Raw genomic sequence first — 57,671 nt, 5'->3', positions numbered from 1 at the left:
CGTCGGGCGGTGGCTATCCGGAGGTCGCGCACGGCTCCAGCCACATGCAGGCGGTCGGTTGGGACGGCAGTGGCTGCCCGGTGGCGCGCACGCTGCTGACGTACAGCCAGTCCTCGAACCCGAACTCCCCGTACCACGCGGACCAGACCGCGCTGTTCTCGCGGGAGCGGTGGGTGAAGGCGCGGTACTGCGAGCGGGACATCCTCACCTCGCCGGGGCTGAGGGTGGTGTGGCCGCGCGAGCGGCGCTGACGCCCGGAGATCCGCGCGGCCCCCGGGACGGTGTGTCCGTCCCGGGGGCCGCGGCACGCGCGGACCGGTCAGGGGCTGACCGCGAGGAACAGGTACGCGGCGAGCAGCACGATGTGGACGCCGCCCTGGAGTAGGGTGGCCCGGCCGGGCACGATGGTGAGGGCGCTCACCACCACGGTGAGGGCGAGCAGCACCATGTGGATCGGGCCGAGGCCGAGCAGCAGCGGCCCGGAGAGCCAGATCGAGGCCAGTGCGATGGCCGGGATGGTCAGGCCGATGCTGGCGATCGCGGAGCCGTAGGCGAGGTTGAGGCTGGTCTGTACGCGGTCGCGGCGGGCGGCGCGGACGGCGGCCAGGGTCTCGGGGGCCAGTACCAGCAGGGCGATGATCACACCGACGACGGCGTTGGGCAGTCCGGCGTTGGCGACCCCGCGCTCGATGGTCGGGGAGACGGCCTTGGCGTCCCCGACGACGGCGACGAGGGCGACGAGGAGCAGACCGAGGCTGATGAGGGCGGCGCGGGAGGTGGGCGGGGCCGCGTGCTCGTCCTCCTCGCCCGCGGCGGCGGCCGCCGCGGCCTGGGCCGCCTCCGCCCGGCGGCGCTTGGTGTCCACGGGCAGGAAGTAGTCGCGGTGACGGACCGTCTGGACGGCGACGAACAGGCCGTAGAGGGCGAGTGAGGCACAGGCCGCGAAGGTCAGCTGGGCGGTGGAGAACTCAGGTCCCGGCTTCGAGGTGGTGAAGGTGGGCAGCACGAGGCTGAGGGTGGCGAGGGTGGCGACGGTGGCGAGGGCCGCGCCGGAGCCCTCGGCGTTGAAGACGGCGACGCGGTTGCGCAGTGCTCCGACGAGGAGGGACAGGCCGACGATGCCGTTGCAGGTGATCATGACGGCCGCGAAGACGGTGTCCCGGGCCAGGGAGGCGGTCTTGGGGCCGCCGTCGGCCATCAGCGTGACGATCAGCGCCACTTCGATGACGGTGACGGCGACGGCGAGGACCAGGGAACCGAACGGTTCGCCCACCCGGTGGGCCACGACCTCGGCGTGGTGGACCGCCGCGAGCACGGCGCCGCCGAGGCAGAGGGAGACGAGCACCACGGCGAGTCCGGGCAGATCGCGTCCCCAACTGAAGACGAGGGCGATCAGGGCCACCACGGGGACCACGACGGTCCAGTCGGTCAGGGGCGATCTGTGCGTTGCCGTACTCATATCAGCCAAGTTGCCAGAACTGTCCGCCCGGTGCGGCCCAACCCCTGCCCTCAGGGCCTTGACGTGGCATTTCTCACGAGATCCCCGGGCGTGGCGAGCAACCGTACGGCCGCCCCCGGCGCCCGGCCGACGCCCGGGGACGGTTCGCGGCGGCCAGGGGCCCGGCGGACGGCTCCGACGGTTCACATCGCGCGCGCCTGGCCCTCCCAGTACGGGTCGCGCAGCCGGCGCTTGTACAGCTTGCCGTTGGGGTCGCGCGGCATGGTCTCGATGAAGTCCACGCTCTTGGGGCGCTTGTAGCCGGCCAGTTGCCGCTCGCAGTGGTGGAGGATCTCGGCGGCCAGCGCGTCACCCGCCTCGAAGCCCTCGGCGGGTTCGATGACGGCCTTGACCTCCTCGCCCCAGTCCGCGTGCGGGATGCCGAAGGCGGCGGCGTCGGCGACGGCGGGGTGCGTGAGCAGGGCGGACTCGATCTCGGCCGGGTAGATGTTGACGCCGCCCGAGATGATCATGTCGATCTTGCGGTCGCGGAGGAAGAGGTAGCCCTCCTCGTCCATCAGGCCGAGGTCTCCGACCGTGAAGAAGTCGCCGATGCGGTTCTTGCGCGTCTTGCCCTCGTCCTTGTGGTAGCTGAAACCGCCGGCGTTCATCTTGATGTAGACGGTCCCCAGTTCGCCGGGGGCCAGCCGCCGCGCGTCGTCGTCGAAGATGGCGAGTTCGCTGATCGGCCAGGCCTTGCCGACCGTTCCCGGCCTCTTGAGCCAGTCCTCGGCCGTCGCGAAGGCGCCCCCGCCCTCGCTGGCCGCGTAGTACTCCTCCACGCACCCGCCCCACCAGTCGATCATCGCCCGTTTGACGTGGTCGGGGCAGGGGGCGGCGCCGTGGATGGCATGCCGCATGGAGGACACGTCGTACGCGTCCTTGACCTCCTGGGGCAGTGCGAGGAGCCGGTGGAACTGGGTGGGGACCATGTGCGTGTGGGTGCAGGCGTGGTGGTCGATGAGCCGCAGCATCTCCCGCGGGGTCCACTTGTCCATGAGGACGAGCGGGTGCCCGATGTGCAGGGAGGCTCCGGCGAACTGCAGGACCGCCGTGTGGTAGAGCGGCGAGCAGACGAGGTGGACGTTGTCGTCGAAGGGACGGATGCCGAAGATGCCGAGGAAGCCGCCGAGGTACGTCTCCTCCGGGAGCTTTCCGGGCAGCGGCCGGCGGATGCCGCGCGGGCGACCGGTGGTGCCGGAGGTGTAGTTCATCACCCAGCCGAGGGTGCGGTCCGACGGGGGTGTTCCGGGCTGCCCGTCGAGGAGGTGCGCGTAGGGGCGGAAGCCCTTGACGGTCCCGACGGCGTAGCGCCCGCTCGCGGGCAGGCCCGCCTCGTCGGCCGCGGCGGTGGCGGCGTCGGCGAAGCGCTCGTGGGCGATCAGGACCTTGGCGCCGGAGTCGGAGACGATCCAGGCGATCTCGGGGCCGACGAGGTGGTGGTTGACCGGGACGAGGTAGAAACCGGCCTGGGAGGCCGCGAGGTAGGCGGTGAAGAACTCGACGCCGTTGGGGAGGACGACGGCGAAGACGTCGCCCTTCTCCAGGCCGGCCGCGCGCAGGCCGTGGACGAGCCGGTTGACGTCGGCGTGCAGGCGGGCCGCCGTCCACGTCTCGCCCTCGGGGGTGATCAGGACCGTGCGGTCGGGGTCGGCGGCCGCCTGGGCCCAGAAGCCGTTGGGGGGTTGTCCGTCGCTCATGCTGCTGCTCGCTCCTCTCGGGCGCCGCGCGCCTCAGGCCCGGCCGGCGATGCGGTTGATGCGGTCGATGGCGCGTTCGAAGCCGCGGGTCAGGTCGTCGAAGACGGCCTGGACACTGCGTTCCGAGTTCATCCGGCCGACGATCTGGCCGACGGGCGTGCCCAGCAGCGGCTGGACCTCGTACTTCTGGATGCGGGACACGGCCTCGGCGACGAGGAGTCCCTGGAGGGGCATGGGCAGTGCTCCGGGGCCGTCCGGGTCGTCCCAGGCGTCGGTCCACTCGGTGCGCAGTTGGCGGGCGGGCTTGCCCGTGAGGGCGCGGGAGCGGACGGTGTCGCCGGATTCGGCCGCCAGCAACTTCTCGGTGAGGGCGCGGGAGTGCAGGTCGGCCTCGGTCGTGGTGAGCCAGAGCGAACCCAGCCAGGCGCCCTGGGCGCCGAGGGCGAGGCCGGCGGCGATCTGTTCGCCGCTGCCGATGCCTCCGGCGGCGAGGACGGGGAGCGGCGCGACGGCGTCGACGATGTCGGGGACCAGGACCATGGTGGCGATGTCGCCCGTGTGCCCGCCGGCCTCGTAGCCCTGGGCGACGACGATGTCGATGCCCGCCTCGGCGTGCCGGCGTGCGTGTTTGGCGCTGCCGGCGAGGGCGGCGACGAGGACGCCGTGGTCGTGGGCGCGCTCGATGACGTCGGCCGGCGGGGATCCGAGCGCGTTCGCGAGGAGTTTGATCGGGTAGTCGAAGGCGACGTCGAGCTGGTTGCGGGCGACCTGTTCCATCCAGCCGGTGATGCGCCAGCCGGAGGCCTCGCCTTCGGCGAGTTCGGGTACGTGGTGCTTGGCGAGGGTGTCGCGGACGAAGGCCCGGTGTCCGGCGGGGATCATCGCCTCGATGTCGGCCTCGCTGATGCCGTCGACGGCCTTCCTGGCCGGCATGACCACGTCGAGGCCGTAGGGCCTTCCGTCGGTGTGGTCCTGCATCCAGTCGAGGTCGCGCTTGAGGTCGTCGGGAGCGGTGTAGCGGACCGCGCCGAGTACCCCGAAGCCGCCCGCCCGGGTGATGGCCGCGGCCACCGCCGGGAAGGGCGTGAAGCCGAAGATGGCGTGCTCGGCTCCCAGTTTCCTGCTCAGCTCCGTCTCCATGGGCGTGAGGATGCCGCAGCCTGGCGGACGAGGGAAGAGGTTTTCTGATGCTGTGTCAGATTCTTTGCAGGGCGGTCCGTGCGGGGGGTGCGCGGCGGGCGGGCAGATACTTCGTGAGGGTGCGACGGCGGACAGGAGGACCGGTCATGAACGAGCTCACGGGGGCGGTCGGCGGTGGTGGCGCGAGCGTCGCGGAGGACGACGCGGGCGAGGGCACGAGCGGGGTCGCGCGCGAGAGCAGTGGCGCGAGGGGATGCGGGAGCGGCGGCGCGAGCGCGAGCGGTGGGCCGAGTCGGCGGCGCCTGGGTGCCCGCCTCCTCGCCCTCGGCGGGGTGCTCGTCCTCCAGGCGGCGCTGCCCGGGGCCGCGGGGGCCCACGGGAACCCGGTCGAACGGCGCGCCCTCCAGGGACTGCGGCTGCGCTACGGGTCCGCCCGTCAGGCCGGACTGCTGGAGAGGCACCTCGAAGGAGTGGCGGACGAGGCGCGCAGGTTCCTGGGCCCCTCCCCCGAGCATCCGTACTACGCGGGGGCGGTGGTCCTCGCCGGTCGCGGCCGGACCGTGGCGCTGCACCGGGCCATGGGCGACGCGGTCCGGTACGCGGACTACGACGGGCGCCTCGACCGGGTCAGGGAGTACCCGGCGGCCGAGCGGATCCCGATGGCGGAGGACACGGTCTTCGACCTGGCCTCGCTGACGAAGCTGTTCACCTCGCTGCTGGCCGTGCAGCAGATGGAGCGCGGCCGACTGGAGCTGGAGGCCCCGGTGGACCGGTACCTGCCGGAGTTCACCGGCGGGGGCAAGGAACTCGTCACGGTCCGTCAGTTGTTGACCCACACCTCGGGGCTGCGGTCCTGGGCGCCCTTCTACCAGGAGTCCACGCGGGAGGGCCGGCTGCGACTCCTGTGGTCGGTGCGGCCACAGGACACGCCCGGGACGGTGTACCGCTACTCCGACCTGAACCTCATCGCGCTGCAACTGCTCCTGGAACGGATCACCGGTCGCACTCTGGGTGTCCTGCTCCACGACGAGATCACCGCTCCGCTCGGGATGCACCGCACTCGTTACAACCCACCGCTCTCGTGGCGCCGCGTCACCGCCGCCACCGAGATCCAGCGGCCGCCCTGGTCGGGGCTGGACCGGGGGTTGGTGTGGGGCGAGGTCCACGACGAGAACGCGTACGCCCTCGGCGGGGTCGCCGGTCACGCGGGCGTCTTCGGGACCGCCTGGGACCTGGCCGTCCTGGCTCGCACCCTGCTCGACGGCGGGGTCTACGCGGGTCGGCGCATCCTGCGCCCCGCCTCCGTGGAACTGCTGTTCACCGACTACAACACCGCGTTCCCCGGCCACGACCACGGCTTGGGCTTCGAGCTTTACCAGCACTGGTACATGGGGGCCATGGCCACCCCGCACTCCGCCGGCCACACCGGGTTCACCGGCACGTCCCTGGTCCTGGACCCGTCCACCGACTCCTTCCTGATCCTGCTCGGGAACTCCGTCCACCCGGTGCGGACCTGGCGGGCCGGGAGCGCGCCCCGGGTCGCGGTCGGCAACCGGTTCGCCCGCGCCGTGCCCGTCCGTACCCGGCACGGCGGCGCGGCCTGGTTCTCGGGGAACACCCCGGGCGCGTCGGGCACCCTCACCCTGCCCCCGCTCACCCCGACCACGGCCTCCGCCCGGCTGCGCTGCGCGGTGTGGTGGGACACCGTGCCAGGCGAGGGCGCCTTCCATCTGGAGGCCTCGGCGGACGGGCAGAGCTGGGAACCGGTGGCGTTCAGCACCGTGCGGTCCACCGGTGGTGCCGCCGAGCAGTGGCCCCGGGGCGCCGCCGGCGGGTGGTCGGGCCGTGTCTGGCACCGCCTGGAGGCCCCGTTGACGGCCTGGGCCGGCCGCGAGGTCCGGCTGCGCGTGCGCCACGAGGCGACCGGCCGCTACGTCGGCCGGGGGGTGTACGTGGACGTCGTCCGGGTCGCCGAACCCGCCCGCCTGCTCTTCGCCGAGGACCGCCCCGACGACGCCGGCCGCATCGAGGCCGAGGGGTGGACGCGTTCGACCGACTGACCGTGCCGGGCCGGCGCGGGCCGCCGCCCTGCCGGGATGGTCCGCCGCCGCGCCCCGGGCGGGCCGTCCGGCGGGCGGGGCGCGAGCGGATCAGGTGAGTACCGCGTCGATCATCCGGCGTGCCACGGCGGTCAGTTCGGCGGTCTCGGGGGCCGGTCGGGAGCGGGCCATCGCCCCGACCAGCCGGTCGTACAGCAGCCCGTCGGTCCAGGCGACGAGCAGTTCCGCGGACTCCTCGGGCCGGCGCGCCCCGAGCGCCGCGAGGATGCCCGCCGCGCGGGCCCGCGCGCCGAGTCCGGCGCGGTGGAACTCGCTCTCCAGCTCCGGGTTGCGAGCCGCTTCCAGGCTGAGTTCGAAGCGGGCGAGTTGGCGGGCGCGGCCGGTGGTGAGCCAGCGGTGCAGCAGTGCGGCGAGCGCCGCCGCGACGGTGTCCCGGTCCGGGCGGCCCGGGAGGGCGGGGGCGGCCCCGCCGTCGAAGTCGGCGAGGTCCAGCTCGGCGAGGCGCGCGTAGCAGGCGCCGATCAGCGCGGTCCGCGTGCGGAAGTAGTACGAGGTGCTGCCCGCCGGAAGCCCGGCCGCGCCGTCGACGGCCCGGTGGGTCAGGCCGCGCAGGCCGCCGTCGGCCACGAGGGCGATCGCGGTGTCGGCGATGAGGGTCCTGCGGTCGGCCGCGCGTTCGGGGGTGGACATGGCCCCACTCTACAGCTGTAGAGTGGGGCCATTCCTCTACAACTGTAGAGGGTTCGGTACGGAGAGGTGTGCCATGACGGACAGCGGGCGTCACGTGGTCGTGGCGGGTGCGGGCATCGGCGGGCTGACCGCGGCGGTGGCCCTGCACCGCAAGGGATGGCGGGTGACGGTCTGCGAGCGCGCCCCGGGGCCGTCCGCCGTCGGCGCCGGGATCGTCCTGGCACCCAACGCCCTGCGCGCCCTCGACGTCATCGGCTTCGACGCGGGGCGGGCCGCGGGCCGGACGGTCGCCGCGGCGATGGGCGTGCGCCGGCCCGATGGAAGCTGGCTGAGTCGCGCCGACACCGCCGCGATGGCGGCCCGGTACGGGCGACCCCCGCTCGCCGTGCACCGCCGATCCCTCACGACGGCCCTGGCCGCCGCCCTCCCCGCCGGCACGATCCGGTACGGGACCGCCGTCACCTCCGTGGAGCAGTCCGACGGGAACGCGACGCGGGGCGGGCACGAACGCCCCGTGGTGCGGACCGCCGACGGGGCGGAGCTGCCCGCCGACCTCGTCGTCGCGGCCGACGGCATCCACAGCCCGCTGCGCCGCCGGTACTTCCCGCACCATCCCGGGTTGCGGTACAGCGGGGAAACCGCGTGGCGCACCGTGTTGGCGGCGGCGCCCGACGGCGTGCGTCCCGTCGCGGACGCCGTGGCGGCCGAGACCTGGGGGCGCGGCGAGCGCTTCGGCACGGTCCCGCTCGCCGACGGCCGGGTCTACGTCTACGCCACCGCCGTGGTCCCCGAGGACCGGCGGCCGACGGACGTCCGCGCGGAACTCCTGCGCCGCTTCCGCACCTGGCACGACCCGATCCCGGCGCTGCTGGAACGGATCGACCCGGCGGCCGTGCTCCGGCACGACCTGTACGACCTGGCCGCCCCGCTCCCCCGCCACCACCTGGGCCGCCTGGTCTGGATCGGCGACGCCGCGCACGCCATGACGCCCAACCTCGGCCAGGGCGGCTGCCAGGCGATCGAGGACGCGGTGGTGCTCGCCCACCTGTTGGACGGGCCGGACGTCACGGCCGCCCTCGCCGCCTACGACGCGGCCCGCGGCGCCCGTACCGACGTCCTTCGGGTGCGGGCCCGTCGCGCCGGACGGATCGCCGCGCTCACCCACCCGCTCGCGGTGGCGGCACGCGACCTCGCCGTGCGCGCCACTCCGGCCCGCGTGGCCCGGCGGGCGCTGGACGACCTGTTCGACGGGTTCACCCTGCCGGAGCTTCCGGCCCCTGCGCGTGCCCCGTTCGCGGCATGAAAGCGTGCCCCGGGCCGTTGGCAGTCGTTGTTGAGGTTCGATCACCGTTCGACACCGAAGGCAGGACAGCCCCCATGAGCGACATCGACTGGGACCACCCCAACGACCCCAAGCCCGGCTGGCAGCTGGACCACGTCAAGCAGTACGTGGCCTCCCGCGGCGCCGAGGGCCGGTTCTGGAACGGCACCCAGACCCTCCTGCTCACCACCGTCGGCCGGGTCTCCGGCGATCCGGTGCGCACGCCGCTCATCTACGGCGAGGATGCGGGGCGTTACCTCGTCGTCGCGTCCAAGGGCGGCGACACCGCGCACCCGCTCTGGTACCGGAACCTGACCGCCCACCCCGAGGTGCGGATCCAGGTCGGCCCGAAGATCGTCCAGGGCATCGCGCGCACCGCGACGCCCGAGGAACGCGCCGGGTTCTGGCCGCTGATGGTCGGGCACTGGCCCGCCTACGACGAGTACCAGGCCAAGACGGACCGGGAGATCCCGATCGTGGTCATCGAGCCCGTCGCCCCGTAGCGGGGGTCAGCGTCCCAGCACGGCCATCGCCGCGTTGTGGCCGGGGACCCCGCTGACCCCGCCGCCGCGCACCGCGCCCGCCCCGCACAGCAGCACGTTGGCGTACTCGGTCTCCACGCCCCACCGCCCCGCCTCGCGGCCGTCCTCGTACGGCCAGGACAGGTCGCGGTGGAAGATGTGACCGCCGGGCAGGCGCAGTTCGCGTTCCAGGTCGAGCGGGGTCTTGGCCTCGATGCAGGGCCGCCCGTCCGCGTCGAGGGCCAGGCATTCGGTGAGCGGCTCGGCCAGGTGCGCGTCGAGTTGCGCGAGGGTGCCGGCCAGCAGCACCTCGCGCGTGCCCCGGTTGTCCTTCTCGAACAGCCGGGCCGGGGTGTGCAGGCCGAAGAGGGTGAGGGTCTGGTAGCCCCGCTCCACGAGGTCCCGCCCCAGGATCGTGGGGTCGGTCAGCGAGTGGCAGTAGATCTCCGAGGGCGGTACGGAGGGCAGTTCGCCGGTGGCGGCCTCGGCGTAGGCCCGGCCGAGCTGCTCGTACCCCTCGGCGATGTGGAAGGTTCCCCCGAAGGCCTCGCGCGGGTCCACCGACGCGTCGCGCAGCCGGGGCAGCCGGCTCAGCAGCATGTTGACCTTGAGCTGGGCGCCTTCCGCCGGCGCCTCGACCGGGGGCCGGCCCAGCAGTTCCGCCAGCGCCCGGGGCGAGGCGTTGACGAGCACGGTCGCCGCGGCGACGGCTCCCTCCGACGTCGCGGTCCGGTACCTCACCTCGGCCGGCCCGGCGCCGTCGGTGTCGATCCGCAGGGCCTCGTGGCCGGTGGCGATCTCGGCGCCGGCCGTCAGCGCGGCCTCGGCCAGGGCGTCGGTGAGCGCGCCCATGCCGCCGACGGGCACGTCCCAGTCGCCGGTCCCGCCGCCGATGACGTGGTAGAGGAAGCAGCGGTTCTGCGCGAGCGAGGGGTCGTGGGCGTCCGCGAAGGTACCGATCAGTCCGTCGGTCAGCACCACGCCCCGCACGAGGTCGTCGGTGAAGTTCCGCTCGACCGCGACACCCAAGGGTTCCTCGAACAGCATCCGCCACGCGGCGTCGTCACCGACCCGGGCGCGCAGTTCCTCCCGGGTGGGGAGCGGCTCGGTCAGGGTCGGGAACACCGTGCGGGCGACCTCCGCCGTGGTCCCGTAAAAGGCGCGCCAGTTGTCGTACTCCCGGTCGGAGCCGGTCAACCGCGCGAAGGACTCCCGGGTACGGGCCTCGCCGCCGCCGACGAGCAGTCCGCCCGGCCGGCCGGCGCGCTCGACCGGTGTGTACGAGGAGATCGTGCGGCGTCGGACCTCGAAGCGCAGCCCCAGCTCCCGCACGATCTTCACCGGAAGCAGGGAGACGAGGTAGGAGTAGCGCGAGAGTCTGGCGTCCACGCCCGCGAAGGGGCGCGTGGAGACGGCGGCACCGCCGATGTGTCCGAGGCGTTCCAGGACCAGTACGGACTTGCCCGCGCGGGCCAGGTAGGCGGCGGCCACCAGGCCGTTGTGCCCGCCACCCACGATCACCGCGTCGTACACGGCCCGCCGTGGGCCCTGCCCGATGCGCTGCCCGTCGCCCTGTCCGTCGCCCTGTCGGAAGCCCGCGGAGGTGGTCATGGTTCTTGGTAGCACACCTGGCCGAGCCGCTCCAGACAGTGTGCCTCGTCGGCGTGGGCGAGCGCGGTGTCGGGGTGTTCGTCGCCCAGGGACCGTTCGCGGATGCCGGAGAGTTCCCGGTAGATGGGCAGCGCCTCGTCCCATCGACCCAGCCGGCCCAGCCCGACGGCGAGTTCCCGCCGGCTCACCAGCGTGTCGGGATGCTCGGGGCCGAGGCTCTCCGCGCGCGCCCCGCCCACCTCGCGGGCCTCGGCCACCGCCTCGTCCCAGCGTTCCAGCCGGCCCAGGTTGACGCCGAGGACGTGCCGGGCGCGCAGGGTCTCGGGGTCGACCGCCCCGTAGGCACGGGTGCGGTCGCGGACCAGGGTCCGCAGCAGTTCGACGGCGTCCGCGGGGCGTCCGGTGCGGCCCAGCGCGATGGCGACCTCGTAGCGGGCGGCGAGGGCGTCGGGGTGGTCGCGGCCGAGGACGCGTTCGCGTACCGCGGCGACCTGCCGGAACGCGGCCAACGCGTCCTCCCAGCGGTCGAGGCGGCCCAGGGCGTAGGCGACCTCGTAGCGGGTGAGGAGCGTGTCGGCGTGCTCGGCTCCCAGGACCTCCGCGCGGTCGGCGGCGACCTCGGCGGCGATCCGGTGGGCGTCCGCGTACCGGCCGAGGGCGCCCATGGCGCAGGCCAGGTTGTGGCGGCAGCGCAGGGTGTCGGGGTGGCGCGGGCCCATGGTGCGGGCCCGGGCGGCGAGCACCGCGCCGTAGACCTCGTACGCCTCGCGGTGGCGTCCGAGCCGGCCCAGTTCGTACGCCTCCTCCTGGCGGGCGGCGAGGGTGTCGGGGTGGTCGGGGCCGAGCGCGCGGGCCCGGCCGCGGGCGACGGTCGCGTACGCGGCGAGCGCCTCCTCGGGCCGGCCGGCGCGGCTGAGGGTGAACGCGCGGGTGTGTCCGGCGGCCAGTACGTCGGGGTGGTCGGGGTCGCCCGGCTCGGGTGACGGGGCGCGCGGGAGCCCGTAGGCGGCGGTGAGCCGCGGGTCCGCGGCGGCGTCGGGCCGCACGATCGGCCGGGTCCCGTCGGCGCGGATCGCCGTCCAGGAGCCGGTGAGCACGGCCCACTCCCCGCTCGCGCGGCGGGCGTCGAGGCCGGCCTTGCGCCCGGCGGTCATCCCCGCCGCCCACGCGGGAAGCGGGGCCGGGGCGCCCACCGTCCCACCGGGGCCCAGCCGGGCCTCGACGAGCCGGCGGTGCAGGTGGCGTGCGTCGCCGGGCCGGTCCTCGGGACGCTTGGCGAGCAGGTCGAGGACCAGCCGCTCGAAGTGTTCGGGCAGCTCGGGGCGGTGCTCGCGCAGCGGGACGGGGAGGGTGTCGCGGTGTCCGACCAGCACGGACCAGGAGTCGCCGAGGTCGAAGGGCGGGGCGCCGGTGGCGATCTCGTACAGGACGCAGCCGAGGGAGTAGAGGTCGCTGCTGTGGTCGACCTCGCCGCCCGCGATCTGCTCGGGCGACATGTAGTGCGGGGTTCCCATGGCCATGCCGCCGCCGGTCAGCTTGGCCGTGAAGCCGATGTCGTGGGCGAGGCGGGCGATGCCGAAGTCGCAGATCTTCACCGTGCCGTCGGTGAGGCGCATGATGTTGGCGGGCTTCAGGTCACGGTGGACCACGCCCTGGTCGTGGGTGTAGCCGAGGGCCGCGGCCATCTGTTCCGCGACGTCGAGGACCACGTCGACGGGGAGCGGACGCGCCTCGTTGTCCTCCAGCAGTTGGCTGAGGTTGCGCCCCTCCAAGAGTTCCATGACGAGGTAGAGGGGGCCGCCGGCGGCGCTGTCGTCGCCGAAGTCGTGGACGACCGTCACACCGCGGTGCTGGAGGGAGGCCGCCACCCGCGCCTCGCGGCGGAAGCGCTCGCGCAGCACCTGCGTGAAGTGGCCGTCCTGCTCGGGCCCCGGGGGCTTGAGGCACTTGACCGCGACCTGCCGCCCCAGCGACTCGTCCCGGGCCCGCCAGACCTCGCCCATGCCGCCGCGACCGATCAGGTCGAGCGACCGGTACCGGCCCTGGATCAGTCTGGACTCCGCCATGTCTTGAAGCCGCCCCCGTGTGTCGTGCTACGCCCTCCCCGGCCAGTCCAGTATGGCCGCTGACCTACGCAGTGTGTACGCCGAGGGGCGGGTATCGGGGCCCATGCGACGCATCGCTTTCAAGATGTGACCTGGTGGGAGTTGCCAACGCAGACCTGCGGGAATGCCGCGCAGGACGCGTCCGGTGAGACGCAGGTGACGGGTGACGACTCGTGGGGCGGGGGCGGGTCTGCCGTACAGCCGGTGCGCGTATCCGGGGAGCGATCCGTAGGCGAGCCCGGCCAGGGGGCGCCACAGCAGGTTTCGGCCAGGCACGAGGAGGGGATGGACGGGCGGGCCCCGCAGGAAGTCGTCCACGGCCCGCGCGTCGGGGCCGGCCGCGAGTTCCGGCCGGATCCGTTCGAAGTAGGCCGCGAGGGCGGTGGTGTCGGCGGGGACCTCGGCGGGGTCCAACCCGACGAGGCGGGCGTTGACGCGGTTCTCGTCCACGTACCGGTCGGCCTGGTCGGCGGTGAGGGGAAGGCCCGAGCGGCGCAGGACGTGCAGGAAGCTGTCGATCTGCGCGCAGTGCACCCACAGCAGCAGCCCCGGGTCGTCCACCGGGACCCGCGCGCCGGTGGCGAGGTCCGTGGCGGACAGTTTCCGGTGGATCCCGCGCACCCGGGCGCCGGCGTGCTCCGCGGCCTCGGTGGTCCCGTAGGTGAGGGTGCCGACGAAGTCGGCGGTGCGCAGCAGCCGGCCCCACGCGTCCCGCCGGAAGTCGCTGTTCTCCATGACCCCGCGGACCGCGAGCGGGTGCAGGGCCTGGAGGTACAGTGCGCGGACCCCGGCGATCCACATCATCGGGTCCCCGTGGCACTGCCAGGTGACGGATCCGGGGCCGTACAGCCCGGGATCGGGTGCGCCGCTCGTCGCCATCTCGACACCTCCGCCGCTCGTCGTGCGCGAGAGTCTCCTCGTGGAACGTCCGTCCGCATCATAGGACGCGGGCCCGGGCGGGGGCTCAGCCCGCGAGCGGGTACATGACCCCCCGCCGCCCCTCCGGCGACGTCAGCCAGTCCAGCTTCTCCGCCGTGGCCGCCTCCGGCAGCGGGGTGTGCAGGACGATCCCCAGGTCGGGGCGGGCCGGAACGCGCAGTTGGGTCGACTCGAAGAAGAGCGCGCCCACGACGGGGTGCTCGATCTCCTTGCGGAGCAGTCCGCCGGGCCGGATGTCCCGCCGCTCCCACAGCTCGGTGAACTCCGGGCTGGCCTCCTTGGCCTCCTCCACGACCGAGCGGAACCCCTCGTCGTCGGGGCACTCCGAGCACGCCGCCCGGAACTGGGCGACGACGTGGCAGGCGACTTCCTCCCAGTGCTTGGAACGGGCCCGGTAGAGGGGGTCGGTGAAGAAGGCGATCAGGCAGTTCTGCACGATCTCCGGGCGCATGCCGAGCACCAGGGCGGCCGCGTCGTTGTACATCACGGTGTTCCAGTAGACGTCCATGATGTGCGCGGGGAACGGCATCCACGCGTCGATCAACCGCTTCAGCCCGTGGCACATGTCCCGGTCGGCCGCCGCCACTTCGAGAACGGGCGGATTGAGCCCGGCCAGCACGTACAGGTGCCGGCGTTCGGCGCTGGTCAGCCTGAGGACCCGGGCCACCGCGTCGAGGACCTGAGGGGAGACGGTGATGTCACGGCCCTGCTCCAGCCACTGGTACCAGGAGACCCCGACCCCGGCGAGGACGGCGACCTCCTCCCTGCGCAGCCCGGGGGTGCGGCGGCGGGCCCCGCCGTCCGGCAGTCCGGCCACCGCCGGGGTGATCCGGGCCCGCCGGCTCATCAGGAACTCGCGCAGCTCGGAACGGCGGTGCTTGTCGAACGGTGTGGCCACGGACTCCCCCTGTCGGCACCCTGGTGGTGCCACCAACAGGATAAGTTCCCACTCTCCACGGGCATTCCCGGGCGGCGAGGGTGTGGTCATGGCAATCGACACACACACCACGCTCACCGGGCCGCAGTCGGCCGCCGAGGGGAGCGACCGGCTCACCGGCCGGGCCAGACTCGTCCTCTTCGTCCTGTGCGCCGCCCAGTTCATGGTGGCGCTCGACTTCTCCGTGCTGAACGTCGCCCTGCCGGTCCTCGGCAAGGACCTGGGCCTGAGCCCGTCCGCCTTGCAGTGGGCGGTCACCGCGTTCGCGCTCCCCTCCGGGGGCTTCCTGCTGCTCTTCGGCCGGATCGCCGATCTCCACGGACGCAAGAGGCTCTTCCTCACCGGGCTCGCGCTCTTCGGCGCCGCCTCGCTGCTCACCACTCTCGCCTGGGACCCGGCGTCCTTCCTGACCGGCCGCGTGCTCCAAGGCCTCGGCGCGGCGGTCATCGTGCCGACGGGCATGTCCCTGCTGACGACGACCTTCCCCGAGGGCCCGCTGCGCGACAAGGCGCTCGGCATCTCCGGCACCCTGCTCTCGCTCGGCTTCACGGTCGGCATGGTGCTCGGCGGCGTCATGACGGACACGTTGGGCTGGCGGTCCACGATGGGGCTGCTCGCCGCGGCGTCGGTCGTCGTGCTCGCCGTCGCCCCGCGCCTGCTGCCCGAGTCCCGCACTCCCGAGCGGCCGCGCCTGGACGTGCCGGGGGCGGTCACGGTCACCGGCGGGCTGCTCGCCCTGATCTACGCCCTGTCCACGGCCGCCCAGCGTGGTTTCCACGGCGCGGACGTCTGGGTGACGCTGATCGCCGGTCCGCTCCTGCTCGTCGCCTTCGTCGTGGTGGAGTCCAGGTCCGCCGCCCCGCTCGTCTCCCTGCCGATGCTCAAGCGGCGCACGGTGGCCTGGGGCAACCTCGGCGGGCTGGTGACCTTCTCGATGATGTCCACGGTCGTCTTCGTTCTGACCCTGTACCTCCAGGAGACCCTGCACCTGTCGGCGTTCCTGACGGGTCTGGTGTTCGGGGTCCAGGGCCTCGCGTCGGTGCTCGCCGGCTCGTACGCGCCCCGGGTCATCGGACGGTTCGGCGCCCGACGCACGCTGGTCGCCTCGCTGTTCGGGCAGGGCGTGTTCACCGCGGCGCTGCTCGCCGTGGGCACGGGTTCGGGCGCGCTGTTGGCGACCGTCGCCGTATCGCTGGCCAGCATGTGCCACCTCGGCGCGATCATCTCGTACGGGGTCACCGTGACGAGCGGGGTGCGCGACGCGGAACAGGGCCTGGCCACCGGCCTGGTCACCACCACCCAGCAGGTCGGGATCACCATCGGGATCCCGCTGCTCGGCGTCCTCGCCACCACCGGTCCCTCGCTCTTCGACGGAACCCGTCTGGTGCTCGCGGTCGACGCGGCGATCGTCATCGCGGCGGCGGTTCTGGTGGCGCTGGGTCTGGGCCTGGGCACGAAGGCCGCCCGTGCTTCGGCTCTGCCGGGTCCGGCCGGTCCCGCCGCGTGAACCACGCCGGGCGGAGTCGGAGGGCGGCCCGGCGGCCGCCCCTTCCGGCTCTCCTCGATCGCGGGGGGCAGGGGCCGTGACCGGGATCTCCGCGGGACCGCCGCCGACCCGGACGCGGTTCTCCACCCGTTCCCGGCCGCGCGGCGGTCCGTGCCGTCGGCACGGGCCGGCTTGGCTCAATCGCCTGGGTAAGGCTAACCTTACTTCGACTGTTCCGCCGGGGGTCCGCGACGATCCGGCGTCCTGGACTCCGTCCGGACGCCCCCAGACCGCGCACGGCGGAACCGAGGAAGGAACACCTTGCCCACGGCCACGCTGCCCGCCGCCGCGCCGTCGCCCCGCGCCACCGCCACCCGGCGCCGCGACGCCCCCGACTTCTCCGTACGACCGGCGCACCGGGACGAAGGCCCCGAACTCGCCGCCCTCTCGTGGCCGTTCGTCCGCGCGGGGGCGCTGCGTGAGCGCCCCCTCTCCCTCTACCTCTCGCGGGCGTCCGACTTCCTCGTCGCCCAAGCCCCCGACGGGACCCTCGAAGGCTGCCTCGCGCTGCGTGAACACTCCGCCGCCGGCGTGTTGTACAACTTCTGCGTCGCGGGCCACCGGCAGGGCACGGGCATGGGTGCCCGCCTGCTGCACGCGGCGTTCGCCGCGGCGCGCGCCCGCTCGATGGCGACGCTGTTCACGGCGACGACGGGCAGTGGCCGTCTCTTCCTGCGCCACGGATTCGTCCCGACCAGCCCGAGCCTGGCGCCGACCGCCTGGGCGCGATCCCTGGACCCCGGACGCAACGCGCACGTCCTGTCGCGCGCCCTGTAGGCACCGGCGAGATCCGCAGCCGGTACGGGACTTGGCGGCTGCCGTGCCGGATGACGGCGTACGGACCGCTCCGGAGATGGCGGCGTCGAGGTGTGGGGCCCGGATCGGCACACGCGCGGTGTGGTTCGAGGCGGCGGTCCGGGCACGCGTCTCCTGGCGTGGATGCCGGGCGCAGTGCCTGGAGTTGCACCTTCCGTAGCGGCATGTGGTCCGGTGGACTCGTGTCCCGCCCCACCGAGGAAGGCCCCGCTCATGTACTCGTCCTTCATCCCGCCGCGCCAGGTGAAGATCGGCGACGCGGCGGCCTTCGTCGGCACCACACCGCGGGCGATCCGTCACTACCACGAGATCGGTCTGCTCCCCGAGCCCGAGCGGGGCGGTGACGACCGCCGCCGCTACGGCTACGACGACATGATCCGGCTCCTGTGGATCCGCAAGATGGCCGACGCCGGGGTTGCCCTGGACGACATCCGTGACGCCTTCGCCGACACGGCTTCCGCAGGTGCCGCCGGCGACCACGGCATCGCGCGCATCCTGGTGCGGCTGGAGGAGGCCCTCGTCGCCCAGGAAGCAGAGCTGCGGCGGCAGCGGACCGCCGTGCGGCGCATGCGCGTCGAAGGCAGCAGGATGGGCCTGCTCTCCGACTTCGTCACCGGCCGCCTCAAGAGCCTGCCCGAGGGCTCCCTGCGCCAGGCGGACCTGGACAGCCTGCTGGTCACCGAGCGGATTTTCGGCCCGCTCGGTGCGGCCGTCCAGGCCACCCGTTTCATCGCCCTGGCCACCCACCCGGAACTGCGGGAGGAATCCGACCGTGTGGATGCCGCCGAGGAGGCACTCGACGACACGATCGACGTCGATGACCCCCGCGTGTCCCGGGTGGCTGCCGAACGGCACTCCTTCGAAACGGTGCTGCAAGCCGTCATCGAGGATTCCGGCCTGGCGCGGAGCGACGATGCGCTCTTCGACTCCTGGGACGCCTTGCACCCCGACCCCGACCCCGCTACCGCTGATGAGGGTGAGGACGAGGACCAGGACGGCCACAGCTCTGGCAGGGGGCAGGGGTCCATGAGCGCATTCGAAGCCATCGGAAAGATGCCCTACGACTTCTCCCCGGCCCGCCTGCGCTGCATGGAACTGGCCGAGGAACTCACCGCCCGGGAGTCACCCGCTTCCGGGGACAGGCCCTAGTCGGCGTGGTACCGGATCAGTCAGGTGCCGGTGGGTGCCGGGTGGTCGTGGTCGTACGCGGCGTCGAGGATCGCGGGCAGTGCCGCCACCAGGGCATCGGCCCGCTCCTCGGGCAGGGTCAGGGCGGGCGCGAGCCGTACGACGTCCGCGCCGGCCGCGTTCACGAGGAACCCGTCGTCCTGCGCCGCCCGTTGGACCCGTGCGGCGACCGGCCGGTGGAGGGCGATGCCCAAGAGCAGCCCGGCGCCCCGCACTTCTCGGACCAGCGGGTGGGCGAGTCCCTCGATGCCGCTCCCGAGCCGCTCCCCCACCCGTACGGCATGGGCGAGCAGCCCCTCCTTCTCGATGGTGTCCAGGACGGCGAGTCCGGCGGCGCAGCAGATCGGGTTGCCGCCGAAGGTGGAACCGTGCTGACCGGGGGTCAGCAGCTCGGCGGCGGCGCCGAAGGCTACCGTGGCGCCGATGGGCAGACCACCGCCCAGGCCCTTCGCCAAGGTGATCACGTCGGGCTCCGCTCCCGGCTCGGCCTGGTGCGCGAACCAGTGGCCGGTGCGGCCGATCCCGGTCTGCACCTCGTCCAGGACGAGCAGGCTGCCCGTGGCCCGGGTGATCTCGCGGGCGGCCCGCAGGTACCCCTCGGGCGGCATGACGACTCCGGCCTCGCCCTGCACCGGTTCGAGGAAGACGGCCGCGGTGCGCTCCGTGACGGCCGCGCGGAGCGCCGCCGTGTCGCCGTGGCGGACGTGCGTGACCTCGGCGGGCAGGGGCAGGAACGGGTCCCGCTTGGACGGCTGGCCGGTGAGCGCCAACGCGCCCATGGTGCGCCCGTGGAACCCTCCCTCCGTCGCGACCACGTGTGTCCGACCGGTCCGGCGGGCGATCTTGAAGGCGGCTTCGACCGCCTCGGCGCCCGAGTTCGCGAAGAACACCCGGCCCGGCCTGCCCAGCAGGGCCAGCAGCCGTTCCGCCAGGGCGACGGGCGGTTGCGAGACGAACAGATTCGACACGTGGCCGAGTCGTTCGACCTGGTCCCGGACGGCCGAGAGCAGGGCCGGGTGGGCGTGTCCGAGGGCGTTGACGGCGATTCCGCCGGTGAAGTCCGTGTAGGCGCGGCCGTCCTCGTCCCACACCGTGCTGCCCTCACCCCTGACGAGGGCCAGCGGGGGCGTGCCGTAGGTGTCCATCATCACCGCGCTCCAGCGGGCGGTGAGCCGGGTCGTGCCGTCGGCGGTCACGCGCCGTCCTCCTTGCCGCCGGACCCCTCGGGCCCGCGTCCGTCGTCCGGCACCACCGTGGTGCCGGGTCCTTCCTCCGTGAAGACACCGCGCAGCAGTGCGTGGGGCACCCGGCCGTCGATGACGCGCGCCTTGGCGACGCCGTTGCGTACGGCACGCAGGCAGCCCTCCATCTTCGGGAGCATGCCGCTCGCGAGTTCGGGCAGCAGTGCGTCCAGTTCACCGGCCGTCAGGCGATCTATCACCTCGGCGCTGTGCGGCCAGTCCGCGTACAGCCCCTCGACGTCGGTCATCATCACCAGCCGCTCGGCCCCGAGGGCCACGGCCAGGGCCGACGCCGCCAGGTCGGCGTTGACGTTGTAGACCTGACCGTCCTCGCCGCGCGCGACGGGTGACACCACGGGGATGCGGCCCTGCTCCAGCAGCGCGCCTATCGTCGCGGCGTCCACGGCCACCACGTCGCCGACCAGGCCGATGTCCACCGACCGGCCGTCCACCCAGGCCGGACGCCGCACGGCGGTCATGGTGTGCGCGTCCTCGCCGGACATGCCCACGGCGAACGGCCCGTGGGCGTTGATGGCCCCGACGAGTTCGCGCTGGACCTGGCCCGTGAGCACCATGCGCACGACATCCATCGTCTCCGGTGTGGTCACGCGCAGCCCGGCCTCGAAACGCACCTCCAGACCGAGCCGGTCGAGCAGCGCGCTGATCTGGGGTCCGCCGCCGTGCACGACGACGGGCCGCAGGCCCGCGTGCCACAGCTCCACCACGTCCTGGGCGAACGTGCGGTGCAGGGAGGGATCGATCATGGCGTTGCCGCCGAACTTGACGACCACCGTCCGGCCCTGGAGCTCCTCCAGCCACGGGAGGTCCGGGGAGACCGACAGGGCGGCCGGTGTCTTCATCTCCGTCATCTCCGCCCCGTTCACGAGCTGTAGGCGCTGTTCTCGTGGACGTACCCGGCCGTCAGGTCGTTGGTCCAGATGGTGGCGCGGGAGTCACCGGAGCGCAGGTCGACGGTGACGGTGATCCGGCGGTCGGACAGGTCGACCTTGTCGCGCGGCTCGCCCTCGGATCCGTCCCGGCACACCCGGACACCGTTGATCGCCACGTCCAACAGGTCCGGGTCGAAGCGGGCCGACGTCGTGCCGATCGCGGACAGCACTCGGCCCCAGTTGGGGTCCTCGCCGTGCAGCGCGCATTTGAGGAGGTTGTTCCGGGCGATGGAGCGGCCCACCTCCACGGCGTCCGCCTCCGAGGCCGCGCCGACGACCTCGACCTCGATCTCCTTCGAGGCGCCCTCGGCGTCCGCCACCAACTGGCGTGCCAGGTCCTGGCACACGGCGTGGACGGCAGCGGTGAGGTCGGCGGGGTCGGGCGTGACACGCGAGGCTCCCGAGGCGAGCAGCAGCACGGTGTCGTTGGTGGACATGCAGCCGTCCGAGTCCACCCGGTCGAAGGTGGTGCGCACCGCCTCGCGCAGCGCCGAGTCGAGTACGTCCGCGCTCACGTCGGCGTCCGTGGTCAGGACGACCAGCATGGTGGCGAGGCCGGGGGCGAGCATGCCGGCGCCCTTCGCCATGCCGCCGACCGTCCAGTCGGCGCCGGCGGCGACTGCCGTCTTGTGGACGGAGTCGGTCGTCTTGATCGCGACGGCGGCCTCTTCGCCCCCTTCGGGGGACAGTCGTTCGGCGGCCGCGGCGATGCCGTCCGTCACCCGGTCCATCGGCAGTCGGATGCCGATCAGGCCGGTGGAACACACCGCCACCTCGTCCGGGACCGCGTCCACGGCCCGCGCCGTGCGCTCGGCCATCTCCCGGGCGTCCTCGGTACCACCGGGTCCCGTACAGGCGTTCGCGCCACCGGAGTTGAGGACGACGGCGGAGAGCCTCCCGTCGGCGAGCGCGTGGCGGGACCAGCGCACGGGCGCGGCCTGCACACGGTTCGAGGTGAAGACACCAGCGGCGGCGCGCGACGGTCCCCGGTTCACCACCAGGGCCAGGTCCGGATCACCGGATTCCTTGATGCCGGCGGTCACTCCGCTGGCGAGGAATCCCTGTGCGGCGGTCACGCTCACGGAGCCACTCCAATTGTGGGCAGGCCCAGCCGTGTCGGCAGGCCGAGGGCAATGTCATGGTGCGCACCGCGCCACCGGGGGTGCCTTCGTCGGGTGTCGATGGCGCACGGCCGGTTCAGCTCACTTAGCTTAGCCTAACCTAATGCACATGGGACTCGACCTGCGCGACCCCGTCAACCTGGCGTGTACGGAAGCCTCTTGGGCGCCCCGAGTGAGGTGCCCGGCCATCCGGCGAGGGCGGGGGGCGGCGTTCGGGCGGGAAGTCGCGCGGACGCGGCGGCCATTCGGGAGTGGGGGGATCCGACCCTTCGGGCGGAGGGCATCGCGCCGTGGTCGGCCGATGGCGATGCGGGACCGGCGGCCCTTATCCGAGGGCGGCGCGCCGGTGATCGCGGGGCTGCGAGGCGGGCGATCGGCCCGGGAGATCGACCGGCGTCCGGCGCGGTGTGGTCGATCCGCCACCGCGAGGCCCTCCGACGGGCAGGGCGGGAACGGGCGGTGGGCCCGGCCCGGCGGAGCGGTGTCCGCCGGGTGGGCCGCATCGCGCCGCGAAGCCGGCCCGCCCCGGCGAGGAGGCCGCCTCGACCCGGCGGCGCGGGCCGGCTCCGGGCGGTTCGGTCAGGCGTCGACGGCCGCCGCGAGGGACCGGGGGCGGAGGTCGGTCCAACGGGACTCGATGAACTCCAGGCACGCGTCGCGGGTGGTCTCCTCAAGGGCGATCACCCACCCTCCGGGCGCCTCGGCGAAGGAAGGCCAGAGGGAGTGCTGGCCCTCGTCGTTCACCAGGACCTGGAAGCGGCCTTCGGCGTCATCGAACGGGTTGGTGCTCATGGTGGGGTTCCTCCTGGAGCCCGATGGGACCGACGGGTGCCGTCGGGGCGTGCGGCGCGCAGCCCGGCGGCGGGCGCCGTGCCCGCGGGGAGAATCGGTCGAGAGTGAGCAGAGCTTGACTTAGGTTAGGCTCGCCTAATTCTAACCTTAACGTTTCCCCTTCCCCCTCACAAGGAGGCACCGATGGGTGCACGCGAACGGGTCCGCACCGAGGACGGCGCGGACCGATTCTCCGGTGGACCCCTCCGGACGGTACGCGGCCGCAAGGGAGTTCGGTCATGACGGAGCTCTCTCACGGTTCCCCCGTCGACCCGGAGGCACCCTTCGCCGCGTTCGGTCTGCACGACGCGCCCGGCACCGACGCGTTCTGGGCGGCCGCGACGCCCGCGTCCGCGCCGTTCGGCGAGGGCGATTGGGTCACCCTGTTCCTGTGGCGCGGCGGCCCCGCGGTCGTCGAGTTCGAGAGCTGGTCGGAACCGGTGCCGTTGATCCGGTGGCGTGACACCGACTGCTGGTACGCCGAGGTCCCGATGCCCGCGCGGCTCCGGGTCACCTACCAGTTCCTCGCCGGTGACGCGTCGTACGCCGATCCGTTCAACCCGGTCGGCGCCGGCGGTGACCGGTCCATCGTCGCCACCCCGGACGCTCCCCCGCAGCCGCACTGGCCGGCCGTCGACGCCGCCGACGTGCTGCCCCTGCCCCGCGCCCGGATCCGGTGGGCCGGCGGACTCCTCGGCGGGCGGCGCACCGTGCGGGTCCACCCGTCGGGCGGCGGCGGACCGGTGGTCCTGCTGCTCGACGGCGACGACTGGCTGCACCTGCACCCGGCCATGACCGCGTTCGACGCGGCCGTCGCCGCAGGCGACATGCCCCCGGTCACGCTGGTCTTCGTACCGGCCAAGGACCGGCAGGCCGAGTTCGGGTGCAGGCCGGAACTGTGGGAGGCCGTACAGGACGAACTGCTGCCCCTGGTGGCGGAGTGCGGTGTACCCGCCGACCTGGACCGGTTGGTGGTCGCCGGACAGAGCCTCGGCGGGCTGAGCGCGATGTACGCGGCGACCGAGTTCCCGGAGCTGGTGTCCCGCGTCGCCTGCCAGTCGGGGTCGTTCTGGTGGACGCCGGAGGCCTCGGACCTGCCGGACCCCCTGGGCGGCCCGATCGGCGGCACCATCGCCGCGCGCCTGCGCGAACGCCCCGCACCGCCCGGGCTGCGGATCGCCTTCGACCTGGGAGAGCACGAGACGCGCATGCGTCCCCACTGCGAGCTGGTCGAGACCCTGACAGAACGGTCCGGTGCGACCGTGCGGGTCTCGCGCTCGGCGGCGGGCCACGACCGGGCGGGCTGGCGGCAGGCCATGCTCAGGGATGTCGCCTGGGCGCTGGCCTGACGACCGAGGGGCCCGGGGGCCCGGCGCGATCGCCGGGCCCCCGGGCCCCTTTCGGTCAACGGTCCACCGGATCACCGGGTCCGGGTCACCGGGTCACCGCCAGGCGGTACGCCGGGTCGGTGGCCAGCAGTTCGCGATGGGTGCCTTCCGCGGTGACGACTCCCGCGTCCATGACGAGGACCCGGTCGGCGGCGTCCAGCAGGGCCGGGCTGCTGGTGATGACGACGGTGGTACGTCCCCGGCGCAGCTTCGCGATGTTGCGCGCGACGAGCTGCTCGGTGACCGCGTCCACGGCCGTCGTCGGGTCGCGCAGGACGAGCACATCGGCGTCCGCCGCCAGGGCCCGGGCCAGCGAGAGCCGCTGACGCTGTCCTCCGGAGAGGTTCGAGCCGCGGTCGCGGACCTCGTAGTCGAGTCCCTGCCGGTGCAGGGCGACGACATCGGTCAGCATGGACGCCTCGACGGCCTCGGGCACCGTCCGACTGGTCCCCGAGGGGTCGATGTTCGTCCGGAGCGTGCCCGCGAAGATCTCCCCGTCGTACGGGTTCACCAGCATGTGTGCGCGGACCGCCTCGACCGACAGGTCACCGAGGTCCTGCCCGCCGAGCCGCACCACTCCCTCATACCCGGCCGGCGGCACGTTCACGGCGAGGATCGACGCGAGTTCGGCCGCCGCCCGCGGCTGGTAGACCGCGATCGCCGTGAACTCGCCCGCCGGCACGCGGAACTTCAGCCCCTGGAGGGACTCGTACCGGACGCAGTCGATCTCCAGGTCGCCGCCCGCGTCCGGGCTCGCCGTCCCCGAGGCCGCCACCGGCGGGGCGGACAGCACCAAGGCCATCCGTTCCGCCGAGGCGCGCGCCATCATCACGTACTTGGGCATGTCCGAGAACAGCCTGAGCGGTTCCATGATGAACTGCGCCAGGCCCACGGCCATGACGAGCTCCCCGATGCTGATCTGCCCGTTGAAGGCCAGCCAGCCGGCGATCAGGGTCACCGCGGCCGCGAGGGTCGCGTTGAGCGCCAGCGCGGTGCCCGCGTAGGTGCCGTTGACACCGGCGACGGTGATCGCCTGCTGCTTCGCCTCCGTGCTGACCTTCCGATAGGACCGGAAGGCCGCGTGGTTGCCGCCGAAGCCGTGCAGCGGGCGCAGGCCGGTGATCAGGTCTGCGACCTTCGCGCCCGCCCGTGCCACCCGGGCCTGCTGCTCCTTGGTGCTGGAGCCGATCTTCTTGGACATCACGCTCAGGACCGAGAGGATCGCCACGGTTCCCACCATGACCAGCAGGCCGAGCCGCAGGTCCGCCACGCTCAGCGCGACCGCCGCGATCAGCACGGCGACCGAGGAACTGATCAGCATGGGCACGACCTCGACGATGTCGGCGGTCTGGTCGGCGTCCTCGGTGGCGATGGTGAGCACCTCGCCGGACTTGAGGTCGACGTCCCGGGCCACCGGCTGGAGGCCGCAGGCCGCGACCCGCACCCTCCAGCGGTGGGCCTCGGTCGTGTTGGCCTTCTGCAGGATGCGCATGCCGAACCGCCACGACAGCGACACCGTCGTGATGATCACGGCCAGCGCGGCGATCGAGAGGGCCAGGGCCCCCGGGCTCCGCTCGCGCATCGTGTGGTCGACGATCAGGCCGAGCGCGATGGGGAAGGCGGTCTCACCGGCCTGGTACAGGCCCATGAGCACCGTGCCCCAGACCATGGCGCCGGCGTTGCCGCGGACGGCCGTCCGGAGGATGTCGGACCCCGAGCGGGGCCTCTGCGTGTCAGGAGTTGTCATCGACGTGGTGGGCAATCGCTTCCGGGGTGCGGAGGGTGAACAGATCACGGATGGTGATCACGGGGCCGAATTCACGGCGCAGTAGTCCTACCAGACGTACGGCCAGCATGGAGTGTCCCCCGAGGGAGACGAAATCACTCACCGCGCTCACTTCGTCGTCGTCCAGGTCCAGGGCCTCCGCGAAGAACTCGCAGATCGTGATCTCGGTCTCGGTCTCCGGGCCGCGTTCTCCCGAAGTGGTCAGCGATCCCAGCGGCTTGGGTTCGGGCAGCGCCTTGGTGTCGGCCTTGCCGTTCACGGTCAGCGGGATGGCGTCGACCTGGGCGTAGTGGGTCGGGCGCAGGAAGTCCGGCAGTGCGACGCCCACCTCGGCGGCGACCGTCGCCAGGTCGGACCCTTCGAGCACGAGGTACGCGGCGAGCCGGTAGGCGCCGTCGACCTGCGGGTCGGGCTGGGCGACCGCGGCGGTGAACCGTACCGCCGGGTGCGCGGCGAACGCGGCCTCCACCTCTCCGAGTTCGACCCGGTGGCCGCGGATCTTGACCTGCTGGTCGGTGCGGCCGAGGTACATCAGGTTGCCGTCGGGTCGCCGGACGACCAGGTCCCCGGTGCGGTACATGCGCTCGCCGGGTGCGCCGAACGGCGACGCGACGAACCGGTGCGCGGTCTGGGCCGGCCGGCCGAGGTAGCCGCGGGCGATGCCGATGCCCGAGACGTAGAGCTCACCGGGAACGCCGTCCGGCAGCGGTCGCAGCCAGGGGTCCAGCACGAACACGTCGGTGTTGTCGATGGCCACGCCCACCACCGGGTCCTGGCACTCGAAGGTGCCCACGCCCAGGGTGTTGATGGTGTACTCGGTGGGTCCGTAGAGGTTGTAGCCGACCGTTCCCTCGGTGGTGGCGAGCCGCTGCCACAGGGTCGGGGTGACCGCCTCGCCGCCCAGCAGTACCAGCGCGGGGCGCCGGTCCGGGTTGTCGAGGAGGCCCTCGGCCACCAGCTGCTGCGCGTAGGTCGGGGTCACGTTGACGACGTCGATCCCGTGCTCACGGCAGTACTCGACGAGGCCGGGGGCGTCGCGGCGCAGTTCCTCGTCGCAGATGTGCACCTCGTGGCCGTCGGCGAGCCACAGCAGTTCCTCCCACGACATGTCGAACGCGAACGACACGGTGTGGGCGATCCGGAAGATCCGGTTGCCGTGCTCCGCCAGAACCGGTTCGAAGATGCGGCGCTGGTGGTTGATCAGCATGTTGGTGAGGCCGGCGTACTCGGTCACGACGCCCTTGGGCTTCCCCGTCGAACCGGAGGTGTAGATCGTGTACGCGGGGTGCCGCAGCCGGTTCGGGTCGTCCGGGGCGAACGTCACGAGCGGCTCGGCCTCCGGGAGGGGGCGGTCCAGTTCGATCAGGTCGCCAGTCAGCCGGGGCGACACGGCGCCGACGGTGAGGATGACCTCCGGGCGGGCGTCCGCGACGATGGTGGCGATCCGCTCGTCCGGGTGGTCCAGCTCCAGCGGCACGTACGCGGCTCCGGTGCGCAGCACCGCGAACAGCGCCACGATCCAGTCCAGCGAGCGCGGGATGGCCAGACCCACGGTCTTCTCGGGTCCGATGCCGCGCCCGGCGAGCACGCCGGCCAGCAGGCGGCTGCGGTCCCTGAGTTCGGCGAAGGTCATGCTCCGGCCGTGGGCGACGAGGGCGACGCGTTCCGGCGAGCGGTCCGCCGCCCGGTCGAACCGGTCGACGACCGTGTCGGTGCCGATGTCCGTGCGGGCGTCGGGCTCGGGCAGCGAGCCGAGGCCGCGCAGCGCGCCCACCGGTCCCGTGGAGCGGATCAGGTCCTCCAGGACGCCGATGTAGTCGTCCAGGAGGCGACGGGCGTCGTCGCTGTCGCCGTGGCGGTGTTCCAGCTTGATCGTGAGCCGGTCGCCGGGGGTGACGACCCAGGTGAACGGGTAGTGGGTGGAGTCGTCCGACTTCACCTCGGTGATGCCGTGGCGGGTGTTCATCTCGGAGAGCGCGTCCATGTCCAGGAAGTTCTGGAGCACGAACAGGTTGTCGAACAGGGTGTCGTGGCCGCTGGCCCGCTGGACCTCGCCGAGCCCGAGGTGCTCGTGCTCCATGGCCTCGACCCGGGCGGCCTGTACGGACGACAGGTAGTCGCGGACGGTGTCGTTCGGCCTGGCCCGCGTCCACATGGGCACGGTGTTGAGCAGCACACCGACGATGTCGGACAGTCCCTCGCCCTCGCGGCCGGAGACCGTCACGCCGAACACGGCGTCGCCGCGGCCGGTGTGGGCGCCCAGGAGCAGGCCGAACGCGCCGGTGAGAACCGAGTTCAGCGTGACCCCGTGGGTCTTGGCCGTCTCCCGCAGGAGCTGCGACTGCTCGGCGGAGAGCCGGTGGACGAGTGCGGGCGGCAGGTCGTCCGAGAGGGACGGCGCCGGTCCGGCGAGCAGCGTCGGGCCGGAGAGTCCGGCCAGGTGCTCGGCCCAGAACCGCTCCGAGACGGCCGGGTCCTTGGCGGCGAGCGCCCGGGCGTGGTCCTCGAAGGCCGGCGTGGCCGGGATCGCGTTCGGTCGCTCGCCGGCCAGGACGGCCTGGTAGGCGTCGAACAGGTCCCGCAGCACGATCCCGCGGGACCAGCCGTCCCACAGCAGCAGGTGGTAGCTGAGGAGCAGGCCGTCGCGGCCGTCGGGCAGCCGGACGACGGTCAGTCGGATCAGCGGCGGTTCGGCCGGGTCGAACCCGGTGTTGCGGTCCCGGTCGCGCAGGGCCGCGACCTCCTCGTCGCAGGACAGTTCCACCGTGTGGACGTCGACCCGCCGGCCCGCCTTGAGGGTCTGGACCGGGTTCCCGTCGTCGTCGGTGGTGAAGCCGGCGCCGACGACCGGGTGTCGTGCGATCACGGCGGACATGGCCTCGGCCAGCGCGTCCGTGTCCAGGCGACGGTCGAAGGTGAACCAGCTCTGCGCGACGTAGTGTCCGGCCGAGCCCGCCATCTGGGCCTGAAAGAACAGGCCCCGCTGGAGCGCGGTGACCGGCGCCGTGCGTTCGGCCGTCGTGGAGGCTTCCGCGATGGCTTCCAGTGCGTGCAGCCAGTGCGCGGTGATCTCGTCGGGGATCTCCTCGGCGAGGGTGAAGGTCGCGTGCAGGCTGCCCGTGGCCGCGTCGGTCCAGGCGTTGACCTCCACGGCGTACGGGCTGCCCTGGTCGCCGCCGGTGATGTGCGGCGTCCGGGACTCGCTGCCCCGGCCGAGGTAGTTGAACAGCACCTGCGGGCGGGCGGTCAGCAGCGGTGCCGTCTGCGGGTTGAGGTACCGCAGTCGGCCGTAGGCGGTGTGCCCGGCCTCGTCCGGTTGCCGCTCGGCGAGTTCGCGGGCCGCCGCGACCGGGTCGGTGTGCGCGGTGAGCCGGACGGGTGCGATGGCGGTGAACCAGCCCACCGTGCGGGTGTAGTCGTGGTGCTCCAAGGCCTCGACCCGGCCGTGGCGCTCCAGCTCGATCGCGAGATCGGTGGGCGACGGCTGGATCCGCGTCAGCGCGGTGCGCAGGGCGCCGCAGAGCAGCTCGGTCAGTGCGACGCCGAGTGCGGCGGGGGCGGTGCGCGTCACCCGGTCGCCGGCGTCGGGCTCCAGGACCACGGTGATGTCGCGCAGCCCGCCGACCGCCGGCAGCAGCGGGGGCGCCTGGAGGGTGTCGACCCAGTGCCCGAGGTCGGCGATGTCGGCGGCGGACCGCAGGACGAGCGCCTCGGCGTACTCGGCGTAGGACGTGGTCGCCGGTGCGAGGGTCTCGCCCCGCAGGGCGGTCTCCATGTCGTCGAGCAGGATCAGCCAGGACACCGCGTCGACCGCGATGTGGTGCACGGTGATCACGAGGGTGCCGGTCGCCGCGAGTCGGGTGAACGCGATGACGTCCCCGGACTCGGGGTCGAGTCGTCCGGCGGCCTCGTTGGCGGCGGCCGTGGCGTCGGTGGTGTCCGCGAGCAGGACGGTGGCCTCGCGGGCGGGTTCGGTGCGCAGGGTCCAGACGCCGTGCTCGGCGTGCAGGCGCATCCGCAGGGCGGGGTGGGCGGCCAGTACGGCGTTCGCGGCGCGCTCGATGTCGGCGGTCCCGGTGCCTTCGGCCACTTCCAGCGTCCTGGCCTGGGCGAACCGGGCGAGGGAGCCGCCCAGTTCGCGCTGGCGCAGGATGATCGGCGTCGGTGCCACCGGTCCGTCCTGGCGGCGTACGGGCACGGTCGTGCCCGGGGCGGACGCCGCGGGCTGCGGCGCGCGCGCCGCCAGGTGCTCGGCGAGGGCCCGCGGCGTCTTCAACAGGAACACGTCGCGGGGGGCGATCGACAGGCCGAGGGCCCTGGCCCGGTTCACGACGGTGATGGCGACGATGCTGTCGCCGCCGGCGCCGAAGAAGTCGGTGTCGGCGTCGGCCGCCGGGTGGGACAGCGTGGCGGCGAAGACGCCGATCAGCGAGGCGAGCGCGGAATCGGTGACGGCCACCGGGGTGTCGTGCTGCGCGGCCCGTTCGATCAGGGCCTTGCGGTCCAGCTTGCCGTTGACCGTCAGCGGCAGGGAGTCCACGGGCAGGACGCGGCCGGGCACCATGTGCACGGGCAGCTTCGCGGCGAGGAGGGCGGGGAGGTCGCCGGGCAGTCGGCCGACGACGTGCGCGACCAGGTGGTCGCCGCTGTCCGCCACGGTGACGGCCACGTCGACCACGCCGTCGAGGTCCCGGAGCGCGGACTCGACCTCGCCGAGCTCGATGCGGAAGCCCTTGAGCTGTACCTGGTCGTCGGCGCGGCCGGCGAACTCCAGCTCGCCGTCGAGCGTTCGGCGGGCCAGGTCGCCCGTGTGGTACATGCGGGAGCCGTCGTTCGCGAACGGGTTCGCGACGAACCGGCCCGCGGTGAGGCCCGGCCGGCCCAGGTAGCCGAGGGCGACCTGGTCGCCCGCCACGTAGATGGCGCCGACCTGGCCCGGCGGCACCGGGCGGAGCCGGTCGTCGAGCAGGTGGGTGACGAGGCCGGGGATGGGACCGCCGATGGGGCTCACGTCGTCGACGCCGGGTCCGAAGTCGGCTTCGGTCAGGACCCGGTGGGTCACGTGGACGGTGGTCTCGGTGATGCCGTACATGTTGACCAGCTCGGGCGCCGCGGCACCGTGCCGCTCGACCCAGCCGCGCAGTCGTCCGAGGTCCAGTGCCTCGCCGCCGAAGATGACCCGGCGCAGTGCGGGGAGCGGCTCGCCGGCGTGCCGGTCGGCCTCGACGAACTGGTAGAAGGCCGACGGGGTCTGGTTGAGGACGGTCACTCCATGCTCGCGGACCAGCCGGTGGAAGTCGACCGGGGAACGGGTCAGACCGTAGTCGGGGACGAGCAGCTCGCCACCGTGCGCCAGGGCGCCCCACAGCTCCCAGACGGCGAAGTCGAAGGAGTACGAGTGGAATTGGACCCACACGTCGTCCGGGCCGAAGCCCATGTTCGGCCGGGTGTTGGCCAGCAGGGTCACCACGCTGGAGTGCGGGACGACGACGCCCTTGGGGCGGCCGGTGGAGCCGGAGGTGTAGATCACGTACGCGGGGTCGTGCGGGCCGACCGCCTGCGCCGCGGCGACCGCGGCGTCCTCGGGCACCTCGTCGCCCTGGACGAGGACGCGGGCGGTGACGCCGGCCTTCTCCAGCAGGGTCGTGAAGCGGTCCCGCTGCCCGGGGTCGACGAGGACGACCTGCGGCACGGAGTCCGCGAGGACGTACTCCAGCCGCTCGTCCGGGTAGGCCATGTCGAGCGGGACGTACGCGCCGCCCGCGCTGACGATCGCGACGAGGGCGACGACCTGCTCGATGGTGCGCGGCACGGCCACGGCCACGCGTCGGCCCGGGCGGACACCGGACGCGCGCAGGGCGGCGGCCAGTTCGTTCTTCGCGGCGGCCAGTTCCCCGTAGGTCAGGGACCGGGTGGCGCCGTCGAGCGCGCACTGGGTGACGGCGGTGGCCGCCGGGTCCCGGTCGGCCGCGGCGTCGAAGAGCGCGCCGAGGGTGGTCGGGGCGATCGGTGCGGGCGTGCGGGCGCCCTCCGGCAGCAGGCTCGCGACCGGGGCGTCCGGCCGGGCGAGCAGGCCGGCGAAGGTGTGCGTGAACGTGCGCAGGATGTCCTGGGCGCTGCTCTCGCGCAGCAGTTCGCCGTCGTAGATCAGGTTGAAGCGCGGTCGACCGTCGAGGGACCGCTCCACGACCAGGGTCAGCGGGTAGTGGGGGGCTCCCTCGTTGACGAGGTCGGTGATGGCCAGCGTGTCGCCGGGGCGGCGCAGGGCGGACACGTCGGTCGCCACGTCGAACACCACGAGGGTGTCGAAGAGGGAGCCGACGCCGGCCTGGCGGCCGATCCGTGCCAGCGAGACGTGCTGGTGCGGCAGTACCGCGCCCTGGTGTTCGCGCACGGAGGACAGCAGGTCGCGCGCCGTGGTGTTGGCGGCCCAACGGGCGCGCAGCGGGACGGTGTTGATGAACAGGCCGACCATGTCCCCGATACCGGGGACGTCCGCGTCGCGACCGGAGACGGTGGAACCGAACACCACGTCACCGGAGTGCAGGATGCCGCCGAGGGTCAACGCCCAGGCGCTGTGCACGGCCACGCTGAGCGGCACGCCGGCCGCCCGGGCGGCCGCGTCGACGTCGTCGGCGGGCTCCGCGGAAGTGTCGGCGAACCGGTCGGACGGGGTGTGGTCCTTGGCGACCAGCGAGGGGCCGGGCAGCTCGGCGAGTTCGGCGCCCCAGACGCGGTCGCTCTCGTCGGCGTCGCGTCCGGCGAGCCAGGCGACGTAGTCGGGGAAGCCGCTCAGCGGGTACCTGCTCCCCGGCGCGTGGTACTCGGCGAGCAGCGCGCGGAGCATCGGGGGCACGGACCAGCCGTCGGCGATGATGTGGTGGACCGTCTGCACCAGGACGGCGCGGCCGGCTTCCGCGTCGCGGATCAGCGTGAACCGCATCAGCGGGCCGGTGGCCAGGTCGAATCCGGCGCGGCGGTCCCGCTCGGCGTGGTCGCGTATCTCCTCGTCGGTGATGCCGGGCCGGTCGAGGGTGGTGAAGGGCACCTCGGCCCCGCTCTCCAGTACGGAGACGACACGGCCGTCGGCGAGGGCCGTGAACCGGGCGGCCAGGTTGGGGTAAAGGGTGAGCAGCCTGGTGGTCGCGGCCGCGAGCCGGTCGGCGTCGAGGTCGCCCTCCAGCGTCAGCAGCTGCTGTTCGACGTAGCTGCCCGCGGAGTCGTCGTCGAAGACCGAGTGGAAGTACAGGCCTTCCTGCAGCGGGGTCAGGGGGAGGACGGCGCGCAGCGTGGGGCCGTCCAGGTCGTCGACGTCGGCCTGGGTCAGCCGCACCAGCGGGAAGTCGCTGGGCGTGTGGCCGCCCTGGTCGAGCGCGGCCAGCCCGGCGAGGGCCGCCCGGAAGTATCCGCCGATCGTGTCGATGTCCGTGTCGCTGAACATCCCGTCGGGCCAGGTGATGGTGGTGACGAGTTCGTACTCGCCGGTGGCGGCGGGTTCGGCGATCGCGTTGAACTCCAGGGCGCGCGGCAGGCTCATCCTGGGGTCGCGCTTCTCGCCGAGTTGTCCGGTGGCTCCCGAGAGCTGCCAGTCGCCGGACGCGCCCGCGTCGAACCGGCCCAGGTAGTTGAACAGGACCTGGGGTGCGGGGGTCGTGAAGGCGGCGTCGGCCAGGTATCGCAGGGCGCCGTAGGAGAGACCGTTGCCCGGCACGCGGGCGAGGTCTTCCTTGACCGCCTTGAGGGCGGCGGTGAGGTACTCGGGGGCGGTGAAGTCGTCGGCCGTGCCCGGGTCCACGGACACCGGGAACAGCGTCGTGAACCAGCCGACGGTCCGCGACAGGTCCGGCTCGACGCCGGAGGAACCCGCCACGTGGCGGCCTTCGCGGCCGTGGCCCTCCAGCTCGATGTGCGCGAACGTCTGCTCCTGGCCGCGGTCGCGGCGCCACCGGGCGAGGGTGACGGCGAGCGCGGTCAGCAGGACGTCGTTGACGCCGGCGTGGAACTTGGCCGGGACCTCGCCCAGCAGGGCGGCGGTGACCTCGGCGCCGACCGTGACGGTCCGCTCCCGCTCCCGCTCGACCGTGTCGGCCTCGGTGTGTGCCCGCCTGCCGAGCGGCGCGTCAGGGCCCGGGAGGGGCTGTTCGAAGTGGGCGCGGTCCTCGTCGAACTCCGCGTTCGCGAGGAGCTGCGTCCAGCGCCGGAACGACGTTCCGACCACAGGCAGTTCGATCGTCTCGCCGGCGGAGTACTGGCGCCATGCCGTGGCCAGGTCCTCCATGAGGACCCGCCAGGACACGCCGTCGATCACCACGTGGTGGACGACGAGGACCAGTTGGCGTGCCTCGCGGCGCCACACGGCCCGCAGCATCACGCCGTTGTCCGGGTCCAGCCCCTCGGTGGCGAGGGCCACGCACGCGTCGAGCGGCAGGTCGCTCTCCTGGAGGCCGGCCGGCTTCCCGTCGGCCTCCGGTATGTCGAAGCTCCAGCGGACCCCGCGCACGAGCCGTGCGCGCAGCATGTCGTGTCGGGCCACGACGGAGGTGAGGATCGCGTCGAGGGCTTCGGCGGAGAGGCCGGCCGGGGTGTTCAGGACGACCGACTGCACGAAGCCGTCGATCGCGTCGGTGGTCTGGCCGAGCCACTGGACGATGGGCGATCCCGTGACGGAACCCGTCGCGACGTCGCCGCGGTCCGGGCGGCCCGCGTCCTCGCGGCTCGCCACCGCCGCGAGCGCGCCGAGGACGCTGTTGGCGAAGATCTGCCCCGCGGTGACGTAGAGGCCCGCGTCACGCAGCGCGCTCAGCAGGGAGATCGCGAGGATGCTGTCCCCGCCGAGCATGAAGAAGTCCTGGTCGACGCCGACCTCTTCCAGCCGCAGGACCGATGCGACGGCCGCGCACACGGCGCGCTCGTCGTCGGTGGAGGGCCGCAGGTACGAGCCGGTCACGATGGTGGGCTCGGGCAGGGCGCGCCGGTCGAGCTTGCCGTTCGCGGTGAGCGGGAACTCCGTCATCACGACGACGTGGGCGGGCACCATGTACTCGACCATGTGCTCGACGGCCCACGCCTTGACCTCGTCCGCCCGCAGCGCCTCGCTGCCGGCGGCGGGGATGACGTATCCCACGAGGTAGGTGCCGCCCGCGCTGTTCTTCTTCGCGATGACGCAGGTGTGCCGCACCCCGGGGTGTTCGGCGAGGCCGATCTCGACGTCTTCGAGTTCGAGCCGCATGCCGCGGATCTTGATCTGGTTGTCCGCGCGGCCCAGGAAGTCCAGCGAGCCGTCGGGGGCGAACCGTGCGAGGTCGCCGGTCCGGTACAGCCGGGAGCCGTCGTTCGCGAAGGGGTTCGCCACGAACCGGGAGGCCGTCAGGCCGGGGGCGCCCACGTATCCGCGTCCCAGGAGGAAGCCGCCCACGTAGAGCTCGCCGCCGACGCCGACCGGGACCGGGCGCAGCTCGTCGTCGAGGACGTAGAGCTGGGTGTTGGGGTTGGCCTTGCCGATGGAGGTGGACAGGCGCTCCGCCTCGCCCCGGTAGATGACGTGGGAGACGCCGATGGTCGTCTCGGCCGGGCCGTAGCCGTGGTACATGGGGATGTCGAGGCGGGTGCGGAAGCGCTCGTACAGCTCCGGGGTCAGCACCTCGCCGCCGCACCACACGTGCCGCATGCTGTCGAGGCGGTCGGAGTCGCCGGCGATCTCCAGCAGGACGTCCAACATGGACGAGACGAGGTAGGTGAAGGTGACGCGGTGCTCGGCGATGACGCTCAGCAGGTGGTGCGGGTCGCGTTCGCCGCCGGGCCGCAGGACCACGAGGCGGCCGCCGCACACCAGCGGCAGGAAGATCTCGTTGATGGATATGTCGAACGACAGGGGTGCCTTGAACAGCGACGCGTCGTCGTGGCCGAAGCCCAGGATCTCGTCGACCTGCCACAACAGGCGCTCGCTGATGGCCTCGTGGCGGATCATCGCGCCCTTGGGCCGCCCGGTCGAACCCGAGGTGAAGATCACGTAGGCGAGCGAGTCGCCGTGGACGGTGACGCCGGTGTCCTCGGTGGGCTGCTCGGCGTACCGCCAGTCGTCGAGGTCGACGGCGACGGCGGCCGGTTCGGCGGGATCGTGCTCGCCGGAGTCGTTGAGCTGCACCACGACCTTCGCGTCGTCGATGACGACGGCTCGGCGCGCGGCGGGCCACTGCGGGTCCAGCGGTACGAACGCGCAGCCGGCCTGCAGCACACCGAGCAGGCCGATCACCATGTCGGCGCTGCGGCCCAGCGAGATGCCGACGACCTGTTCGGCGGTGAGTCCGCGTCCGATCAGGTGGTGGGCCAGCTGGGCCGACAGCTCGGCCGCCTCGCGGTAGGTGAGCGACCGGTCCTCGTCGATGACGGCGACCGCGTCCGGCCGCAGCCGTGCCTGCTCGTGGAACATCTCCACGATGGTCGGCCGGACCCGGTCGGCCCGGGTGTCGTTCCACCGGGCCAGGGTGGTGAGCCGCTCCGCCACGCCGGACGGGCTGATGGTGCCGATCGGCCGGTCCGGGAAGTCGGCCAGGTCGTCGAGCGCGAGCTGCGCGTCGGACGGCAGGACGCCCTCGGGGACGCTGATGCCCGTCCCGTCCGGGCCGGCCTCGCCGACCTGCCAACCGCTCGGCGCGGTGCCGCCGTTGTCGACCCATCCGAGGACGTCCGCGAAGAGCGTGCCGGGGACGAGGTCGATGCCGTCGGGGTTGTTGCCCGTCGCCCAGTACGCCAGCGCGATGGCGCAGGCCTCGGCGATGGTCCGGTCGGTGTGTCCGCCGGTGCGCCGGCGCACGTCTGCCAGGCGCGTGGGAGAGATCAGCACGAGACGAGCGCTCGGTTCCATCATTGAAGACTCAACACCCTTCCAAGGTACTGAGGCCAGCCTAACCTAAATTAGGTTTACCTAACTACCGTCTTTCCAGGCCAGCCACAGTCGCGCGTAGCGGCCACCCAGGGCCACCAACTCCTCGTGCGTGCCCTGCTCCACGACACGGCCCGCGTCCAGCACGGCGATCCGGTCGGCCGCCACCGCCTGCGTCAGCCGGTGCGCCACGAACAGCGTCGTACGGCCCTCGCACGCGGCCAGGACGGCCCGTTCCAGCTCCGCGGCGCCCTCGCTGCCGGCCTCCGCGGTCGACTCGTCGAGCACCACCACGGGAGCCCGGCCCAACACCAGTCGCGCCAGGGCGATCTGGGCGACCTTGGTGCCGTCCAGGCGCTCACCGCCCTCGCCCACCGCGGTGTACACCCCGTCGGGCAGCGCCTCGACCCACCCGTCCGCGCCCACGGTGTGCAGCGCGGCCGTCAGTTCGGCGTCGGTCGCCTCCGGGGCGGCCAGCCTCAGGTCGTCGGCGAGCGGACCGGAGAACACGTGTGTCTCCTGGGTCAGGATGCTCACCAACGCCCTCGCTCCGGCCTCGTCGAGATCGGTGAGGTCGGTGGAGCCGACCCGAACCGATCCGGCCTGCGGGATCCCTATGCCGGCGATGAGCGCGGCCAGGGTCGACTTGCCGGCGCCCGTCGCGCCCACCAGGGCCAGCGAACCACCCGCGGGAATCGTCAGGTTGACGTCCCGCAGGACCGGTTCCTCGGCGCCGGGGTAGCCGAACGTCAGCCCCCGCACGGTCACCGGGGACGGCGTGTTGTCCACCAGCGCGGCGGTCGAGTCGCCGACCAGCCGCTTCTCCTCCTCGGACTCGGCCAGCACCCCGACGAGCCGGGTCAGGCTCGCGCCCGACTTCTGGGCCTCGTCGAAGGTGAACATGATCGCGCCCAGCGGGGTGAACAGCCGGTGGAACACCAGCGGCGCCGCCGACACCTCGCCGAGGCTGGCGGAACCGGTCTCCAGCAGGACGTAGCCCACCACGAGGATCAGGACCAGTCCGATGAACTCCGCACGGTTCTCCCGGCCGACGAAACGACCGAAGAAGCGGAACACCTCGATCCCGAGGTCCTTCACCCGCCGCGAGTCGTCGGAGACCTTCTCCCGGAAGGCCTCCTCCAGGCGGTGCGCCCGAACGGTCTCGATGCCGTTCAGACCGCTGATCAGGGCCTGCGCGCGGTCCGCCTGGGCGACCCGCTGCTTCTGATAGAGGGGGGCGGACCGGGGCAGGTACCAGCGCAGGGCCAGCGCGTAGGCCGGCAACGCGCACGCACCCGCCAGGCCGAGCCGCCAGTCGAGCCCGAACATGCCGACGGTGGCGATGGCCACCAGCACGCCCGCGGAGAACACCGTGGGGATGGCCGAACGGATGCCCTTGGACAGGACCGCGACGTCGTCGCCGACCCGGGAGAGCACGTCCCCGCGACCGACCTGTTCGACCCGGGCGCTGGGCATGCCCAACACGGCCCGTACGGCGCCTTCCCGCAGTTGCGCGAGCAGGTCGGCGCCGAGCCGCCCGATCAGGTAGGCCGACACCGCGGTGGCCGCCGCGCCGAGGAGCGCGGCGGCCACCATCAGCACACCGATCGTGACCAGGATCGAACGCGGTTCGCCCCCGACCACTCCGTCGACCACCCGGCCGAGGAGCAGCACGGGGAGCATCTGGAGCGCCGCCCCGGCGACCGTGCTGAGTACGGCGGCGGACGACAGCCAGGGCATCTTGCGGCATTGAGCCGCGACCCATCGGGCTGCTTCCCGTCCGGTCGTCGTACGCAGGGTTGCCGGGGCGACCCGAATGTCAGTGGTAGTCACACCTAGCCGACCGACTTGACGAGCTCGTCGATCGCGTACGGCATGGAGAGCAGGGTGGCCTGCGAGATGGCCGCGCCGGCCGCCGGGCCCTCGCTGTCCAGCAGGTAGGACACCTTGTTGTCCTTCGCGACCTTCAGGTTGGTGAACAGGTCGAACTTCTTCAGTGCGTCCATGTCCGCCTTGTCGTTGATGACGAAGACACGGTCGACGTCGACGAGGTCGGTGCGCTCCGGGGAGAGCTGGGTGTAGAACTTGTCACCCGCGATCTTGTCGATCTCGGTCTGCCCCTTGAAGCCCATGCCGGTCAGGAGCTGGCCGCGCACGTCGGTGGTGGTGAAGGGCGCGACGGAGTCCTTGTACCAGGACAGCGCGACGGCGGTCTGGTTGGCGAACTCGGGGTGCGCCTTCTTGGCCGCGGCGAGCTTGTCCGTGATGCCCTGGACCATCGCCTTGCCCTCGTCGGCCTTGCCGAGCGCCTTGGCGATGTGGAGGGCGTTGTCCTGCCACGGAGCGCTGAAGGGCTCCTTCTCGGCCTTGGTGCGACCCACCGTCGGGGCGATCTTGCTGAGCTTGTCGTAGGCGGCCTGGTCGATGTCGGAGTAGACACCGATGATCAGGTCCGGGCGCAGGGCGGCGATCTTCTCGAAGTTGGGGCCGGTGTCACCGTTGTTCATGATGACCTCGGGCTTCGTGTCACCCCACTTGTCCTTCACCCAGGGCCACTGCGTGTTGATGTCGGGGGTCTTGCCCGCCGGGTTCGGGTACTGGTCGACCATGCCGACCGGCTTGATGCCGAACGCGAGGATCGTCTGGTCGTCGGTGTAGCCGACGGAGACGACGCGCTGGGGGGCCTTCTCCACCTTGGTGGTGCCGAAGGCGTGCTCGACGGTGACGGGGAACGCACCGGCGGCGGCCGGGGTGTCGGCGCCGTCGTTCTTCTGGTCGGCCTTGTCGGCCGAGTCGGAACCGCACCCGGCGAGGAGGCCTACACCGAGGGCCGCGGCAGACACGGTCGCCGCCAGCCGCTGCCAGGGCTTCATACGTGTGGTTCTGTCGAGGAGCATTCGGAAATCCCTTGCTTTCGTGCTGTCCGCTGCGACCCCTCTTGAGGCAGCCAAACCGTACCCCGGGGAAGTGAGGTAAGCCTAGCCTAAGTTACAGGCAACTCATTCCGGTTGCCCGAACTCTGGACGTGGGTGCGGCCGATCGGCACGATCAGCGGCCGGTCGCCCACCGGATCGTCCATCACCTTCGCCCGCAGACCGAACGCCTCTTGTAGCAACTCGGCGGTCACGACGTCGCGCGGATGACCCTGCGCCAGGACCGAACCCGCCTTCATCACGATCAGGTTGTCGCTGTAGCGCGTGGCCAGGTTGAGGTCGTGGAGCACCATGACCACGGTGCATCCCGACTCGTGCAGGTCGTCGACCAGGTCGAGCACGTCGATGGCGTGCGCCAGGTCCAGGTAGGTGGTGGGCTCGTCGAGGAGGAGCAGATCGGTGCCCTGGGCGAGGGTCATCGATATCCAGACGCGTTGACGCTGGCCCCCGGAGAGCGAGTCGACGGGGCGGTTGGCCAGGTCGGCCACCCCGGTCATGGCCAGTGCGCGCTCCACGACGGAGGCGTCGTCGGAGGACCACTGCCGCAGCCAACTCTGATGCGGGTGACGCCCCCTGGCGACCAGGTCCGCCACGGTCAGGCCCTCCGGCGCGACCGGCGCCTGGGGCAGCAGACCAAGCTTCTTGGCCACGTCCCTGGTCCTGAGCCCGGCGATGTCCTCGCCGTCCAGCACGACCGACCCCGCGGTCGGCTTGAGCAGCCGCGACAGGGTACGCAACAGGGTGGACTTGCCGCATCCGTTGGGGCCGATGATGGTGGTCACCACCCCCGCCGGGACCGTGACGTCCAGTGCGTCGATGACGATCCGGTCCCCGTACCCGACCGTGACGCCCTTGGCTGCCAACCGCGGGATGTCATCGATCCCGGTCTCGATCTCGGTGACGCGTTGAACGACCATGCCCTCCCCTAAATTTAGGCTTACCTAATCTTTGTATCACCCGGGCCCTGTCGTCAAAGCGGCGCAGGTGAGGCCCGCGGCACCCGACGCCGCGGGTCCGACCGACGGAATTCGAGGAGACGGCATGGGTCCTGCCGGCGCCACTTTGACGACAGGACCTAGCGGCGGTTCGCCCGCACCAGGAGGTAGACGAGGAAGGGGCCGCCTATCGCGGCGGTGACCACGCCGACCGGCAGGGAGACCGGCAGCGCGGTGCGGGCGACCAGGTCCGATCCGATGAGCAGCAGCGCGCCCGTCAGGCCGGCCGCCACCATCGGCGGTGTCGGGGACTTGGTCAGACGCATCGCCACCTGCGGCGCCACCAGGGCGACGAACGGGACCGGCCCGGCCGCGCTCACCGCGAATCCGGCCAGGAGCACCGCGCACAGCAGCATGACCGCCCGCACCAGTGCGTACCGGACGCCCAGGCCCGCGGCCACGTCGTCGCCGAAGTGCATCGGCTTGAACTGGAAGCCGACGCACACCACGACGGCCATCACGGCGAGCGTGCCCCACAGGGCCACCCCGACCGCGTCCCACGACCGGTTGTCCAGGGAGCCGACCAACCACGCCTGGGCGCGCGCCACGTCCCGGATGTCGGCGGTGACCAGCAGCCAGGTGGTGATCGCCTCCATCACGGCACTGACCGAGAGGCCGATGAGGATGAGCCGGAAGCCGTCGATGCCGCGCCGCCACGCCATGACGTACACCAGCAGCCCGGTGGCGAAACCGCCCGCGAGCGCCGCCCCGGACAGCCCGACGGAGCCGGTGACCGCGGCGGCGGCCCCACCGGACACCGTCACCAGGAACACCGCGACGGCGCTGGCGCCCCCGGTGATGCCCAGGATGTCCGGACTGGCCAGCGGATTGCGCGCGATGGACTGCGTGATCGCCCCGGAAACCCCCAGCGCGACCCCCACGACGAGGCCGGCCGCGGCCCGCGGCATGCGCAAGTCCATGATCACGAACTTGTCGACCTGCTCGCCCCCGCCGAACAGCGTGGCGATGACCCGGGGCAGGGCGAGGGGGAAGTCCCCCACCGCGATGGACAGGCAGAACACCAGGAACGCCGCCACCGCCAACGCCAACGTGACCAGCGCGATCCTGGGTCGCCAGACGAACGACACGCGGCCGAGCCTCAGACCCGGCGTCACCGGCCGCTTCACCACTGTCACGTTCATGCGCTCTTGAACTTTCCCCGCCACACCAGGACCGCGAAGAAGGGGGCGCCGAGGAGGGCGACGAGGACGCCGGCGTCCAACTCCCCCGGCCGCACCACCACGCGGCCCGCGATGTCGCAGACCAGAAGGACGACTGCGCCGAGCAGACCCGCGTACGGCACCAGCCAACGGTAATCGGGGCCGGCCAGGTACCGGGCCAGGTGCGCCACCATGAGTCCGAGGAACGCGATGGGGCCGCACGCCGCCGTGGCCGCGCCCGCCAGCAGGGTGATGGCGAGGATGCCGACGGTGCGGACGAGCGCGATGTTCACGCCCAGTCCCCGCGCGACGTCGTCACCCAGGTTGAGCAGGTTGACGGAGGGCAGCGTGGCCAGGGCCGGCACCAGTCCGACCACGATGAAGAGGGTCACCGGCCAGATGACGTCGAAGTGGACACCGGCCACCGAGCCGGCGTTCCAGAACCGCAGGGCGTTCAGTGCCGCCTTGTCCGACAGCGCGACCGCCGTCGTCATCGCCATGAGGAACACCGTGACCCCTTGGCCGGCCAGGGCGAGCGTCAGCGGATTGCCGGCCCCCCGGCCGATGCTCGACAGTCCGAACACCACGACGCCGGCGATCGCGGCGCCCAGGAAGGCGAACCAGACGTACTGGAACGGGTCGGTGAACCCGAACAGGGAGATCGCCGAGACGACGGCGAACGAGGCGCCGGTGTTCACCCCGAGCAGGCCGGTGTCGGCGATGGGGTTGCGCGTGTAGCCCTGGATCAGCGCCCCGGCGACGCCCAGGGCGATGCCCGCCACGATCGCGAGCACCGTCCGGGGTACCCGTACGGTCTGCATGATGAGTCTGGTGTCCGAGACCTTCTGACCGGGCTCCGGCGGCGTGAACAGTCCGTGCCACACCTCGGCGGGACTCAACGCGCGCGCGCCGACGGCGAGGGAGACCATCGCGACCACCACGAGGACCGCGACGAGGGCGCCCAGACCCACGAGCCTGCGCTGCCGGGCTCCCGCGACGCGGGAGGGCGCCGGCCGTTCAACTGTAGTCGTGGCCATGTCGACGTAGGTTATCCCTTGCATCCGGCGCGGACGCCGGCCGCCCTGGCACCTCGCCCGCGGGCGGGCGGACCGCCGGTGCGGCGGCGGGTACCGGGGGCCCGGCGGACCTTCTTCGTGGATCTGCTGCGTGCACAGTGCTGCCGTGCCTGTCGGTGCGAGGGCACCACAGGCACGGCAGTGGGTGGTGGACCGGGTGGTCAGACGGCCGGCTGGCGGGCGTCGTCGGCGGTCGCCCCGGTGACCGGGCCGGCCTCGTCGGTCAGCGCCTTGAGGCCCCGGTCGAGTATCGAGTCGAGGATCTCGCCGACGCGCACCGCGGTGTTGGACAGCAGGGAGGAGGTGATGCCGTGGGTGTGTTCGGTCCCGCCCTGCAGGTAGATGCCGCAGCGCAGGTCGAGGTCGGTCGCCACGCGGTAGTCGCGCTCGACCCGGACGCGGCCCTGGTCGTCGCGGTGGCACCGGTCGGCGACCTCGCCGAGGAGGCCGAGGCCGTCCGCCTGGAGGTACCCGGTGGCGCACACCACGACGTCGGCGTCGAGCAGGTTCTCCTCGCCGCTGACGAGGGACTTGATGGTGGCGCGGACCCCGTCGGCCGTCTCCTCCACGCCCGTCAGGCGCGAGACGTTCAGGAAGCGGAGCCGCTCGGCGCCGAGCACCTTCTCGCGGTACGCCTGTCGGTACAGGTCGTCGATGAGGTCCATGTCGACGACGGAGTAGTTGGTGTTGGCGTGGTAGCCCATGAGCCGCTGCTTGACGTCCTCGGGCGCCGAGTAGTACTCGCCCACGGCCTCGGGGTCGAAGATGCGGTTGGCGAAGCTGCTGTCGTCCGCCGGGCTGTAGCCGTAGCGGGAGAAGACCGCGCACACCTCGGCCTGCGGGAAGCGGCGGTGCAGGTAGGCGACGTTCTCGGCGGCGCTCTGGCCGGCGCCGACCACGACGAAGCGGGTGGGCTCGTCGCCCTCCAGACCCTCGACCTTCGACAGCAGGTCGGAGTTGTGCCAGACGCGCTCGGTCCGCTCGACGCCTTCCGGCATGACGGGGCGCAGCCCGGTTCCGATGACGAGGTTGCGGGCCCGGTGCACGACGACCTCGTCACCGGAGCGCGCCGTCACGTCGAGGTACTCCACGACGCCGTCCCGCTCCACGGGCTCGACGGAGACGACCTGGTGGCCGTACGAGACCATGTCGTCGACCTTCGCCGCGGCCCACTCCAGGTAGTCGTGGAACTCGACGCGGAGGGGGAACAGGTTCTTGTGATTGACGAAGTCGATCAGGCGGCCCTTGCTCTGCAGGTAGCAGAGGAAGCTGTACTCGCTGGTGGGGTTCCGGAGCGTCACCAGGTCCTTCATGAAGGACACTTGCATGGTGGCGTCGTCGATGAGCATGCCGCGGTGCCAACCGAAGCGGGGCTGCTGCTCGAAGAAGTGAGCGGTGACCGCCTCTTGCCTTCCGACGCGCGCGTTGTGCTCGCTGAGAGCGATCGCCATGGCAACGTTCGAGGGGCCGAAGCCGATGCCGATCAGATCGTGGATCAGTGGTGCGTCGCCAGGAAGAGCCTGTGACATGTCACTCCCATTGGTGCGGGACAGCCGCCTGCCAGGCGTCGTGTCGGGGGTGGGGGAATAGGGGAGTCCAGGGCACTCCGGTGACCGGCAGCCCAGTGGAACTTAGGTAAAGCTAACCTGATCCAGAGTTGCTGTCGACCTGACAAAACGGTCAATCCACCCTCAGTCGGGTCAATCGTGCCCAGAAACAGGCTGGTTGGATCGTTAGGTTAGGCTCGCTTTACTTACCCTGCTCACCTTAGGAGGAACCCCGATGCGGGTCGTCATGTTCGGCTATCAAACCTGGGGCCATCGCACCCTGAAGGCGCTCCTGGACTCCGAGCACGACGTCGTGATGGTCGTGACGCACCCCAAGAGCGAGCACGCGTACGAGAAGATCTGGAGCGACTCGGTCGCCGAGCTCGCCGAGGAACACGGTGTTCCGGTCGTCATCCGCAACCGCCCGGACGACGAGGAGCTGTTCCGGCTGCTCAAGGAGGCCGACCCGGACATCCTCGTCGCCAACAACTGGCGCACCTGGATCCCGCCGCGCATCTACAACCTGCCGCGGCACGGCACCCTCAACGTGCACGACTCGCTGCTGCCCAAGTACGCCGGCTTCTCCCCGCTGATCTGGGCGCTCATCAACGGCGAGCCCGAAGTGGGCGTCACCGCGCACATGATGGACGAGGTGCTCGACGCCGGGGACATCGTCCTCCAGCGCTCGGTCGCCGTCGGCCCGACGGACACGACCACGGACCTGTTCCACAAGACGGTCGACCTGATCGCCCCGGTCACCATCGGCGCCCTCGACCTGATCGCCTCCGGGCAGAGCGAGTTCACGAAGCAGGACCGGTCCCAGGCCACCTTCTTCCACAAGCGGGCCGAGGAGGACATCCGGATCGACTGGACCTGGCCCGCCGAGGTCCTGGAGCGCCTCGTCCGCGCCCAGTGCGCGCCGTACCCGGCCGCCTTCACCTTCCACAAGGGCAAGCGCCTGGAGGTGCTTTCTGCGGTCGTGTCCGAGGGCCTGTACGGCGGCACTCCCGGCCGGATCTTCTACCGCGAGGGCGAGGGCGTGGTGATCGTCGCCGGAGCCGACGCGCGCACGGGCCGCAACCACGGCCTGGCCATCACCCGGGTACGGACCGAGGACGGCCGCGAGCTGCCCGCGTCCGAGTACTTCACGGCCATGGGCGGCTACCTGACGGGCCGTCCCTGACGCCACGGGCAGCCCCTGCCGCCGCTGCGACCCCCGCCCGCCCCGGACGGTCCCGAGCCTGGCGGGCCCCCACCGCCGCACGGATCCCCTTCCCGCGCGGCGGTGGGGTTGTGACGGGTCGGCACTTCGGTACACATCCGGTGGACGACCACACGCCCTCGTGTCGTCACGGGTCTGCTCCCATCTCGGCACCGTCACCTCTCGACTGCGGCGGAATGCCGGGGCGGCCGACGCGGTCGATGAACCTGTTGGAGGCGCGCGGGCGAAGCCGCCTCACCCGGCGGGTGGTGACCGCCGTTCACATCACCAGGGCACTGCGCCGGCGTCGTCGAAGAACTGGCCGGTGGGGCCGTCGTCGGGCAGGGTCGCGAGTTTGATGGCGATCGCCGCGCCCTGTTCGGGGGTGCGCACGCCGCGGAAGCCGTTGAGGTCGGTCGCGACGTAGCCGGGGCAGCCGGCGTTGATCAGGATGTTCGTGCCGCGCAGCTCCCGGGCGTACTGGAGGGTGACGGCGTTCAGGAACGTCTTGGACGGCGCGTACGCCACGGCCACGGGACCCGCCGTCTGCTCGGCAGCGGTTCCCGACTGCCGGGTGAGGGAGCCGACACTGCTGGACATGTTCACGATCCGCGGTGAGGCAGAGCGGCGCAGCAGCGGCATCATCGCGTTGGTGACGCGGATGACGCCGATCACGTTCGTCTCCACGACCGTCCGGATGGTGGCGAGATCGGCCCGGGTGGGCTCCTGCGGCATGCCGCCGGCGATGCCGGCGTTGTTGACGAGCACGTCGAGGCGCCCCGCCCGTTCCTCGATCAGCCGTGCGGCGGCGGTGACGCTCGCGTCGTCGGTCACGTCCAGCGGTACGCCGAACGCGTCGACGCCGGCCGCGCGCAGTTGCTCCACCGCTGCCTCACGGCGCTGATCGTTCCGGGCTCCGACGCCGACGCTCCAGCCGAGGGCGCCCAGGCCCGCGGCGATCTCGTGGCCGATTCCCTTGTTCGCGCCGGTGACCAGACCAATCGTTCGTTCGCTCATGGGAGCCATGCTGCACTCGAACCCCGGCGGGGGGCCAAGACCGATCGGGTAGGCAGCGATACCGTCCAGGTATTGATCCGGGGTAGCGTGGCGGGATGGAGACCCGGGAACTGCGCTACTTCGTCGCGGTCGCTGAAGAGCTGCACTTCGGGCGGGCCGCGCAGCGGCTCGGGATCGCGCAGCCGCCCCTGTCACGGGCGATCCAGCAGCTCGAACGCCGGCTCGGGGTAACGCTGCTGGATCGGACCAGCCGCACCGTCACGCTGACCGAGGCCGGCTCGGTGCTGTTGGCCGACGGCCGGGCGGCGCTCGGCGCGGTCCACGCCGCCGAGCGCCGGACCCGCCGCGCAGGCCTTTCCGCGACCGGGCGTCCCGGCCTGGTCCTGGTGACGAAGGCCAGCGCGTCCAGAGAACTGCTGGCCGAACTGCTCGACGCGTACGCCGCCGAACCCGGCGCGGTCCCCGTCGACGTCATCCTGTGCGGCCCGGCCGAGCAGGAACGGCTTCTGCGCGAGGGCCGGGCCGACGTGGCGCTGTTGCACCGGCCGTTCGACTCGACGGCCGGGTTCGACAGCGAAGAACTCAGCACGGAGGGCCAGGTCGTGGTCCTGCCGGCCGGGCATCCGCTCACGGTCCGGGCCCATGTGCACATGGCCGACATCACCGCCCTGCCGGGCCTGCCCCTGCCACTCTGGCCCGGCCCGGACGGCACCTACCCGCCCGGCCCCGGCCCACAAGTCCGCGACCACGCGCAGTTGTTGCAGCTCGTCGCGCTCGGCCGGGCTTGCGCGGTCTCACCGGAGTCGTGCCGAGCCCAACTGCCCGGTGACCTCGCCGCCGTGCCCGTGCTGGACGCGCCGAAAGTCACCACCGTGATCGCCTGGCCACCGCACAGTCGGTCCCGAGCCGTCGCCGACCTTGTCCGCACTGCGACACGTCTCCGGTAGTTCCCCCATGCCTGGCCAGGTTCCATCCATCGTGGCCCGGCTCACCCGCTGAGACCTGCACGGCATGAACAGCCGGTGCCGGCCATCGCTCCCGAAGTGCCGACTGAAAGGCCTCGTCACAGGGGTTCAGCGGCGGACGCGGGGCATGCCGAGGCCGATCCACGAGATGATCTCGCGCTGGATCTCGTTGTTGCCGCCGCCGAAGGTGAAGATGACCGCGCTGCGGTAGCCGCGCTCCAACTCGCCGTGCAGGACCGCCCCGGCGGAACCGTCCTTGAGGGAGCCCGCCGCGCCGACCACCTCCATGAGCCAGGCGTACGCGTCGCGGCGCGCCTCGGAGCCGTAGACCTTGACGGCGGAGGCGTCCTGCGGGGTGAGGGTGCCGGCCTCGACCGCGTTCACCATCTGCCAGTTGAGCAGCTTCATCGCGTCGAGCCGCGTGTGGGTGCGGGCGAGCCTGCCGCGGACCCAGGAGAGGTCGATCACGCGGCGCCCGTCGGCGAGTCGGGTCCGCGCGGCCCAGCGCTGGACGTCGTGCAGGGCGCGGATGGCCATGGTCCCGTGGGCGGCGAGGGTGACGCGCTCGTGGTTGAGCTGGTTGGTGATCAGGCGCCAGCCCTTGTTCTCCCGGCCGACCCGGCGGCTCGCCGGGACGCGGATGTCCTCGTAGTGGCTCGCGGTGGTGTCGTGCGAGGCGAGCGTGTTGATGAGGGTGCAGGAGTACCCGGGGTCCGAGGTCGGCACGAGGAGCATGGTGATGCCCTTGTGCGCGGGGGCGTCGGGGTCGGTGCGGACGGCGAGCCAGACCCAGTCGGCGGTGTCGCCGTTGGTGGTCCAGATCTTCTGGCCGTTGACCACGTACGTGCCGGTGTCCTCGTCGCCCTCGCGGACGGCCTTGCACTTGAGCGCGGCGAGGTCGGTGCCGGCGTCGGGTTCGCTGTAGCCGATGGCGAAGTCGATCTCGCCGGCGAGGATCTTCGGGAGGAAGTAGGCCTTCTGCTCGTCGGTGCCGAACTGCATGATGGTCGGCCCGACGGTGTTCAGCGCCATGAGCGGCAGCGGCACGACGGCCTGCGCGGCCTCGTCGAAGAAGATGAACTGGTCCACCGGGGACATCCCGCGCCCGCCGTACTCCTCGGGCCACCCGACGCCGAGCCATCCGTCGGCTCCCAGCCGGCGGATGGTCTCGCGGTAGAAGCGCTTCTGCGCGGCCGGGTCCTCGTAGCGGGCGTGGACGTCCTGCGGGACCAGTTCGGCGAAGTAGGCACGCAGCTCGGTGCGCAACCGCTGCTGCTCGGGCGTGTATTCGAGGTGCACGGGCCCTCCGGGAGGTCTCGCGGTCCGTCGTCACTGGCGCAGGGCAGACTAGAACCTGTTCCAAGAATCCGGAAGGGTCCTCGGGTCGGGGTTTGCGGCGACCGCGCCGGACCGCTGACAGCGAGCCCCCGCCTGCCCGACAATGGCCCCTTGGATCAGGGGACTTCGATCGTCCGGGGGGATGCGTGGACCACGAGGCATGGCTACGGGAGATGGGCGGGCGCGACCGGGCTCCACAGCGCCCGGCGGTCGGTCCCGAGGCGGTGACACAGATCCACGAGCCGGGCGCGCTGCCGTTCGAGGAGGAGCAGCCGGGCCGGCAGCAGTGCTGGGACCGCATCCCCGCCGCCACGACCGCGACCCTGCTGGAGAAGGCGGGGAAGGTCCTGACCTGGTGGGCGTACCCCGAGCCGAACGGGCACCCGAGGGCGCTGGTGATCGGCGAGCGGGGGATCTGCCGCGTCGCACCGGTCATCCGGGCGGGCGTGCCCGAGTACCGGGGTGAGCGGGTCCGCCTGGAGCCCGGCTCGCTGCGGCGGCGTTCCTTCGACCACCGGCCCCCGAAAGTCGGCCGCCCCAAGACCCCCGCACCGGCCGCTCCCCCGCCGCCCGGGGTGCCGGTGGAGCGGCTCGACCTCGCTCCGGAGGCGCGCGGGATCCTCGGCCAGTTCCCGTTGGAGGTGCAGGACTTCCTCCAACGGCCGTTCCTGTCCGGGGCCGACCGGCAGGTGAGCGCCGACTGGTACTACGACGAGACGCGGGACGGGCGGCGCGCGACCCTGTTCATCGCGCTGTGCCTCCAGACCGAGCGCGCCTTGGCCGTGGTCGAGGCCACCCGGACGCTGGCCCGGGGCGCGCGCGTGGACCAGGCGAGCTGGCCGGCCGTCGAGTGCCATCAGGCCCGGTTGCTGCCGCGCTGACCGGCGTCCTGCCGGGCAGCGGTGGTCGCCGCCCCGCGAGCGGGGCGGCGGCGCTCAGTTCAGGGCGGTGAGCATGGCGGCGGCGGTCGTCGCCATCGCCGTTCGGGCCGCCGTGAGGTAGGGGCGCGGGTCCGCGGGCGTGAGGTGGGTGCGGATGGCCTCCGTCATCGCCACGTTCAGCGCAGTGCCGATGTTGACCTTGCGGATGCCGCCCGCGACGGCTGCCGCGAGTTCGGAGTCCGGGAGCCCGGAGGAGCCGTGCAGCACCAGGGGCACGTCCACGGTCTTGGCCAGGCGGGCGAGCAGCGCGTGGTCCAGTGCGGCGGTCCGGCTGGTCATGGCGTGGCTGCTGCCGATGGCGACGGCGAGCGCGTCCACCCCGGAGTCGGCGACGAACCGTCGCGCCTCGTCCGGGTCGGTACGGGCGCCCGGCGCGTGCGGGTCCAGCGGCGCGGCCCCGTTCTTGCCCCCGACCTCGCCCAGTTCGGCCTCGATCCACAGCCCGTTGGCGTGGGCCCAGTCGGCGGCGGAGCGAGTGGCCTCCAGGTTCTCGGCGTACGGCAACTGCGCGGCGTCGTACATCACCGACCCGAAGCCGGCGTCCGCGGCCCGGCGCAGCAGTTCGGAGCTCTTGACGTGGTCGAGGTGCAGCCCGACGGGGACGGCCGCCGCCTCCGCGCAGGCGACGGCCGCGCGGGCGATGGGGAGCAGTTGCCCGCCCCGGAACTTCACCGCGTTCTCGCTGAGTTGCAGGATCACCGGCAGGCCCACCTGCTCGGCGCCCGCGATCACGGCTTCGGCGTGTTCCAGCGTGATGATGTTGAAGGCGGCGACGGCGCGGCCGGCCTTGGCCGCGTCCGACACCAGGCCGCCCGCGGGGACGAGGGTCATCGGACCGCCTCCTGGCCCGTGGCGAGGATGACGGAGCGGGTCAGGTTGCGCGGCGCGTCCGGGTCGAGCCGTCGGTGCGCGGCGACGGCGAGCGCCAGCCGGTGGACGCGGACCAGTTCGGCGAGGGGGTCGAGGCGGCCCTCCACCCATGCGGCGCCGGCGCCGCGGACCTGTTCGGCGATGCCGTCGGGGGTCTCGCCGAGGGACCAGGTGAGGGTGCCGGGGCCGGTGACGCTGACGGGGCCGTGCCGGTACTCCATGGCCGGGTAGGACTCGGCCCAGGACAGGGAGGCCTCGCGCATCTTCAGGGCCGCCTCATGGGCGAGTCCCACGCTCCAGCCGCGGCCGAGGAAGGTGTACTGGTCGAGGGTCTCCAGCCCGACCGGCAGCGGTTCGGCGAGCGCGGTGCGCGCGTCGGCGACGACGGCCGGGGCATGGGCGCCGACGTGGGCCCGCAGCAGGGTGAGGGCGGTGGTGGCGAAGCGGGTCTGCACGACGGACCGTTCGTCCGCGAAGTCCAGGACCACGAGGTCGTCCGCGAGGGTCGTCACGGGCGTGGCCGGATCCCCGATGACGGCGGTGGTCGCCACCGCGGCGTCCCGAAGGCCGGCCAGCAGGTCCAGTACCTCGGTGGTGGTTCCGGAGCGGGTCAGCGCCACGACGCGGTCGTAGCGGCGGTGGCGCGGGAACTCGGAGGCGGGGAAGGCGTCCGTCTCGCCCTGACCGGACTCCTCGCGCAGCACGGCTGCGGCCTGGGCCATGTAGTAGGAGGTTCCGCAGCCGACGATCGCGACGCGCTCCCCGTGTCGCGGCAGCGATGTCCGGTGCGTCGTGGCCAGTTCGGCGGCCCGTTCCCAGCATTCGGGTTGTGTGGCCAACTCCTGCGCGACGTGACTCATACGGGCTCCCTGGTACGCGACGGGTCGCGGATGCGTTTTCTTGCAAGATAGCGGGCAGTTTCACGCAACTTCAAGCATCCACGGCGGTGAGCTGCTGGGTTAACCTCGACGCCGGGGCCGCACGAACGGCCCTTCGGAGCACGCACGAGGGGGGCCATGACCATGACCCGCAACGAACGCCGGCAGAAGCTGCTGGACCTGCTGGTGGAGGGCGGCGGGCTGGAGGTGGAACCCGCGGCGGAGGCGCTCGGCGTGTCCGCCGCGACCATCCGCCGGGACCTCGATCAGCTCGCGGAACAGCAGTTGCTCGTCCGCACCCGCGGCGGGGCGGCGCCGCACGGGGTCTCCTACGAACTCCCCCTGCGCTACCGGACCTCCCGCCGCGCCGCCGAGAAGGGCAGGATCAGCGAGGCGGTGGCGGCGCTGATCGCCCCGGGCGAGGTCGTCGGCCTCACGGGCGGCACGACCACCACCGAGGTCGCCCGCGCGCTGGCGGCCCGCGCGGACCTCGCCACGGGCTCCCCCGCCCTGACCGTCGTCACCAATGCCCTGAACATCGCGGGAGAGCTGGTGATCCGACCCCAGTTCAAGATCGTGCTGACGGGCGGGGTGGCCCGCCCCCAGTCCTACGAACTGACGGGGCCGCTGGCCCAACAGGTGCTCGGACAGCTGACCGTGGACACCGCGGTCGTCGGCGTCGACGCCTTCGACCCGGTGGACGGCGCCGCCACCCGGCACGAGGACGAGGCCGCCATGAACCGGCTGCTGTGCGAGCGCGCCCGCCGCGTGGTGATCGCGGCCGACTCCAGCAAGCTCGGCGTACGCGCCTTCGCCCGGATCTGCGCGGCGTCCGCCGTGGACGTGCTGGTGACGGACACGGGTGTGTCACCCGCCGTGGCCGACGCCTTCGCGAGGGCGGGCGTCGAGGTCCACCGCGCCTGAGCGGGGCGTACACCCGACGGCGACGCGCACCCCCGGGATGCCACCGGGAGGGTCCGGCCCGAGCGGACAGTGTGTCGGGCGGGCCTGCACCGGGTGAGTCAGTGCGTCGGCCGGGTCAGTGCGTCGGGACCCGTTCCGCCTCGCGCGACAGGGCCGCCAGCACGGGGGCGATCAGCGGGTGGGACTCGGCGCCCCGGCGGGTGGCGGCGAAGACCCGGCGGGTGGCGGCCGGGCCGACGACCGGGCGGACCTGGACCTCCTTGAGGTCCATGCCGCGCAGGGCCGAACGCGGGACCAGGGCGACGCCGCCGCCCGCGCCGACGAGGGCCGTGACGGCGCGGAAGTCGTCGGAGGAGTGCGCGAACCGCGGCTGGAAACCGGCCAGTTCACAGGCCAGCAGGGTCACGTCGTGGCACGGGTTGCCGGGGTACTGGCCCACCCAGTCGGAGTCGGAGAGGTCCGCGAGCGACACGGTGGGCAGGTCCGCGAGGGGGTGGCCGGCCGGGAGGACCGCGTCGAAGGGTTCCGCGTAGAGGGGGACGATCGACAGCCGGCCGTCGTCCGCGCCCGGGGCGCCGCGGTACTCCACCGCGAGCGCCAGGTCCGCCTCGCCGGCCAGCAGCAGCGGCAGGCTCTGGTCGCCCTCCGCGTCGCGGACGCGGAGCCGGATCCCGGGATGGTCCACCGCGAGGCGGGCGAGCGCCGGGGCGAGCACCTCCGCGATGCCGGTGGCGAAGGCGGCGACCGTGACCTCGCCCGCCGAGCCGCCCGCGTACGCCGCGAGTTCGGCTTCGGCGCGCTCCAGTTGGGCCAGCACCTCGTGGGCGTGCCCGACGAGGATCTCCCCGGCCGCGGTGAGCCGTACGCCCCGGCCGCTGCGGGTCAGCAGGGCGTGTCCGGTCTCCTGCTCCAGCGCGGCGAGCTGCTGGGAGACGGCGGAGGGGGTGAGGTACAGGGCTGCGGCCGCGGCGGTCACCGTACGGTGGTCCGCCACGGCCCGCAGGATACGCAGCCGGCGGGGGTCGATCACCCCGCCATTGTCTCAGGCCACAGCCGTCCCGAGCGCCGCACGGGCCTCGATGAACGCCGCCACCGCGCGCTCCACGTCTGCCGTGGAGTGGGCGGCCGACAGCTGCACCCGGATCCGGGCCGCGCCCATGGGCACCACGGGGTACGAGAAGCCGATCACGTACACGCCGCGCTCCAGCAGCAGCTCCGCCATCCGGGCCGCCTCGGCGGCGTCCCCGATCATGACGGGGGCGATGGCGTGGTCGCCGGGGAGGACCTCGAAGCCGGCGTCGGTCATCTTCGCGCGGAAGAGCGCGGTGTTGGCGGCGAGCTGCTCGCGCAGGTCACCGGCCGACTCCAGCAGGTCGAGGACCTTGAGCGAGGCCGCCGCGATCACGGGGGCGAGGGAGTTGGAGAAGAGGTACGGACGCGAGCGCTGGCGCAGCAGTTCGACGATCTCGGCGCGCGCCGCGACGTAGCCGCCGGAGGCGCCGCCGAGGGCCTTGCCCAGGGTGCCGGTGATGATGTCGACCCGGTCCATGACCCCGTGCAGTTCGGGGGTGCCGCGGCCGCCGGGGCCGACGAAGCCGACGGCGTGCGAGTCGTCGACCATGACCATGGCGTCGTAGCGCTCGGCGAGGTCGCAGATCTCCGCGAGCGGGGCGACGTATCCGTCCATGGAGAACACGCCGTCGGTGACGATCAGACGGCGGCGGGCGTCCTGGGCGTCCTTGAGCCGGGTCTCCAGCTCCGCGAGGTCGCGGTTCGCGTAGCGGTAGCGGCGGGCTTTGGAGAGGCGGATGCCGTCGATGATCGAGGCGTGGTTGAGGGCGTCGGAGATCACCGCGTCCTCGGCGCCGAGGAGGGTCTCGAAGACGCCGCCGTTGGCGTCGAAGCACGAGGAGTAGAGGATCGTGTCCTCCTGGCCCAGGAAGGAGGACAGGCGCGCCTCCAGTTCCTTGTGGACCTCCTGGGTGCCGCAGATGAAGCGGACGGAGGCCATGCCGTAGCCCCAGCGGTCCAGGGCGTCCTTGGCGGCGGCGACGACCTCGGGGTGGTCGGCCAGGCCGAGGTAGTTGTTGGCGCAGAAGTTCAGGACCTCGCCCGCGGCGCCGCCGGAGGTGACGCCGACGGACGCGTTCTGCGGGGTGCCGATGACGCGCTCGGGCTTGTGCAGGCCGGCGGAGCGGATCTCGTCGAGGGTGTTGCGCAGGTCCTGGCGGACGGTCTCGAACATGGCGGGCGTGCTCTCTTTCTCCTGGTGCGGCGGAGGGAGGGGGGCCGGGCCCCGCGGAGGGGGGAGGGTGTGCGGGGCCCGGCCGGAGGGAGATGGTTCGGGGGGATGGCCGCGGGCCGTCCGGGGTCGGGCGGGGAGGCTACGCCGTCCAGTCGAGGATGATCTTGCCGCTGCGGGCGGTGGACGCCTCGTCGAAGGCGGCCTCGAAGTCGGTGTGCGCGTACCGGCCGGTGATGACGGGGCTGAGGTCGAGCCCGCCCTCCAGCAGCACGGTCATCGCGTACCAGGTCTCGAACATCTCGCGGCCGTAGATGCCCTTGATGGTGATCATCGAGGTGACGACCTTCGCCCAGTCGACCGGGAAGTCCTGGGCGGGCAGGCCCAGCATGGCGATCCGGCCGCCGTGCGTCATGTTGGCGATCATGTCCTGCACGGCCTCGGCCCGCCCGGACATCTCCAGACCGATGTCGAAGCCCTCGCGCAGACCGAGGGTGGCCTGCGCGTCCGCGATCGTCGACTCGCGGACGTCGACCGCGAGCGTCGCGCCGGCCTTGCGGGCGATCTCCAGACGCTCGGGGCTGACGTCGGTGATGACCACGTTGCGGGCGCCGGCGTGCCGGGCCACGGCCGCCGCCATGATGCCGATGGGGCCGGCGCCGGTGATCAGCACGTCCTCGCCGACGAGCGGGAAGGACAGCGCGGTGTGCACGGCGTTGCCGAAGGGGTCGAAGATGGCCGCCACGTCGAGGTCGACCTCGGTGCGGTGCACCCACACGTTCTGCGCGGGCAGGACGACGTACTCGGCGAACGCCCCGTCGCGTCCGACGCCGAGGCCGATCGTGCTGCGGCACAGGTGGCGGCGCCCGGCCAGGCAGTTGCGGCACTTCCCGCACACCAGGTGGCCCTCGCCGCTGACCAGCGCACCGATCTCGATGTCCCGCACGTCGGCGCCCAGCGCCGCGACCTCGCCCACGAACTCGTGACCGAGCACGAGGGGGGTCTTGACGGCGCCCTGCGCCCAGCCGTCCCAGGCCCGGATGTGCAGGTCGGTGCCGCAGATGCCGGTGCGGAGCACCTTGATGAGCACGTCGCCGGGGCCGTACTCGGGCTCGGGGACGTCCATGAGCCACAGCCCGGGCTCGGCCTTGTGCTTGACGAGTGCCTTCATGAACGTGGCTCCAGGCATGCGGAGGGGAGCACCTCGGGGCGTGCGGGCCCGTGCGGTGTCTGACGTGCACCAATGTGCCGAGCGGGGTGGTGATCGGTCCATCGAGACTTTCTTAAGCGGGCCGACAGCGCAGCTTCACGCCTATGCTCCTCACCTGATGGGGCAGGGCCGGCCCGGGCAGTGCCGGGGGCGGGGGAAAGGGGAGGTGAGGGGCGTGCCGAGTCTGCGCAGCAAGGCGTTGTCGGTGGCGCTGATCGCGGTGGGGCGTCGAAGACGGTACGCCGGTGCCGAGGCCGTGCGGGCCAAGGTGGCGGAGTCCGCCAGGAGGCCCGCGTCGCATCTGCCGCCGCGTTCACTGGGCCGCGTTGCGGAGGTCTCGCGGGCCTTCGTCGGGGCGTGGCCGGTCTACGACGTGTCGCCGCGGGGCGTCGAGCCCGCGGCGCAGGTGTTGTACGTCCACGGGGGCGCCTACGTGGGCGAGTTGCTCCGGCCCCACTGGTCGTTGGTCCGCACCCTGGTGAAGCGGGCCCGGGCGCGGGTGGTCGTGCCGGCCTACATCCTGGCCCCGCGCGGGACCGCCGACCGGACCGTTCCGGTGGCCGCCGACCTGCTCAGCGGGTTGATCGAGAGCGGCGGGGCGGGCGGGACGGTGCTGATCGGGGACTGCGCGGGCGCCGGGATCGCCCTGGCCGCGGCCCAGCGCCTGCGGGAGCGCACGGGGTCGCAGCCGTCCCGGATCGTCCTGGTCTCGCCCTGGTTGGACCTGAGCGTGAGCCATCCCGGACAGGCGGCCGTCGAGCCGGGCGATCCGCTGCTGAGGCGGCCGGGGCTGGTCGAGGCCGGGCGCCTGTACGCGGGCACCCTCGCCGCCGACGACCCGAGGGTCAGCCCGCTGCACGGCGACCTCGCGGGGCTGGCTCCCCTGACGGTGTTCACCGGGACCCGGGACCTGCTGACCACCGACAGCCACGAGCTGCTCCGTCGGGCGCGGGACGCCGGCGTCGAGGTGGAGTTCCACGAGGCGGCGGGGCAGCCGCACGGCTACCCGTTCCAACGGGTGCCGGAGGGCCGGGCGGCCCGTGAGCGGATCGTGGCGTTGACCCGGGCGGTCGCCGCGCCGTGACGCCCCGGGCGGTGGGGGCGTGAGGGGCAGGTCTCGCACGGCCGGTCGTCCTCAGGCCACGCAGGTCATCAGCGAGCTGACCGGCCGGGCCCGGTAGGACGCCCAGAAGGCCTCGTCCCGTTCGGCGCAGGGGGGCGGGGTCCGCGCCGGCTGCCAGCCCGCCGTGGTGAACCCGGCCTCGACGGCCGCCTCGGCGAAGTCGGCGTGCGCCCATTCCCGGAACTCGACGTGCACGGGGGGCTCGGTGAGGAACTGGGCCCGTACCAGTGGCGCGTCCCCGTCGGGGTCGCGCGCCAGGACCCGGAGCCCGAACGGGGACCAGTCCACGCGCGGGAAGCCCCCGGCGTTCGGGACGATGGCCAGCAGTCGGCCGCCGGGCCGCAGGTTGGCGCGGATGGACCGGAACATGGAGTGCAGGGCGTGCCGGTCGGGTGCGTGGTTGAACAGGTAGAGGGCCGTGGCCAGGTCGAAGGGGCCCAGCTGCGGCATCGCGGCGGTTTCGGCGACGACGTACTCGATGGGCCCGGCCGGGCCGTCGTGGCGGGTCTCGCGGGCCCGTCGGATGCGTTCCGGGCAGTTGTCCACGCCCACGGTCCGCCGGGCCCCGCCGCTCGCGAGGAGTCGGGTGGTGCCGCCGTGTCCGCAGGCGAGGTCGAGGGTGTCGAGCCCGTGGACGCCGCCGAGGGCGTCCAGGGCGGTGCGCAGGGTGAAGGCGTCGGCCGCCGAGAAGGCGGTGGGGGGTGTCGGGCTGTCGTCCTGCTGTCGCATGTCCGCAAGCCTTCCCGGAGCGGGCCGGCGGAGGGTGCCGCACGCGGGTGCGTCCCTCGGACGGGGTTTCGGGTCGGTCCGTACGGCGTACGGGGCCGGGTCGTCGAACTCCCGCTTCCGGTGGGGCTCTGTCCCGTAATCGGTGGTAGCGGTGCGTTGCCTCCTGTCATGCTGAGGCGTGCTTGAAGTCAACGCCCTTGTGGGTGTGGTGTTTTCGGGACTTTCCGCCTTGGTCATCGAGAGTGTGGCGG

The 57,671-nt window shown here is 72.6% G+C and carries 41 protein-coding genes (1 of these 41 running past the window's edge); 13 read left to right on the top strand and 28 right to left on the bottom strand.

Annotated elements, in window-relative coordinates; all coding sequences use genetic code 11:
• On the top strand, positions 1 to 251 hold the end of the coding sequence (locus OTB19_RS03430) for a penicillin acylase family protein (RefSeq protein ID WP_267796488.1). It extends 2,179 nt beyond the left edge of the window; the window shows 251 of its 2,430 coding nt (coding positions 2,180-2,430); the start codon falls outside the window, past its left edge; its stop codon occupies positions 249 to 251.
• A gap of 68 nt (positions 252 to 319) precedes the next feature.
• Here the strand turns inward: OTB19_RS03430 and OTB19_RS03425 are convergent, their stop codons facing one another.
• The 3 genes from OTB19_RS03425 to OTB19_RS03415 form a co-directional block, all read right to left on the bottom strand.
• Positions 320 to 1,459 (bottom strand): calcium:proton antiporter, encoded by a 1,140-nt coding sequence (locus OTB19_RS03425; RefSeq protein ID WP_267796398.1) that lies wholly within the window; start codon positions 1,457 to 1,459, stop codon positions 320 to 322.
• A gap of 182 nt (positions 1,460 to 1,641) precedes the next feature.
• Complete coding sequence (locus tag OTB19_RS03420) at positions 1,642 to 3,198, bottom strand: acyl-CoA synthetase (RefSeq protein WP_267796396.1); 1,557 nt, start codon at positions 3,196 to 3,198, stop codon at positions 1,642 to 1,644.
• A gap of 33 nt (positions 3,199 to 3,231) precedes the next feature.
• Positions 3,232 to 4,338 (bottom strand): NAD(P)H-dependent flavin oxidoreductase, encoded by a 1,107-nt coding sequence (locus OTB19_RS03415; RefSeq protein ID WP_267796395.1) that lies wholly within the window; start codon positions 4,336 to 4,338, stop codon positions 3,232 to 3,234.
• A gap of 146 nt (positions 4,339 to 4,484) precedes the next feature.
• Between OTB19_RS03415 and OTB19_RS03410 the strand changes: the two genes are divergently transcribed.
• The gene (locus OTB19_RS03410; RefSeq protein WP_267796394.1) at positions 4,485 to 6,398 is read left to right on the top strand and encodes a serine hydrolase domain-containing protein; all 1,914 of its coding nucleotides are present in this window, start codon (positions 4,485 to 4,487) and stop codon (positions 6,396 to 6,398) included.
• Positions 6,399 to 6,488: 90 nt separating this feature from the next.
• Here the strand turns inward: OTB19_RS03410 and OTB19_RS03405 are convergent, their stop codons facing one another.
• Positions 6,489 to 7,088 (bottom strand): TetR/AcrR family transcriptional regulator, encoded by a 600-nt coding sequence (locus tag OTB19_RS03405; RefSeq protein ID WP_267796393.1) that lies wholly within the window; start codon positions 7,086 to 7,088, stop codon positions 6,489 to 6,491.
• Positions 7,089 to 7,161: 73 nt separating this feature from the next.
• Here OTB19_RS03405 and OTB19_RS03400 point away from each other — a divergent pair, with 73 nt between their 5' ends.
• Together OTB19_RS03400 and OTB19_RS03395 are read left to right on the top strand one after the other, a co-directional pair.
• Positions 7,162 to 8,391, top strand: coding sequence for an FAD-dependent monooxygenase (locus OTB19_RS03400; protein WP_267796392.1), 1,230 nt, complete (start codon positions 7,162 to 7,164; stop codon positions 8,389 to 8,391).
• Between the two features lie 74 nt (positions 8,392 to 8,465).
• A complete protein-coding gene (locus OTB19_RS03395; protein WP_267796391.1) occupies positions 8,466 to 8,912 on the top strand; it encodes a nitroreductase family deazaflavin-dependent oxidoreductase in 447 nt (148 codons plus the stop codon).
• Between the two features lie 6 nt (positions 8,913 to 8,918).
• Here OTB19_RS03395 and OTB19_RS03390 read toward each other — a convergent pair whose 3' ends face one another.
• From OTB19_RS03390 to OTB19_RS03375, 4 genes are all read right to left on the bottom strand, one after another.
• The gene (locus tag OTB19_RS03390) at positions 8,919 to 10,541 is read right to left on the bottom strand and encodes an NAD(P)/FAD-dependent oxidoreductase (RefSeq protein WP_324290500.1); all 1,623 of its coding nucleotides are present in this window, start codon (positions 10,539 to 10,541) and stop codon (positions 8,919 to 8,921) included.
• A complete protein-coding gene (locus OTB19_RS03385) occupies positions 10,538 to 12,607 on the bottom strand; it encodes a serine/threonine-protein kinase (RefSeq protein ID WP_267796390.1) in 2,070 nt (689 codons plus the stop codon). Before OTB19_RS03385 ends, OTB19_RS03390 begins: the two co-directional genes overlap by 4 nt.
• Before the next feature lie 27 nt (positions 12,608 to 12,634).
• Positions 12,635 to 13,525, bottom strand: coding sequence for an oxygenase MpaB family protein (locus tag OTB19_RS03380; protein ID WP_267796389.1), 891 nt, complete (start codon positions 13,523 to 13,525; stop codon positions 12,635 to 12,637).
• Between the two features lie 85 nt (positions 13,526 to 13,610).
• Positions 13,611 to 14,432 (bottom strand): helix-turn-helix transcriptional regulator, encoded by an 822-nt coding sequence (locus OTB19_RS03375; protein ID WP_267796486.1) that lies wholly within the window; start codon positions 14,430 to 14,432, stop codon positions 13,611 to 13,613.
• Positions 14,433 to 14,571: 139 nt separating this feature from the next.
• Between OTB19_RS03375 and OTB19_RS03370 the strand changes: the two genes are divergently transcribed.
• The 3 genes from OTB19_RS03370 to OTB19_RS03360 all read left to right on the top strand — a co-directional run bounded on the left by OTB19_RS03370 (position 14,572) and on the right by OTB19_RS03360 (position 18,033).
• The gene (locus tag OTB19_RS03370) at positions 14,572 to 16,029 is read left to right on the top strand and encodes an MFS transporter (RefSeq protein ID WP_267796388.1); all 1,458 of its coding nucleotides are present in this window, start codon (positions 14,572 to 14,574) and stop codon (positions 16,027 to 16,029) included.
• 300 nt (positions 16,030 to 16,329) lie between these two features.
• On the top strand, positions 16,330 to 16,845 hold the full coding sequence (locus tag OTB19_RS03365; protein ID WP_267796387.1) for a GNAT family N-acetyltransferase: 516 nt from the start codon (positions 16,330 to 16,332) through the stop codon (positions 16,843 to 16,845).
• A gap of 252 nt (positions 16,846 to 17,097) precedes the next feature.
• Positions 17,098 to 18,033 (top strand): MerR family transcriptional regulator, encoded by a 936-nt coding sequence (locus tag OTB19_RS03360; protein WP_267796386.1) that lies wholly within the window; start codon positions 17,098 to 17,100, stop codon positions 18,031 to 18,033.
• A 20-nt stretch (positions 18,034 to 18,053) separates the two neighbouring features.
• On the opposite strand, the gene OTB19_RS03355 is transcribed toward OTB19_RS03360, so the two are convergent.
• From OTB19_RS03355 to OTB19_RS03340, 4 genes are all read right to left on the bottom strand, one after another.
• Positions 18,054 to 19,268 (bottom strand): acetylornithine transaminase, encoded by a 1,215-nt coding sequence (locus OTB19_RS03355; protein WP_267796385.1) that lies wholly within the window; start codon positions 19,266 to 19,268, stop codon positions 18,054 to 18,056.
• Positions 19,265 to 20,173: an acetylglutamate kinase gene (argB, locus tag OTB19_RS03350; protein WP_420716786.1), complete on the bottom strand. Its 909-nt coding sequence runs from the start codon at positions 20,171 to 20,173 to the stop codon at positions 19,265 to 19,267. The genes OTB19_RS03355 and argB overlap by 4 nt, the downstream gene beginning before the upstream one ends.
• Before the next feature lie 20 nt (positions 20,174 to 20,193).
• Positions 20,194 to 21,345 carry a bifunctional glutamate N-acetyltransferase/amino-acid acetyltransferase ArgJ gene (argJ, locus tag OTB19_RS03345; RefSeq protein WP_267796383.1) on the bottom strand — a complete coding sequence of 384 codons (1,152 nt, stop codon included), beginning with the start codon at positions 21,343 to 21,345 and terminating at the stop codon, positions 20,194 to 20,196.
• Positions 21,346 to 21,963: 618 nt separating this feature from the next.
• Positions 21,964 to 22,176, bottom strand: a complete 213-nt coding sequence (locus OTB19_RS03340; protein WP_267796382.1) for an MbtH family protein — start codon at positions 22,174 to 22,176, stop codon at positions 21,964 to 21,966.
• Between the two features lie 278 nt (positions 22,177 to 22,454).
• Here OTB19_RS03340 and OTB19_RS03335 point away from each other — a divergent pair, with 278 nt between their 5' ends.
• A complete protein-coding gene (locus OTB19_RS03335; RefSeq protein ID WP_267796381.1) occupies positions 22,455 to 23,564 on the top strand; it encodes an alpha/beta hydrolase-fold protein in 1,110 nt (369 codons plus the stop codon).
• 85 nt (positions 23,565 to 23,649) lie between these two features.
• On the opposite strand, the gene OTB19_RS03330 is transcribed toward OTB19_RS03335, so the two are convergent.
• From OTB19_RS03330 to OTB19_RS03295, 8 genes are all read right to left on the bottom strand, one after another.
• Positions 23,650 to 25,350: an ABC transporter ATP-binding protein gene (locus tag OTB19_RS03330; RefSeq protein WP_267796380.1), complete on the bottom strand. Its 1,701-nt coding sequence runs from the start codon at positions 25,348 to 25,350 to the stop codon at positions 23,650 to 23,652.
• Positions 25,337 to 36,256, bottom strand: a complete 10,920-nt coding sequence (locus OTB19_RS03325; protein WP_267796379.1) for a non-ribosomal peptide synthetase — start codon at positions 36,254 to 36,256, stop codon at positions 25,337 to 25,339. The genes OTB19_RS03330 and OTB19_RS03325 overlap by 14 nt, the downstream gene beginning before the upstream one ends.
• A 57-nt stretch (positions 36,257 to 36,313) precedes the next feature.
• A complete protein-coding gene (locus OTB19_RS03320; protein ID WP_267796378.1) occupies positions 36,314 to 38,104 on the bottom strand; it encodes an ABC transporter ATP-binding protein in 1,791 nt (596 codons plus the stop codon).
• Between the two features lie 2 nt (positions 38,105 to 38,106).
• Complete coding sequence (locus OTB19_RS03315) at positions 38,107 to 39,168, bottom strand: iron-siderophore ABC transporter substrate-binding protein (RefSeq protein ID WP_267796377.1); 1,062 nt, start codon at positions 39,166 to 39,168, stop codon at positions 38,107 to 38,109.
• A gap of 86 nt (positions 39,169 to 39,254) precedes the next feature.
• A complete protein-coding gene (locus OTB19_RS03310; RefSeq protein ID WP_267796376.1) occupies positions 39,255 to 40,121 on the bottom strand; it encodes an ABC transporter ATP-binding protein in 867 nt (288 codons plus the stop codon).
• A gap of 158 nt (positions 40,122 to 40,279) precedes the next feature.
• Positions 40,280 to 41,341 (bottom strand): FecCD family ABC transporter permease, encoded by a 1,062-nt coding sequence (locus OTB19_RS03305; RefSeq protein WP_267796375.1) that lies wholly within the window; start codon positions 41,339 to 41,341, stop codon positions 40,280 to 40,282.
• The gene (locus OTB19_RS03300) at positions 41,338 to 42,396 is read right to left on the bottom strand and encodes a FecCD family ABC transporter permease (RefSeq protein ID WP_267796374.1); all 1,059 of its coding nucleotides are present in this window, start codon (positions 42,394 to 42,396) and stop codon (positions 41,338 to 41,340) included. Before OTB19_RS03300 ends, OTB19_RS03305 begins: the two co-directional genes overlap by 4 nt.
• A gap of 200 nt (positions 42,397 to 42,596) precedes the next feature.
• Positions 42,597 to 43,964, bottom strand: coding sequence for a lysine N(6)-hydroxylase/L-ornithine N(5)-oxygenase family protein (locus OTB19_RS03295; protein ID WP_267796373.1), 1,368 nt, complete (start codon positions 43,962 to 43,964; stop codon positions 42,597 to 42,599).
• Between the two features lie 253 nt (positions 43,965 to 44,217).
• On the opposite strand from OTB19_RS03295, the gene OTB19_RS03290 reads away from it, so the two are divergent.
• Positions 44,218 to 45,165, top strand: coding sequence for a methionyl-tRNA formyltransferase (locus tag OTB19_RS03290; RefSeq protein ID WP_267796372.1), 948 nt, complete (start codon positions 44,218 to 44,220; stop codon positions 45,163 to 45,165).
• 303 nt (positions 45,166 to 45,468) lie between these two features.
• On the opposite strand, the gene OTB19_RS03285 is transcribed toward OTB19_RS03290, so the two are convergent.
• Positions 45,469 to 46,200, bottom strand: a complete 732-nt coding sequence (locus tag OTB19_RS03285; protein ID WP_267796371.1) for an SDR family oxidoreductase — start codon at positions 46,198 to 46,200, stop codon at positions 45,469 to 45,471.
• Between the two features lie 95 nt (positions 46,201 to 46,295).
• On the opposite strand from OTB19_RS03285, the gene OTB19_RS03280 reads away from it, so the two are divergent.
• Entirely contained in the window at positions 46,296 to 47,147 is an 852-nt protein-coding gene (locus tag OTB19_RS03280; RefSeq protein ID WP_267796370.1) for a LysR family transcriptional regulator, read from the top strand.
• Between the two features lie 126 nt (positions 47,148 to 47,273).
• Here the strand turns inward: OTB19_RS03280 and OTB19_RS03275 are convergent, their stop codons facing one another.
• On the bottom strand, positions 47,274 to 48,464 hold the full coding sequence (locus tag OTB19_RS03275) for an acyl-CoA dehydrogenase family protein (protein WP_267796369.1): 1,191 nt from the start codon (positions 48,462 to 48,464) through the stop codon (positions 47,274 to 47,276).
• Positions 48,465 to 48,649: 185 nt separating this feature from the next.
• Between OTB19_RS03275 and OTB19_RS03270 the strand changes: the two genes are divergently transcribed.
• Complete coding sequence (locus OTB19_RS03270; protein ID WP_267796368.1) at positions 48,650 to 49,384, top strand: hypothetical protein; 735 nt, start codon at positions 48,650 to 48,652, stop codon at positions 49,382 to 49,384.
• 54 nt (positions 49,385 to 49,438) lie between these two features.
• Here the strand turns inward: OTB19_RS03270 and OTB19_RS03265 are convergent, their stop codons facing one another.
• The gene (locus tag OTB19_RS03265; protein WP_267796367.1) at positions 49,439 to 50,275 is read right to left on the bottom strand and encodes a class II fructose-bisphosphate aldolase; all 837 of its coding nucleotides are present in this window, start codon (positions 50,273 to 50,275) and stop codon (positions 49,439 to 49,441) included.
• Positions 50,272 to 51,174, bottom strand: coding sequence for an SIS domain-containing protein (locus tag OTB19_RS03260; protein WP_267796366.1), 903 nt, complete (start codon positions 51,172 to 51,174; stop codon positions 50,272 to 50,274). Before OTB19_RS03260 ends, OTB19_RS03265 begins: the two co-directional genes overlap by 4 nt.
• A 162-nt stretch (positions 51,175 to 51,336) precedes the next feature.
• Here OTB19_RS03260 and OTB19_RS03255 point away from each other — a divergent pair, with 162 nt between their 5' ends.
• On the top strand, positions 51,337 to 52,116 hold the full coding sequence (locus OTB19_RS03255) for a DeoR/GlpR family DNA-binding transcription regulator (RefSeq protein WP_267796365.1): 780 nt from the start codon (positions 51,337 to 51,339) through the stop codon (positions 52,114 to 52,116).
• 115 nt (positions 52,117 to 52,231) lie between these two features.
• Here the strand turns inward: OTB19_RS03255 and OTB19_RS03250 are convergent, their stop codons facing one another.
• The 3 genes from OTB19_RS03250 to tdh all read right to left on the bottom strand — a co-directional run bounded on the left by OTB19_RS03250 (position 52,232) and on the right by tdh (position 55,529).
• Positions 52,232 to 53,146: a LysR family transcriptional regulator gene (locus OTB19_RS03250; protein ID WP_267796364.1), complete on the bottom strand. Its 915-nt coding sequence runs from the start codon at positions 53,144 to 53,146 to the stop codon at positions 52,232 to 52,234.
• 12 nt (positions 53,147 to 53,158) lie between these two features.
• On the bottom strand, positions 53,159 to 54,361 hold the full coding sequence (locus OTB19_RS03245) for a glycine C-acetyltransferase (protein WP_267796363.1): 1,203 nt from the start codon (positions 54,359 to 54,361) through the stop codon (positions 53,159 to 53,161).
• 139 nt (positions 54,362 to 54,500) lie between these two features.
• Positions 54,501 to 55,529 (bottom strand): L-threonine 3-dehydrogenase, encoded by a 1,029-nt coding sequence (gene tdh / locus OTB19_RS03240; RefSeq protein ID WP_267796485.1) that lies wholly within the window; start codon positions 55,527 to 55,529, stop codon positions 54,501 to 54,503.
• 214 nt (positions 55,530 to 55,743) lie between these two features.
• On the opposite strand from tdh, the gene OTB19_RS03235 reads away from it, so the two are divergent.
• Positions 55,744 to 56,652: an alpha/beta hydrolase fold domain-containing protein gene (locus tag OTB19_RS03235; protein ID WP_267796362.1), complete on the top strand. Its 909-nt coding sequence runs from the start codon at positions 55,744 to 55,746 to the stop codon at positions 56,650 to 56,652.
• A gap of 51 nt (positions 56,653 to 56,703) precedes the next feature.
• Here OTB19_RS03235 and OTB19_RS03230 read toward each other — a convergent pair whose 3' ends face one another.
• Complete coding sequence (locus tag OTB19_RS03230; protein WP_267796361.1) at positions 56,704 to 57,420, bottom strand: class I SAM-dependent methyltransferase; 717 nt, start codon at positions 57,418 to 57,420, stop codon at positions 56,704 to 56,706.
• Between the last annotated feature and the right edge of the window lie 251 nt (positions 57,421 to 57,671).

The sequence above is a fragment of the Streptomyces sp. H27-H5 genome (assembly GCF_026627505.1).
Taxonomy (GTDB): domain Bacteria; phylum Actinomycetota; class Actinomycetes; order Streptomycetales; family Streptomycetaceae; genus Streptomyces.
This window is presented reverse-complemented; position numbering and strand designations above follow the sequence as displayed.

Bases quoted from the DNA above. Each gene is read 5' to 3' on its own strand.
- OTB19_RS03295 (WP_267796373.1), bottom strand. From the start codon at position 43,964: ATGTCACAGGCTCTTCCTGGCGACGCACCACTGATCCACGATCTGATC.
- OTB19_RS03300 (WP_267796374.1), bottom strand. From the start codon at position 42,396: ATGGCCACGACTACAGTTGAACGGCCGGCGCCCTCCCGCGTCGCGGGA.
- OTB19_RS03395 (WP_267796391.1), top strand. From the start codon at position 8,466: ATGAGCGACATCGACTGGGACCACCCCAACGACCCCAAGCCCGGCTGG.
- OTB19_RS03340 (WP_267796382.1), bottom strand. From the start codon at position 22,176: ATGAGCACCAACCCGTTCGATGACGCCGAAGGCCGCTTCCAGGTCCTG.
- OTB19_RS03230 (WP_267796361.1), bottom strand. From the start codon at position 57,420: ATGCGACAGCAGGACGACAGCCCGACACCCCCCACCGCCTTCTCGGCG.
- OTB19_RS03245 (WP_267796363.1), bottom strand. From the start codon at position 54,361: ATGTTCGAGACCGTCCGCCAGGACCTGCGCAACACCCTCGACGAGATC.
- OTB19_RS03290 (WP_267796372.1), top strand. From the start codon at position 44,218: ATGCGGGTCGTCATGTTCGGCTATCAAACCTGGGGCCATCGCACCCTG.
- OTB19_RS03390 (WP_324290500.1), bottom strand. From the start codon at position 10,541: ATGACCACCTCCGCGGGCTTCCGACAGGGCGACGGACAGGGCGACGGG.
- OTB19_RS03385 (WP_267796390.1), bottom strand. From the start codon at position 12,607: ATGGCGGAGTCCAGACTGATCCAGGGCCGGTACCGGTCGCTCGACCTG.
- OTB19_RS03420 (WP_267796396.1), bottom strand. From the start codon at position 3,198: ATGAGCGACGGACAACCCCCCAACGGCTTCTGGGCCCAGGCGGCCGCC.
- OTB19_RS03405 (WP_267796393.1), bottom strand. From the start codon at position 7,088: ATGTCCACCCCCGAACGCGCGGCCGACCGCAGGACCCTCATCGCCGAC.
- argB (WP_420716786.1), bottom strand. From the start codon at position 20,173: ATGAAGACACCGGCCGCCCTGTCGGTCTCCCCGGACCTCCCGTGGCTG.
- OTB19_RS03410 (WP_267796394.1), top strand. From the start codon at position 4,485: ATGAACGAGCTCACGGGGGCGGTCGGCGGTGGTGGCGCGAGCGTCGCG.
- OTB19_RS03315 (WP_267796377.1), bottom strand. From the start codon at position 39,168: ATGCTCCTCGACAGAACCACACGTATGAAGCCCTGGCAGCGGCTGGCG.
- OTB19_RS03310 (WP_267796376.1), bottom strand. From the start codon at position 40,121: ATGGTCGTTCAACGCGTCACCGAGATCGAGACCGGGATCGATGACATC.
- OTB19_RS03380 (WP_267796389.1), bottom strand. From the start codon at position 13,525: ATGGCGACGAGCGGCGCACCCGATCCCGGGCTGTACGGCCCCGGATCC.
- tdh (WP_267796485.1), bottom strand. From the start codon at position 55,529: ATGAAGGCACTCGTCAAGCACAAGGCCGAGCCCGGGCTGTGGCTCATG.
- OTB19_RS03360 (WP_267796386.1), top strand. From the start codon at position 17,098: ATGTACTCGTCCTTCATCCCGCCGCGCCAGGTGAAGATCGGCGACGCG.
- OTB19_RS03370 (WP_267796388.1), top strand. From the start codon at position 14,572: ATGGCAATCGACACACACACCACGCTCACCGGGCCGCAGTCGGCCGCC.
- OTB19_RS03415 (WP_267796395.1), bottom strand. From the start codon at position 4,338: ATGGAGACGGAGCTGAGCAGGAAACTGGGAGCCGAGCACGCCATCTTC.
- OTB19_RS03335 (WP_267796381.1), top strand. From the start codon at position 22,455: ATGACGGAGCTCTCTCACGGTTCCCCCGTCGACCCGGAGGCACCCTTC.
- OTB19_RS03425 (WP_267796398.1), bottom strand. From the start codon at position 1,459: ATGAGTACGGCAACGCACAGATCGCCCCTGACCGACTGGACCGTCGTG.
- OTB19_RS03325 (WP_267796379.1), bottom strand. From the start codon at position 36,256: ATGATGGAACCGAGCGCTCGTCTCGTGCTGATCTCTCCCACGCGCCTG.
- OTB19_RS03400 (WP_267796392.1), top strand. From the start codon at position 7,162: ATGACGGACAGCGGGCGTCACGTGGTCGTGGCGGGTGCGGGCATCGGC.
- OTB19_RS03285 (WP_267796371.1), bottom strand. From the start codon at position 46,200: ATGAGCGAACGAACGATTGGTCTGGTCACCGGCGCGAACAAGGGAATC.
- OTB19_RS03330 (WP_267796380.1), bottom strand. From the start codon at position 25,350: ATGACAACTCCTGACACGCAGAGGCCCCGCTCGGGGTCCGACATCCTC.
- OTB19_RS03255 (WP_267796365.1), top strand. From the start codon at position 51,337: ATGACCCGCAACGAACGCCGGCAGAAGCTGCTGGACCTGCTGGTGGAG.
- OTB19_RS03375 (WP_267796486.1), bottom strand. From the start codon at position 14,432: ATGAGCCGGCGGGCCCGGATCACCCCGGCGGTGGCCGGACTGCCGGAC.
- OTB19_RS03305 (WP_267796375.1), bottom strand. From the start codon at position 41,341: ATGAACGTGACAGTGGTGAAGCGGCCGGTGACGCCGGGTCTGAGGCTC.
- OTB19_RS03265 (WP_267796367.1), bottom strand. From the start codon at position 50,275: ATGACCCTCGTCCCCGCGGGCGGCCTGGTGTCGGACGCGGCCAAGGCC.
- OTB19_RS03260 (WP_267796366.1), bottom strand. From the start codon at position 51,174: ATGAGTCACGTCGCGCAGGAGTTGGCCACACAACCCGAATGCTGGGAA.
- OTB19_RS03280 (WP_267796370.1), top strand. From the start codon at position 46,296: ATGGAGACCCGGGAACTGCGCTACTTCGTCGCGGTCGCTGAAGAGCTG.